This window comes from Rheinheimera pacifica (assembly GCF_024809855.1).
In the GTDB taxonomy this organism is placed as follows: domain Bacteria; phylum Pseudomonadota; class Gammaproteobacteria; order Enterobacterales; family Alteromonadaceae; genus Alishewanella; species Alishewanella pacifica_A.
Map to the genome: position 1 here is coordinate 1 of NZ_JANUEM010000017.1, position 57,671 is coordinate 57,671.

The 57,671-nt window shown below is 49.1% G+C and carries 53 protein-coding genes, 1 tRNA gene and 1 riboswitch (1 of these 55 running past the window's edge); of the genes, 32 read left to right on the forward strand and 22 right to left on the reverse strand.

Going from position 1 to position 57,671, the window contains the following annotated elements:
• Nucleotides 1-150: 150 nt before the first annotated feature.
• The 7 genes from M2404_RS17485 to M2404_RS17515 form a co-directional block, all read right to left on the reverse strand.
• Nucleotides 151-1,182, reverse strand: coding sequence for a thrombospondin type 3 repeat-containing protein (locus M2404_RS17485; RefSeq protein WP_259241033.1), 1,032 nt, complete (start codon nucleotides 1,180-1,182; stop codon nucleotides 151-153).
• Between the two features lie 76 nt (nucleotides 1,183-1,258).
• Nucleotides 1,259-2,563, reverse strand: a complete 1,305-nt coding sequence (gene flgE / locus M2404_RS17490) for a flagellar hook protein FlgE (protein ID WP_310503112.1) — start codon at nucleotides 2,561-2,563, stop codon at nucleotides 1,259-1,261.
• 19 nt (nucleotides 2,564-2,582) lie between these two features.
• Nucleotides 2,583-3,311 carry a flagellar hook assembly protein FlgD gene (locus tag M2404_RS17495; RefSeq protein ID WP_259241034.1) on the reverse strand — a complete coding sequence of 243 codons (729 nt, stop codon included), beginning with the start codon at nucleotides 3,309-3,311 and terminating at the stop codon, nucleotides 2,583-2,585.
• An 11-nt stretch (nucleotides 3,312-3,322) separates the two neighbouring features.
• Nucleotides 3,323-3,748, reverse strand: coding sequence for a flagellar basal body rod protein FlgC (flgC, locus tag M2404_RS17500; protein WP_092794261.1), 426 nt, complete (start codon nucleotides 3,746-3,748; stop codon nucleotides 3,323-3,325).
• A gap of 2 nt (nucleotides 3,749-3,750) precedes the next feature.
• Nucleotides 3,751-4,152 (reverse strand): flagellar basal body rod protein FlgB, encoded by a 402-nt coding sequence (gene flgB, locus M2404_RS17505; protein WP_259241035.1) that lies wholly within the window; start codon nucleotides 4,150-4,152, stop codon nucleotides 3,751-3,753.
• 71 nt (nucleotides 4,153-4,223) lie between these two features.
• Complete coding sequence (locus M2404_RS17510) at nucleotides 4,224-5,057, reverse strand: CheR family methyltransferase (protein ID WP_310503113.1); 834 nt, start codon at nucleotides 5,055-5,057, stop codon at nucleotides 4,224-4,226.
• Between the two features lie 14 nt (nucleotides 5,058-5,071).
• Nucleotides 5,072-6,001: a chemotaxis protein CheV gene (locus tag M2404_RS17515; RefSeq protein WP_259241036.1), complete on the reverse strand. Its 930-nt coding sequence runs from the start codon at nucleotides 5,999-6,001 to the stop codon at nucleotides 5,072-5,074.
• A gap of 128 nt (nucleotides 6,002-6,129) precedes the next feature.
• Between M2404_RS17515 and flgA the strand changes: the two genes are divergently transcribed.
• The 3 genes from flgA to flgN all read left to right on the forward strand — a co-directional run bounded on the left by flgA (nucleotide 6,130) and on the right by flgN (nucleotide 7,668).
• Nucleotides 6,130-6,840 (forward strand): flagellar basal body P-ring formation chaperone FlgA, encoded by a 711-nt coding sequence (gene flgA / locus M2404_RS17520; RefSeq protein WP_259241037.1) that lies wholly within the window; start codon nucleotides 6,130-6,132, stop codon nucleotides 6,838-6,840.
• A 76-nt stretch (nucleotides 6,841-6,916) separates the two neighbouring features.
• Complete coding sequence (flgM, locus tag M2404_RS17525) at nucleotides 6,917-7,237, forward strand: flagellar biosynthesis anti-sigma factor FlgM (RefSeq protein ID WP_259241038.1); 321 nt, start codon at nucleotides 6,917-6,919, stop codon at nucleotides 7,235-7,237.
• On the forward strand, nucleotides 7,234-7,668 hold the full coding sequence (flgN, locus tag M2404_RS17530; protein ID WP_259241039.1) for a flagellar protein FlgN: 435 nt from the start codon (nucleotides 7,234-7,236) through the stop codon (nucleotides 7,666-7,668). The genes flgM and flgN overlap by 4 nt, the downstream gene beginning before the upstream one ends.
• Before the next feature lie 44 nt (nucleotides 7,669-7,712).
• Here the strand turns inward: flgN and M2404_RS17535 are convergent, their stop codons facing one another.
• Nucleotides 7,713-8,171, reverse strand: coding sequence for an LPP20 family lipoprotein (locus M2404_RS17535; protein WP_259241040.1), 459 nt, complete (start codon nucleotides 8,169-8,171; stop codon nucleotides 7,713-7,715).
• 157 nt (nucleotides 8,172-8,328) lie between these two features.
• Here M2404_RS17535 and M2404_RS17540 point away from each other — a divergent pair, with 157 nt between their 5' ends.
• From M2404_RS17540 to moaE, 9 genes are all read left to right on the forward strand, one after another.
• Complete coding sequence (locus M2404_RS17540; protein ID WP_259241041.1) at nucleotides 8,329-9,468, forward strand: flagellar assembly protein FlgT; 1,140 nt, start codon at nucleotides 8,329-8,331, stop codon at nucleotides 9,466-9,468.
• A 48-nt stretch (nucleotides 9,469-9,516) separates the two neighbouring features.
• A tRNA-Arg gene (locus tag M2404_RS17545) sits at nucleotides 9,517-9,591 on the forward strand.
• Between the two features lie 195 nt (nucleotides 9,592-9,786).
• Complete coding sequence (locus M2404_RS17550) at nucleotides 9,787-11,028, forward strand: tyrosine-type recombinase/integrase (RefSeq protein WP_259241042.1); 1,242 nt, start codon at nucleotides 9,787-9,789, stop codon at nucleotides 11,026-11,028.
• 123 nt (nucleotides 11,029-11,151) lie between these two features.
• A riboswitch (molybdenum cofactor riboswitch) is annotated at nucleotides 11,152-11,302 on the forward strand.
• On the forward strand, nucleotides 11,291-12,262 hold the full coding sequence (moaA, locus tag M2404_RS17555) for a GTP 3',8-cyclase MoaA (RefSeq protein ID WP_259241118.1): 972 nt from the start codon (nucleotides 11,291-11,293) through the stop codon (nucleotides 12,260-12,262). Its footprint overlaps the riboswitch before it by 12 nt.
• 15 nt (nucleotides 12,263-12,277) lie before the next feature.
• Nucleotides 12,278-12,844, forward strand: a complete 567-nt coding sequence (mobA, locus tag M2404_RS17560; protein ID WP_259241043.1) for a molybdenum cofactor guanylyltransferase — start codon at nucleotides 12,278-12,280, stop codon at nucleotides 12,842-12,844.
• Nucleotides 12,831-13,370 (forward strand): molybdenum cofactor synthesis domain-containing protein, encoded by a 540-nt coding sequence (locus M2404_RS17565; protein ID WP_259241044.1) that lies wholly within the window; start codon nucleotides 12,831-12,833, stop codon nucleotides 13,368-13,370. The genes mobA and M2404_RS17565 overlap by 14 nt, the downstream gene beginning before the upstream one ends.
• Before the next feature lies 1 nt (nucleotide 13,371).
• A complete protein-coding gene (gene moaC, locus M2404_RS17570) occupies nucleotides 13,372-13,887 on the forward strand; it encodes a cyclic pyranopterin monophosphate synthase MoaC (RefSeq protein ID WP_405047795.1) in 516 nt (171 codons plus the stop codon).
• Nucleotides 13,884-14,132: a MoaD/ThiS family protein gene (locus M2404_RS17575; protein ID WP_259241045.1), complete on the forward strand. Its 249-nt coding sequence runs from the start codon at nucleotides 13,884-13,886 to the stop codon at nucleotides 14,130-14,132. Before moaC ends, M2404_RS17575 begins: the two co-directional genes overlap by 4 nt.
• Before the next feature lie 5 nt (nucleotides 14,133-14,137).
• Nucleotides 14,138-14,599 (forward strand): molybdopterin synthase catalytic subunit MoaE, encoded by a 462-nt coding sequence (gene moaE / locus M2404_RS17580; RefSeq protein ID WP_259241046.1) that lies wholly within the window; start codon nucleotides 14,138-14,140, stop codon nucleotides 14,597-14,599.
• Between the two features lie 4 nt (nucleotides 14,600-14,603).
• Here the strand turns inward: moaE and modC are convergent, their stop codons facing one another.
• The 8 genes from modC to narL all read right to left on the reverse strand — a co-directional run bounded on the left by modC (nucleotide 14,604) and on the right by narL (nucleotide 22,984).
• Nucleotides 14,604-15,671, reverse strand: coding sequence for a molybdenum ABC transporter ATP-binding protein (gene modC, locus M2404_RS17585; protein WP_259241047.1), 1,068 nt, complete (start codon nucleotides 15,669-15,671; stop codon nucleotides 14,604-14,606).
• Nucleotides 15,671-16,351: a molybdate ABC transporter permease subunit gene (gene modB, locus M2404_RS17590; RefSeq protein ID WP_259241048.1), complete on the reverse strand. Its 681-nt coding sequence runs from the start codon at nucleotides 16,349-16,351 to the stop codon at nucleotides 15,671-15,673. The genes modC and modB overlap by 1 nt, the downstream gene beginning before the upstream one ends.
• Before the next feature lie 75 nt (nucleotides 16,352-16,426).
• Nucleotides 16,427-17,164: a molybdate ABC transporter substrate-binding protein gene (gene modA / locus M2404_RS17595; RefSeq protein ID WP_259241049.1), complete on the reverse strand. Its 738-nt coding sequence runs from the start codon at nucleotides 17,162-17,164 to the stop codon at nucleotides 16,427-16,429.
• A 174-nt stretch (nucleotides 17,165-17,338) separates the two neighbouring features.
• Nucleotides 17,339-17,881 carry a molybdopterin-dependent oxidoreductase gene (locus M2404_RS17600; protein WP_259241050.1) on the reverse strand — a complete coding sequence of 181 codons (543 nt, stop codon included), beginning with the start codon at nucleotides 17,879-17,881 and terminating at the stop codon, nucleotides 17,339-17,341.
• 15 nt (nucleotides 17,882-17,896) lie between these two features.
• The gene (locus M2404_RS17605) at nucleotides 17,897-19,891 is read right to left on the reverse strand and encodes a TonB-dependent receptor plug domain-containing protein (protein WP_259241051.1); all 1,995 of its coding nucleotides are present in this window, start codon (nucleotides 19,889-19,891) and stop codon (nucleotides 17,897-17,899) included.
• A 223-nt stretch (nucleotides 19,892-20,114) separates the two neighbouring features.
• Entirely contained in the window at nucleotides 20,115-20,915 is an 801-nt protein-coding gene (locus tag M2404_RS17610; protein ID WP_259241052.1) for a TOBE domain-containing protein, read from the reverse strand.
• Nucleotides 20,916-21,083: 168 nt separating this feature from the next.
• On the reverse strand, nucleotides 21,084-22,331 hold the full coding sequence (gene moeA, locus M2404_RS17615) for a molybdopterin molybdotransferase MoeA (protein ID WP_259241053.1): 1,248 nt from the start codon (nucleotides 22,329-22,331) through the stop codon (nucleotides 21,084-21,086).
• Nucleotides 22,331-22,984 carry a two-component system response regulator NarL gene (narL, locus tag M2404_RS17620; protein ID WP_259241054.1) on the reverse strand — a complete coding sequence of 218 codons (654 nt, stop codon included), beginning with the start codon at nucleotides 22,982-22,984 and terminating at the stop codon, nucleotides 22,331-22,333. Before narL ends, moeA begins: the two co-directional genes overlap by 1 nt.
• A gap of 320 nt (nucleotides 22,985-23,304) precedes the next feature.
• Here narL and M2404_RS17625 point away from each other — a divergent pair, with 320 nt between their 5' ends.
• Nucleotides 23,305-24,921: an MFS transporter gene (locus M2404_RS17625; RefSeq protein ID WP_259241055.1), complete on the forward strand. Its 1,617-nt coding sequence runs from the start codon at nucleotides 23,305-23,307 to the stop codon at nucleotides 24,919-24,921.
• Between the two features lie 41 nt (nucleotides 24,922-24,962).
• On the opposite strand, the gene M2404_RS17630 is transcribed toward M2404_RS17625, so the two are convergent.
• Nucleotides 24,963-25,268: a DUF3135 domain-containing protein gene (locus M2404_RS17630; RefSeq protein ID WP_259241056.1), complete on the reverse strand. Its 306-nt coding sequence runs from the start codon at nucleotides 25,266-25,268 to the stop codon at nucleotides 24,963-24,965.
• Between the two features lie 79 nt (nucleotides 25,269-25,347).
• A complete protein-coding gene (locus tag M2404_RS17635) occupies nucleotides 25,348-27,132 on the reverse strand; it encodes an ATP-binding protein (protein ID WP_259241057.1) in 1,785 nt (594 codons plus the stop codon).
• 336 nt (nucleotides 27,133-27,468) lie between these two features.
• Here M2404_RS17635 and M2404_RS17640 point away from each other — a divergent pair, with 336 nt between their 5' ends.
• The 9 genes from M2404_RS17640 (at nucleotide 27,469) to M2404_RS17680 (ending at nucleotide 39,968) form a co-directional block, all read left to right on the forward strand.
• Nucleotides 27,469-31,188 carry a nitrate reductase subunit alpha gene (locus M2404_RS17640; protein WP_259241059.1) on the forward strand — a complete coding sequence of 1,240 codons (3,720 nt, stop codon included), beginning with the start codon at nucleotides 27,469-27,471 and terminating at the stop codon, nucleotides 31,186-31,188.
• Nucleotides 31,189-31,346: 158 nt separating this feature from the next.
• Entirely contained in the window at nucleotides 31,347-32,882 is a 1,536-nt protein-coding gene (gene narH / locus M2404_RS17645) for a nitrate reductase subunit beta (protein ID WP_259241060.1), read from the forward strand.
• 5 nt (nucleotides 32,883-32,887) lie between these two features.
• Nucleotides 32,888-33,658, forward strand: a complete 771-nt coding sequence (gene narJ, locus M2404_RS17650; protein ID WP_259241061.1) for a nitrate reductase molybdenum cofactor assembly chaperone — start codon at nucleotides 32,888-32,890, stop codon at nucleotides 33,656-33,658.
• A gap of 12 nt (nucleotides 33,659-33,670) precedes the next feature.
• Entirely contained in the window at nucleotides 33,671-34,360 is a 690-nt protein-coding gene (gene narI / locus M2404_RS17655; RefSeq protein ID WP_259241062.1) for a respiratory nitrate reductase subunit gamma, read from the forward strand.
• Nucleotides 34,361-34,669: 309 nt separating this feature from the next.
• Nucleotides 34,670-35,437 (forward strand): peptidylprolyl isomerase, encoded by a 768-nt coding sequence (locus M2404_RS17660; protein WP_259241063.1) that lies wholly within the window; start codon nucleotides 34,670-34,672, stop codon nucleotides 35,435-35,437.
• A gap of 189 nt (nucleotides 35,438-35,626) precedes the next feature.
• Nucleotides 35,627-36,844 (forward strand): hypothetical protein, encoded by a 1,218-nt coding sequence (locus tag M2404_RS17665; protein WP_259241064.1) that lies wholly within the window; start codon nucleotides 35,627-35,629, stop codon nucleotides 36,842-36,844.
• Between the two features lie 297 nt (nucleotides 36,845-37,141).
• Nucleotides 37,142-37,594: an anaerobic ribonucleoside-triphosphate reductase activating protein gene (gene nrdG, locus M2404_RS17670; protein ID WP_259241065.1), complete on the forward strand. Its 453-nt coding sequence runs from the start codon at nucleotides 37,142-37,144 to the stop codon at nucleotides 37,592-37,594.
• An 18-nt stretch (nucleotides 37,595-37,612) separates the two neighbouring features.
• A complete protein-coding gene (nrdD, locus tag M2404_RS17675) occupies nucleotides 37,613-39,451 on the forward strand; it encodes an anaerobic ribonucleoside-triphosphate reductase (protein WP_259241066.1) in 1,839 nt (612 codons plus the stop codon).
• Between the two features lie 196 nt (nucleotides 39,452-39,647).
• Nucleotides 39,648-39,968 carry a hypothetical protein gene (locus tag M2404_RS17680; RefSeq protein WP_259241067.1) on the forward strand — a complete coding sequence of 107 codons (321 nt, stop codon included), beginning with the start codon at nucleotides 39,648-39,650 and terminating at the stop codon, nucleotides 39,966-39,968.
• Between the two features lie 56 nt (nucleotides 39,969-40,024).
• Here the strand turns inward: M2404_RS17680 and M2404_RS17685 are convergent, their stop codons facing one another.
• Nucleotides 40,025-40,405, reverse strand: coding sequence for a SirB2 family protein (locus tag M2404_RS17685; RefSeq protein WP_259241068.1), 381 nt, complete (start codon nucleotides 40,403-40,405; stop codon nucleotides 40,025-40,027).
• A gap of 316 nt (nucleotides 40,406-40,721) precedes the next feature.
• Here M2404_RS17685 and M2404_RS17690 point away from each other — a divergent pair, with 316 nt between their 5' ends.
• The 7 genes from M2404_RS17690 to M2404_RS17720 all read left to right on the forward strand — a co-directional run bounded on the left by M2404_RS17690 (nucleotide 40,722) and on the right by M2404_RS17720 (nucleotide 51,248).
• Nucleotides 40,722-42,989 (forward strand): nitric-oxide reductase large subunit, encoded by a 2,268-nt coding sequence (locus M2404_RS17690; protein WP_259241069.1) that lies wholly within the window; start codon nucleotides 40,722-40,724, stop codon nucleotides 42,987-42,989.
• A gap of 181 nt (nucleotides 42,990-43,170) precedes the next feature.
• Nucleotides 43,171-44,364 (forward strand): HPP family protein, encoded by a 1,194-nt coding sequence (locus M2404_RS17695; protein WP_259241070.1) that lies wholly within the window; start codon nucleotides 43,171-43,173, stop codon nucleotides 44,362-44,364.
• A 108-nt stretch (nucleotides 44,365-44,472) separates the two neighbouring features.
• Nucleotides 44,473-46,398: a TonB-dependent receptor plug domain-containing protein gene (locus tag M2404_RS17700; RefSeq protein WP_259241071.1), complete on the forward strand. Its 1,926-nt coding sequence runs from the start codon at nucleotides 44,473-44,475 to the stop codon at nucleotides 46,396-46,398.
• A gap of 2 nt (nucleotides 46,399-46,400) precedes the next feature.
• Nucleotides 46,401-50,240 carry a cobaltochelatase subunit CobN gene (gene cobN, locus M2404_RS17705; protein WP_259241072.1) on the forward strand — a complete coding sequence of 1,280 codons (3,840 nt, stop codon included), beginning with the start codon at nucleotides 46,401-46,403 and terminating at the stop codon, nucleotides 50,238-50,240.
• On the forward strand, nucleotides 50,237-50,725 hold the full coding sequence (locus M2404_RS17710) for a MotA/TolQ/ExbB proton channel family protein (protein WP_259241073.1): 489 nt from the start codon (nucleotides 50,237-50,239) through the stop codon (nucleotides 50,723-50,725). Before cobN ends, M2404_RS17710 begins: the two co-directional genes overlap by 4 nt.
• Entirely contained in the window at nucleotides 50,722-51,036 is a 315-nt protein-coding gene (locus tag M2404_RS17715; RefSeq protein WP_259241074.1) for a DUF2149 domain-containing protein, read from the forward strand. The genes M2404_RS17710 and M2404_RS17715 overlap by 4 nt, the downstream gene beginning before the upstream one ends.
• Nucleotides 51,037-51,092: 56 nt before the next feature.
• Nucleotides 51,093-51,248, forward strand: coding sequence for a CBS domain-containing protein (locus tag M2404_RS17720; protein WP_259241075.1), 156 nt, complete (start codon nucleotides 51,093-51,095; stop codon nucleotides 51,246-51,248).
• Here M2404_RS17720 and M2404_RS17725 read toward each other — a convergent pair whose 3' ends face one another.
• Nucleotides 51,249-53,168, reverse strand: coding sequence for a methyl-accepting chemotaxis protein (locus tag M2404_RS17725; protein ID WP_259241076.1), 1,920 nt, complete (start codon nucleotides 53,166-53,168; stop codon nucleotides 51,249-51,251).
• A gap of 210 nt (nucleotides 53,169-53,378) precedes the next feature.
• Between M2404_RS17725 and M2404_RS17730 the strand changes: the two genes are divergently transcribed.
• Complete coding sequence (locus M2404_RS17730) at nucleotides 53,379-53,783, forward strand: ribonucleotide reductase subunit alpha (protein WP_259241077.1); 405 nt, start codon at nucleotides 53,379-53,381, stop codon at nucleotides 53,781-53,783.
• Between the two features lie 82 nt (nucleotides 53,784-53,865).
• Here M2404_RS17730 and hemN read toward each other — a convergent pair whose 3' ends face one another.
• Nucleotides 53,866-55,227: an oxygen-independent coproporphyrinogen III oxidase gene (gene hemN, locus M2404_RS17735; protein WP_259241078.1), complete on the reverse strand. Its 1,362-nt coding sequence runs from the start codon at nucleotides 55,225-55,227 to the stop codon at nucleotides 53,866-53,868.
• Nucleotides 55,228-55,284: 57 nt separating this feature from the next.
• Nucleotides 55,285-55,800: a ubiquinone anaerobic biosynthesis accessory factor UbiT gene (gene ubiT, locus M2404_RS17740; RefSeq protein ID WP_259241079.1), complete on the reverse strand. Its 516-nt coding sequence runs from the start codon at nucleotides 55,798-55,800 to the stop codon at nucleotides 55,285-55,287.
• Between the two features lie 112 nt (nucleotides 55,801-55,912).
• On the opposite strand from ubiT, the gene ubiU reads away from it, so the two are divergent.
• The gene (gene ubiU / locus M2404_RS17745) at nucleotides 55,913-56,905 is read left to right on the forward strand and encodes a ubiquinone anaerobic biosynthesis protein UbiU (protein WP_259241080.1); all 993 of its coding nucleotides are present in this window, start codon (nucleotides 55,913-55,915) and stop codon (nucleotides 56,903-56,905) included.
• A 4-nt stretch (nucleotides 56,906-56,909) separates the two neighbouring features.
• A protein-coding gene (locus M2404_RS17750) for a U32 family peptidase (RefSeq protein ID WP_259241081.1) crosses the window boundary here: on the forward strand, nucleotides 56,910-57,671 show its 5' portion. It continues 111 nt past the right edge of the window; 762 of the gene's 873 nt are visible here — the first part of the coding sequence; the start codon lies at nucleotides 56,910-56,912; its stop codon lies beyond the right edge, outside the window.

Genomic DNA, 57,671 nt, shown 5'->3' on the forward strand with positions numbered 1-57,671 from the left:
AGTGAGTAATCCCGCTGAGTTCGTTTATTACTTGTTTTCATTACACTCTCCAAAAAGAAGCTGGAAAGTGTCAACTTTATTTAGGACGGGTCATTAAAAACAAAAAAGCCAGCTAAGTCAGCAGCTGGCTTTTTTAGAGAGTAAAGGGAATTAGCTTCCCGGGAAGCTTGTTGGATCTGTAGGATCGGTGCCACCTAAATATTCATCAATATTACTGAATCCGTCACCATCGCTATCTATAAATGCATCGTTATAATCATTGTCAGACAAACCAAAATATTCCTCATACCAAACTGGTAAACCATCAGAGTCTACATCATCAATAGCTCCTTTTATGACTTCGAACTGACTGCTTGCAAAAGCTGAGTTTCTTACATGACGGTTACGCAAGTTAACAGTAACCTTAAGTTGCTCAAAATCTGTTGGATTATTCGGTGTTTCTACCAAAAATAATTTGCGATTACGGTTACTGCAACTATCCGATAATAGTCGCTCTAAAACTCTAATGCCATCAACCGTTTTAATGCCGTCAACCCGAAAGGAGCAATCAACCACATTAATGGGATAAGTAGTAGAGAGCATAAACCCAACCAAAGCAGGGTATGCTTCATCGCGCTGGAAAGTAAAATTTTGGGTCGCAAAGCTGCTTGGTCCCATGGAGCTACTTTTTGATTGGTATTCTGATAAAAAGGCAGGCACAACAGGCTCTACTGGTTCTTCAGGCTCCTCCGGCTCAACAACTTCTCCGCTATCTACCGTATCTGAAAAACGAAACCGACTTCTGAAGCTGTAATTTTTTGTCACGTTAGCTGGCAGTCCACTATCAAAATACTGGAGTGTAACTTTCACCACCAGGCCGGAGCTGGCATCAACCGAAGGCGATAAAATACGGGTATCATGCCCTTCACCTTGGCAGAAAAAATCTTTAATCCGCCTGCCATCCGGATGAAAAACCTTTATTTCACAAATCACGAACTTACTATCTGACCACGGCTCGGCACTAACAATAGTGAGGTTAGCAAACCCCTGCTGCGGGGCAATATTAAACTCTCTAGATACCGAACTAGCTTTATTATATAGTGTATAACTATGCGTGTTAACAATATCTACAATTTCCTCAGATTTCACTGCGAAAGAAGATAAAAAAGAAACAACTAATATTAAGTGGCCAATAAAATGCATAAAACCTCCCATTTAAAGAAACAGGAGGTTAACCAAAAAAGAAACAAATAACAATTAAATAAATATTAAAATTTAATTATCGGATCTGTAGTACAGTTTGCTGCAAGGTACTGTTAACTTCCAACGCCCGCGAGTTGGCCTGAAAGTTACGCTGCGCGCTGATTAAATCAACTAGCTCTGTGGTCAGGTTAACGTTGGATTGCTCCAGAGCCGAGGAGTTGATAGCGCCAAAAGTGTTAGTATTCGCCTGGCCGCCAATGGGCTCACCAGATGCTATGGTCTGCTTCCATGAAGTATTACCAACTTGTTTTAAGCCCTGCACATTAGCAAAACGTACTAAGGCTACCTGTGCCAGATAGGCTGAATCACCGTTACTATAACTGGCCAGCACCCGGCCAAAAGAATCGATATCCACGCCGGTTAAACTACCAACTGTAGTACCATCCTGGCTTAAGCTGGTAGGGTCAAAGTCCCCAGCAACTTGCGTCGGCAATTTGGTATTCGACGGATCGCGGAAATTAACCACTATATCAGTCTGATACTGTGCACCGTTATCCAGATAACCGTTAGCAGGATCGTTTAGTACAGCAAAAGGCATACTTAGCGTTGGTGCCGGCGGCGTGAAAACCAGTTGACCGCTAGAGTTAAAGACTAAGTTATCCCCCTGGAACGGCGTTGCAGTTACATTATCCCATACCACAAAGGTTTCCCACTCAGAGTTTGCCGGCGGTACGGTAGTTGTACGGCGAAAATACATGCTAGCGGTGTGAGGCTCCCCCAAACTGTCATATACCGTTATCGAGGTAGAGTGGTTATAAGTCCCTCTATCAGTCGCATCAAATGGTAATGCATCTGTTGGGTCTTCTGTCGAGTCCAGATTCATATTGATATAAATATTGTTGGTTGCCCGCGGCGCACCAGCTGTTGTCGGTATCGTAATAGGTTGTGTCGTACTTAAACTAACCGATTGGTTTTCTCCATCCAATGGATCTACGTTAAAACCCTGCAAAAAATTGCCGTTGTTATCAACAATAAAATTATCTTTATTAAGTTTAAAGGCACCACCTCGGGTGTAGGTTAAATCCCGTGATTGCATATCCGGCGTTAAGGCAAAAAAACCTTCACCGGTAATCGCTAAATCAAGGGAGTTATTGGTAAATTGCAATGAGCCCTGACTAAACTGCTGCGCTACCATTGAGGTAGTTACACCATCACCCACTTTAGTACGACCGGAAGAAAATACTGACGTAGCATATACATCTGCAAATTCGGCCCGTGACTCTTTAAAACCTGTAGTATTAACGTTAGCAATATTATTTGCTGTTACATCCAAATCTTTTTGTGCTGCGGCAAGGCCGCTTAGTGCGATATTAAAACTCATAATTCACCTCAGCTCACTGTTAACCGTAAGAAACTTCTAACACATCACCTAATTTCACGGCACCAAGGCCAATCAGGTTTAACATAATTCCGCCACCTTTGCCGTTCATGCTAACGCTGGCCACCGGGGTATAAACATTAACTGGCAAACTGGCATTTTTACCATCGGTGTAACTCACATCTACTTTTACCTTATAAACACCCGCTTTAACTCGCTCAGATACCTCGCCGTCTACCACCGCAGCACTGCCAGAGCCTGACGCCATATAGGTACCATCCCAGATAAATTCGTTTTTACCAATTTTGGGATTGTCGACACTAAAAGATTGCACCAGCTCGCCTTTTTCATTTTCAATCCGCACCTGCATTCTGGTCGCTGCTTTATCCAGCTCAATATTGCCGCGCGCTAAGGTATCACCGGTAAAGACAATCTCATCCGATTGCGTCAGCACACTGCGACCAACCAACGATGATGCCTGCAAGGCCTGGTTTGACGACATACTTTCTGCAAAGCCTTTAAAGCTTTCATTTAACTGCCCAATGCCGTCTGCCATAGTAAAATTGGTCATTTGAGCAATCATCTGGTCATTTTCTACCGGCTTGGTTGGGTCCTGATAGGCCAGTTGCTGGGTAAGCAAGGCAAAAAAATCAGATTGCGTTAAAGCACCATTATTTTTGTCCGGTACCTTTTTGTCGGTATCCCAGTACATGCCATCCAGTGCAGAGTTGTTATTTACATTAGTTGTCATTTGCTAAGCCCTTATTGTTGCTGGCCCAGTCTGAGCGTGCGCATAACCATTTGTTTTGCTGCTTCAGCTGTTTGCACATTTGTTTCATAAGAGCGCGACGCCGAAATCATGTTCGCCATCTCTTCCATAATATTGACATTGGGTTTGTATATATAACCGTTCTCATCTGCCAAAGGATGGTTAGGCGAATACTCCACATTCAGAGGTGCATCAGACTCAACAATACCAAGCACTTTGACCCCAACACTGTCATCACCCTGCTGGCGCTTTGCCTCTGACAACTCAGCTGCGAATACCGCATGCCTGCCACGATAAGTTTGCTCTACACTGCTGCTAACACTGTTAGCATTAGCTATATTGCTGGCGGTGGTGTTCATTCGCACTGCCTGGGCTGTCATACCACTGCCGGTAATATCGAAAATTTTGTATGAACTCATGGTTATTGACCTCCGCCGGTGATGGCTTTTTTCAAACCGCTGATCCGAGCGTTCAAAAATGTCATGCTGGCCTGATACTCCAGGCTGTTTTGCATAAACGCATTACGTTCACGGTGAATATCGACACTGTTACCGTCACCGGTATCAGGCTGATCCGGATTACGAAACTTAGTTTCATGCCGGGTTGCAGTAGAAATGGTAAAGTGCTGCTCGTGGGTGCGGGCCATAGCGCCAGACTGGCGGGACTTTGCGTTGTTCAAAGCCTGTTGAAAATCCACGTCACGGGCTTTATAGCCGGGTGTATCGGCATTAGCGATATTTTCGGCCAGCACCTGAGCACGCTGATCGCGGACCAGCATGGCTTCAGGGTGCATACCAAATGCTTTTTCAAAACTGATTGCCATTTTTTTGCCACCTCTGATTAAGCGATAGCAAATGAAATGCAAAACTCAGGCCAAATATTAACTTTTGTGGATTAAGTTTTCTTACGGTAGATAATACCGGGGTTACAGCGGATCATTTCAAAATCGGCATTAATGCTGGACAAAGATTCCGACGCGCCAAGAAATAAATAGCCACGTGGATTAAGAGATTGAGCAAACTGGCGGATAATTTTTGCCTTCACATCGGCAGAAAAATAAATCAACACATTGCGGCAAAAAATAATGTCGAATTTACCAAGTAATGTATAGCTATCCAGCAGGTTCAGGTGGCGAAAGCTAACATTTTTGCGCACATTGTCTTTCACACGCATCATACCTTTGCCGCTATCTTCAAAAAACTTGCTGCGCCGCTCCGGCGATAACCCCCGTGACAAGGCTAAACCATCATACTCGGCACGCTGGCAGTGTTCCAACATGGTGTTAGAGATATCCGTACCCATTATATACACGCCCAGGCTAAAGGCTCCAGGCCGGCTTTGTTGATATTCTAATGCTGTCATAGCGATAGAGTATGGTTCCTGCCCGCTTGAGCTGGCAGCTGACCATATTTTGACAGTGCGGCAAGTTTTTTCCAGCTCTGGGAAAATCTGCTTTTTTAACAGTTCATATGGGTAGGTATCACGAAACCACAAGGTTTCATTTGTTGTCATTGCATCTATTACCGCAGAACGTAACTGCCGTTCAAACGGGCTGAGGGTTTTATTTACCAGCTCAGACAATGTAGCCAAACCAAAGCGTTGCATTAACGGTGCTAAGCGGCTTTTCACCAGATACTGCTTATTGTCGCCCAGCACAATGCCGCACTGCTGCTCAAGGAAATCCCTGAACAACATATACTCTTTATCGTGTAAATCTTTATTTGCCACTATTAATCCTTAACTCAGTCGGTATGCAGCCACTTCTGTACAGACTCTGCCAGCTCATCCGGATTAAATTTCGCAATAAAATCATCTGCACCCACTTTTTGCACCATCTGCTGGTTAAAAACACCGCTAAGTGAAGTATGCAGTATTACGTGCAGCTTTTTCAGTTTAGGATCAAGTTTAATTTCTGCCGTCAGGGTATAACCATCCATTTCAGGCATTTCGATATCAGAAATCAGTAACCCAATTTTTTCAGTAACCGACTCATTACAACTTTTGGCTACTTCCTGCAAATATTGCAGAGCTTCGCGCCCATTCATTACCAGGTGCATCTTAACACCCAACCCTTCCAGCGCCCGCTTTACCTGATTACGCGCAACAGCTGAATCATCGGCAATCAGAATAAGCCGCTCGCCTAAATCGGCACTGATACTATGAGTATTAATATCTGCGCTTATAGAGGTTGGAGAAGGCGATATTTCTTCCAGAATTTTTTCTACATCCAGAATCTCTATCAGCTCTTTATCAATTTCTGTCACTGCAGTCAGGTAGCTTTGTTTACCACTGGTACCTTTGGGCGGCGGCATTATCGCTTCCCAGTTGATATTGATAATGCGTTCGACTGAATCTACCAAAAAACCCTGCACCGAGCGGTTATACTCGGCAATAATAATAAAACTGTTTTTGGTATCTTCAATCGGTTTACCGCCGGTAGCCAGGCTAAGGTCGATAACCGAGATAGTTTGACCACGTATATGCGCAATACCCCGGACAAACTTATTGCGCTTGGGAATGGCTGTAAGTGGCGGACATTGCAATACTTCGCGCACTTTAAATACGTTAATGCCGTAACGCTGGCGCCCTCTTAGCTTAAACAGCAGTAATTCCAGCCTGTTCTGGCCAACTAATTGTGTGCGCTGATTTACCGAGTCTAAAATACCGGCCATCTGCCGCTCCTCTGTAATACTATCCGGATCGATTCTTGCTTTAGCACCTGTCACAGACGGTTATTTGACACCGCCAAGTCTGGCCCTGATGTTATAACCCTTAGCGTGTAAAGCATAGCCGAAACCTTATGAAAAAGTACGAAAATTTATTTAAACAAATACTTACCTGCATTGCGCTGCTGTGTGCAAACCCTATAGCTGCGCAGGACAGCGTTAGCAGCTATTCGCCTGCGCAGTTAACTGAGCAGGCCTCTGCCTGGCTGCAGCAGGAGCTGGTTGTAACACCGGATAGCAGTATACAACTGCAGGTAAGCCCGCTTGACGACAGAATAGGTTATAAACACTGCAACGAGCCGTTACAGTTTTCGCTGTCTCAGCCACTTACCCAGCGCCAGAATACAATACAAATACGCTGTAGTGCAGAACAAAGCTGGCAACTGTATGTTCCTGCACGGATAGAAGAAATTGTACAAACCGTAGTCCTGACTCAAAATATTGCTGGTGGCAGCCTGCTCACTGCCGATATGCTGGATATTGCCAACCGTGAGCGTCGTTTTTTACGCGGTAGCCTGGTTAGTGACCCCAGACAAATTATCGGCGCAAAAACCCGGCGGGCCCTGTCCATTGGACAAATTATCACCTTGCAGGATCTTTGCCTTGTCTGTAAAGGAGATATTGTTACAATATCAGTTAGCAATAACGGCTTAAATGTAGCGGCAACCGGAATAGCACAAAGTGATGGCAGTCTGGGTGATGTCATCAGTGTACTTAACCGCCAGTCAAAACGGGCTATTACCGCCGAGGTAATAGCAGTAAACCAGGTTAGTATTAAATTTTAAATATTAACTAAAGTTTTGCAGTTTAACGCCGTTAACCTGTGCATAAGGATCTGTATTAAGGTGATGAGGTACAAGCATGGCTATTAATATCAATAACTTGCAGAATAATCCGCAAGTAAAAACTGACAAAGTTGAGCAAAATGCCCAACGTCAGCAAGCTACTGTGCAGCAAAATGCCAGCCAGGCAGCAGCACAAAAGCAAGACTCTGTGTCTATTACGCCACAGGCGCAACAATTTTCTAAACTGACCGAAAAAGCCAGTAACAGCAACGGCATCGATCAGGAAAAGGTTGATAAAATCAGACAGGCTATTACCGAAGGTAAGTATAAAGTAAATGTTGAACAACTGGCACGACGCATAGTGCAGTTTGAAAGCGAGCTATTTGGTAAAAAATGACCACAGCCAGCAACGAAATCATCACCTTATTAGACCAGCAAAAGCAGCTACTGGATGAGCTGCTTTTGTCTTTGCGGCAGGAAATTGCCGCTTTAGCCAGCCGCGACATCGCAGCGCTGGAAAGTATTCTCACGCAAAAAACAGCCCAGCTGCAACAGCTGCAACAGAACGACGCCTTACTGGCGGCCTGTGCAGATATTACTGAGCAAAAGCAACAAACCTGGTTTAAACAAAAAGTGGCCGGGCTTGATGCCCGGTTGGAAGAGTGTAAACGGCAAAATGACATTAACCAGCAAACTCTGGAACAAAGCCAACTTACTCTGGCCAGGTTTAAAACTGAATTGTTGGCGAGCCGCGGTAAATCTGGCCTGACTTACACCAACAAAGGCAAACCCGCAGTAGAAAATAAAGGTAAAGGCATCAAAGCCTAAACTGATAAATACCCTAACTGGCGGTACTAAGTTAATAACACAGGCTAGTAGTACCGCACACTTTTAATCGTTTGTCTTGGCTGAGTATTCTGATACAAATGGTATACCTGTTCAAAATCCAGTTCCAACTCTGTTACATATACATCATCAATAGCATAGGTTTTTATTACTCTGGCCCCGGTTATTACGCCCTTTACTGACGATGACAACTGCTCATTATCAAGTACCATAGCACGCAGTTGGTTAGTCGCGTCAATTTTTTGTCCATACACTACTTCGGTCAGTTCACGGTAAGCATCCAACTTCGACGCTTTCATCGCCTGCAACATTTTATGTTCATTACTGTCGCCATGCTGCACACTGATCGGGGCATAACCTACCGCTGTTAATACCGGAAAGGCATCCGGCTTCACCGGTGCATATTCTAAATGCTGGCTTAATAACGAAGAGCACCCTGCTGCCCAAACCACAGTTAACACCACTAAAGTGCGCCAAGCTGTCATTTTTGTTCTCCTGCGGCACAATACACTTACTGTGCACTCAATTGTTAGTTGTCTCAGGTAGAATTAGCAATATTCACGCCATAATTTAACTGCAGTGTCAGCTTAAGGCATACATTTTGCTTAGTGATCCGCAGTGCCAATTTATTGCAGGGCTTATATGAAACTTTATCCATTTATCGGAGTGCTTGTTGCCAGCCTGTACAGTATAAACAGCATGGCCGACTGGTATGAAGCCACCGGCCAGGCAGTGATAGAACAGGGCAATACAGACTCAGCCCGCCAGGCGGCTATTGAAGATGCGCTAAAAAGAGCAGCATTGTTTGCCGGTGCCAGCCTTAGCAGTACCCAACAACTGATAGACGGAATTTTGCAGCAAGAGCAACTCGGTGTCGTCAGCAATGCACAGATCGGTAAACTGCAGTTATTATCCGAGAGCCGACACAATAATATACTAACAGTAACCCTGCGCGCCGATATAACCCCGCAATTAAGCAGTTGCAGCGGTAACCCATATCGTAAGCCCGTATTACTGAGCCAAATTCAGTTGCAGGCCCGCAAAGATGCTATCTACGGCGATTTATTTACCATAGGCGAACATAGCACTGTACAACTGGAGCGCCATTTACGCGACTACAGCCCGACTGCCACAGTAAGCAGCCTGCCGCAGGAAATGCCGCTGCATTATCTGGTATATCCGGCTACCGAGCAGCTGTTTAGCCAGGGATATCAGTATGTTATCAGTGCCCGTATTAACGATATGTCACTTGGTGAAAAAACCAGCCACTTCTGGCAAAAAGATTTAAAGCAGCGCTATTTTGCTATTGATGTAACACTGTTTGATCTGTTCGAACAGAATATCGTTTACCAACAGGAATACCGCACCAGCGCCAGTTGGCCTTATAAAAGCCATAGCACACCAGCCAGCCACAGCCAGGCATTCTGGACAATGCCTTATGGCAGTAAAGTTGACAAGCTACTACAAATTATTGCCACTGATATGCAACAACAACTGCAATGCAAACCCTTACTCAGTGCAATAAAACAGGTAAGAAAAAACGAAGTGATGCTCGATCTTGGTAAAATGCATGGCTTGCAGCAGGGTGACGAGTTGCAGCTATTCCAGCTACAACGCCACCCCACTACACCAGGTGTAAAACGGCTACTGCAAAGCCAGCTAAACCTTACTATCACCGAACTAACAGAGCGAAACGCCTGGGCTAGTACCAATAAACAAGAGTTATTGCAGCATATTCAGCCCGGCGACGTAGTAAGTGTACGGAAAAGCAGCGCTTATTAAGCATGCTGGTTCCCAACCCCGGCGCACTCTGTTAGAATTTCGCGCCGTTGCCCCATAGTTAAATGGATATAACGGCCCCCTCCTAAGGGGCAGTTACAGGTTCGATTCCTGTTGGGGCAGCCAAAAGACAGTACAACCCCGTCTTATATGGTCTGAACCTCCTGAAAAAACCTTTTAATATCAAGCATTAGAGATGATTTACGGTCTAAGCGGGTCTTATGGGGTCTAAAGCGATATACGCTTTTTGACACCACAGATGACACCACAAGACCTAAGTCAAAAAGGCTGTGGTGTCAAAAAGGGTGATCAGGAGCAATAATGTCAAAGAAAATCATACCCTTAAGCGACACAATAATCCGTAGCAGTAAGCCTTCTGCAAAGCCCTATACGCTGTACGACGGCGATGGCTTACAAATTAGAATTAGCCCATCCAACAGTAAATCATGGTTGCTAAGCTATGTTCGGCCATTAGTTAATAAACGTAATAATCTTAAGCTTGGTAATTATCCAGCCGTCACCCTTTCAGCAGCAAGGAAAACCGCAGCCAAATACCGGCAACTGTTAGCTGAAGGTGTTGACCCACAACGTTGGCTGGAGCAGCAAAATAGCCAGGCATCCGCAGATGCGCTAAATACTTTTCAGAATGCTTGTGAAAAATGGTTTGAGGTAAAGTTCTCATCCATCAGCACACGCCATGCTTTTAACATCCAGCGCTCATTCGAGCAGCATGTCTTCCCTAAAACCGGTCATTTGTCGTTAAAAGAGCTGAGTGCGCAGCAAGTTATTGAAATACTGCGCCCGCTTGAAAAGTTACATAAGCTGGAAACCCTGTCGCGACTGTGCCAGCGCATCAACGAATTGATGACCTGGTGTGTTAATACCGGCTTACTTGAGTTCAACCGCTTAAGTGGGATTAAAGCCGCATTTAGCAGCCCCAAAAACGAGAATATGAAAACCCTGAAGCCCGAAGAGCTACCAGAACTAATGCAGCGATTAAGCGCTGCCAGTATTCAGCTATCTACCCGCTGCCTTATCGAGTGGCAACTGCATACTATGGTACGCCCCGGCGAAGCCGTTAAAGTACGCTGGCAGGATGTCGACTTTGAGCAAGCACTTTGGACCGTACCGGCAGAGTTTATGAAAAAGCGACGCCAACATCAGGTACCACTGTCATCCCAGGCCATCGCCTTACTACAGCTTATGCGGCCTATTAGTGGCGAGCAGCTTTATGTCTTCCCGTCTGTCAGGCACAAAGGTGGCCATATTCATAAGGAAACGGCAAATATGGCGTTAAAAAGGATGGGCTTCGCAAACCGCTTAGTCGCCCATGGCATGCGCTCACTGGCCAGCACAACATTGAACGAAGCCGGTTTTTATGGTGACCTTGTGGAAAGCGCTCTAGCCCATGAGGACAAAAACCAGGTGCGCCGGGCATATAACAAAGCAGGCTACTTAAAAGGCCGCAGAGAAATGATGCAATGGTGGAGTAATCATATTGAATCATCCGCTCTGGGTAACCTGAGCTTAGCAGCTCGTCGGCCAGTCATTGACGCCAAATGAACTGAAATTATAAGAGTCTCACGCGAATTACAAAGGCATCTGACAGGTATATGGTGCCCCCCCCCAAAGAGGTAGTTAGTCACCCCTTAATGGCAATAACAATAACAGCAAAAAGCTTTTAAGCTTTAGCCATAACACCGAGCTACCGGTTCTAAGCCTGCCCTGCATATATCACCGGGCAGAAATGAACGGTAAGCCGTGGCAATAACGCCACCGGGTGTGGCTGGAAACGGCCACACCTCCCTATTTGGAAAGGTGAATGATGTTAACTGACGCTTATGCGCGCCGCTTTAGTTATTTGCGGCTGTCTGTCACTGAAAGCTGTAATTTTCGCTGCAGCTACTGCCTGCCAGATGGTAATGATTGCGACTCACGCACAGGCGAACTTAACTTAAGTGAAATTCGCCGTTTAGTTACTGCCTTTGCTAAGCTCGGCACCCGCAAAGTGCGCATTACCGGTGGTGAACCGTCGCTGCGTAAAGACTTAACTGAAATTATCGCCACCTGCAAAGCCGTACCAGGCATTGAAAAAGTGGCACTGACCACCAACGGTTATCGCTTAAAACGCGATGCGCTGGCCTGGCAGGAAGCGGGGTTGGATGCGATAAATGTCAGTGTCGATAGCTTAGATGCCGACACCTTTCATCTGGTCACCGGCCAGAACAAGCTTGTCGATATTCTTGATGGCATTGCTCACGCCAAGGCCATTGGCATTAAACAGGTGAAAATTAATACTGTACTGCTAAAACAGCACAATGCTTTGGCTCTGCCGGACTTTCTGCAGTTTATTCAACAGCAAGATATTGCGCTGCGCTTTATTGAACTGATGCGCACTGGTGACAATGCCAGCTTTTATCAGCGCCAGCATTTAAGCGGTGCCGGTATTCAGCAACAATTGCTGGCCCAAGGCTGGCAGTTAAACGCTAAAACAAAAACCGATGGTCCGGCGTTAGAGTATTCCCACAGCGATTATCAGGGTCGCATTGGCCTGATTATGCCCTACAGCAAAGACTTTTGTGCTGACTGCAACCGGCTTAGGGTGTCCAGCACTGGTCGGCTGTACTTATGCCTGTTTACCGACAGTTATCAGGACCTGCGCAACCTGCTGCAAAACGATGATAGCGCGCCGGTAATGCGTTTTTTACAACAGGCCGTACAAGGCAAAGCCGCCAGTCACCAGTTACAACAGGATTACAGCGGCAGCACCCGGCATTTAGCGCAAATTGGCGGATGAGAGATGGCTAAGAAGATGACAGGCATTGTTCAATTTAGCGCACTGATTTTAGCCGGTGGACAATCCAGCCGCATGGGCGAGGATAAAGCACTACTGCAACTTAACGGCCAGAGTTTACTGATACATATGCAGCAACTCGCGTTAGCTGCGGGCGCCAACGAAGTGTTAATTAGCCGCAATCAGCCGGGGTTTATTACCGATCAGATGCCACAACAGGGGCCTTTAGCTGGTATTTTGACAGCGCTGCAACACTGCACAACAACACAGTTACTGGTATTACCGATTGATACTCCACTATTAACTGTGGACAGAGTGCAACAACTGCTGCAACACGCCAATCACACAGCCTGCTATTTTAGCAATAACCCACTGCCCTGCGTATTACCAGTCAGCCCAGCCCTTAGCAGCCTGATAAGCGCCCAATTACGTATTGGCCAGCGCTCAGTCAAAGCCCTGCTAACACAACTTAATGCCAAAACCCTGCCGGCGCCGACAACTGAATTACTTAATGCCAATACGCCAGCCGACTGGCAGCAATGTCTTACTTTAGTGACTCATCGGAGCCCGTATGCCAAAGCCTGATTTAAGCCGGTTTTATCCGCTCAATATCGCTGTTTTAACGGTATCAGACACCCGCACCAGTGCGGATGACAGCAGCGGTGATCTGCTATGTGATCTGGTGCATGAAGCTGGCCATCAGTTCTTCGCCCGCGCTTTGCTGGCTAACAATAAATACGCGTTGCGCGCATTATTAAGCCACTGGATCGCTAGCAGTAATATTCAGGTGATACTGATAAATGGTGGTACCGGCTACGCCGCAGGCAACTGTACGATTGAAGCCTTGACTCCGCTGCTGGATACACCGGTTCCAGGCTTTGGTGAGCTATTTCGCCAGCTGTCTTTTGCTGAACTTGGCTCGGCCGCGCTGCAATCCGGTGCGGTGGCTGGCCTGGCCAACGGCACCCTGCTATTTGCTATGCCTGGCTCATGTGGCGCTTGTACGCTGGCGATGCAACAACTGATTTTACCGCAACTAGATAGTAAAACCGGGCCATGCAATTTTGTCGCCCATGTAAAAAACAGCCCAACGAAAAGCTGCAGAGTTTGATATGACAACAATAGCAACAGCTCAACTTAGCCCTATGAATTTGACTCATATAGATAAAAACGGAACTGCTGCAATGGTTGATGTCAGCAGCAAACCAACAACTACAAGGCTGGCCCGTGCGGGAGCCATGGTGCAAACCACACCAGAAGTACTGCATTTAATTGCACAAGCATTACTAAAAAAAGGCGATGTACTGGCCACCGCCCGCATCGCAGGCATTATGGCGGCGAAAAAAACCAGCGAGCTTATTCCGCTGTGCCACCCACTGCTGCTAAGTAAGGTATCAGTCGATTTTCAGCTGTCGCCAGAGCAAGGCCAAATTCAGATCGAAACCAGCTGTTTGCTAAGTGGCAGCACCGGCGTGGAGATGGAGGCACTCACCGCCGCCTCCGTTGCTGCTTTAACCATTTACGATATGTGTAAGGCAGTAGATAAAGCGATGACTATCAGCAATATCCGCCTGCTGGAAAAAACCGGCGGTAAGTCGGGGCATTATCTTGCGGAGATTAAATTATGATTAAAATTCTGTTTTTCGCCGCCCTGCGCGAGCGGCTCAATTGTGATTATTATCAGTTGGCATGCAATAGCCCTACCACGGTAAGTGACATACTGGTGCAACTTAAGCAGCACAGCGACAAATGGCAGCAGGAACTGAGCCGCTCAGATTTACTGTGTGCGGTAAACCAAACCATGGTTGCGCAAAACGCCAGCGTAGCAGTTGGTGATGAAGTCGCGTTTTTCCCGCCGGTCACCGGGGGGTGACTGACATGAACATATTTGTCGCCGTACAAACCGACGATTTTTGCCATGCCAGTGAATATAACGAGCTGCGTAAGCAACCTGGTTGCGGTGCCATCGTCACCTTTACCGGTCTGGTGCGCGACTTAATAGCCACAGAGCTATATGCCATGACGCTGGAGCATTATCCGGGCATGACAGAAGCCGCGTTACGAGACATTGCCCAACAGGCAAGTCAGCGCTGGCAATTGGGCAGTGTGCACATTATTCACCGGGTAGGAAAACTAAAAACGCAGGACCAAATTGTCTTTGTAGGGGTAACCAGCGCCCATCGCGCAGCGGCGTTTTCGGCCTGTGAGTTTATTATGGATTACCTGAAAAACCGTGCGCCTTTATGGAAAAAGGAACACAGCGCCCAAGGCGCTAACTGGGTTGAAGCCAAACACAGCGATCAGGATGCTTTGGCACGCTGGCAACAGAACGTTAATTAGCGCGCTAGTCTAGATTTATTGCCTTAATCAACGCAAACACCTTTAACCCGACCGCGAGCGTCAGGCGCTCAAATGAGCGTCGGCTAATACGCGACAATATGGTCTGCCCTGCAAGATCCAGTTGCAACAGTACGTGCCCGGGATGGCTGTCATCGCTGATATCCCGTATGGTTGCCGGCAGACAGTTATTCACACTGATATGCTGCGGCACCTGCAGCGCTATGGCGACATCCCGCGCCAGAACTCTAGCCCGCACTTGTGCACCAGGCATAATATTCTGCCGTGATATTAACAACGTTTGGCCGCCTTCTAAGCCAAGCTCACTCATATGATCAGCACTGTGGCGCAACATAGTGGCACACAACACTGCGGCGGCATTGTCATGGTACGCCAACGGCAAGTCCGGCCGGGTTAACACTGCTTGCAAGCTATCCTGGGCTAATACCCGACCGTTTTCCAGCAACACCATGTGGTCGGCCAGCCGACATACTTCTTGAATGCTGTGGCTGACATAAATAACCGGGATAGCAAGGTTGCGGTGCAGTGTTTCAATATAGGGCAATATCTCGGCTTTGCTGATCAGATCTAAAGACGCCATAGGCTCGTCCATCAGCAACAAACGGGGGCTGGTGAGCAGTGCCCGACCTATCGCCACACGTTGTCGCTGGCCACCGGATAACTGCGCCGGAAACTTGTGCATCAGACTATCAAGACCCAGTAGCTGCACGGTGTCATCGAAAGCAATGTGCCGGGCACTTTTATCAAGCCGGTTAAAGCCGTATAACAGATTATGTTTCACATTAAGATGCGGAAATAAACTGGACTCCTGAAACACATAGCCCACTGCACGCAAATGCACCGGTAAAAAGTGCTTGTTATCCTGCCATATTTCACCCTGCACACAGATCTGGCCGCCATTAAAACGCTCCAGCCCCGCCAACGCGCGCAGCAGTGTTGTTTTACCACAACCGGAGCGGCCAAACAGTGCCGTCACACCGCTACCTGGCAACTGCAGGTTTACATCAAGCGTAAAACTGCCTCGTTCAAGTATTATGTCAGCGATTATGCTCATTAAATCCCTACAACTTTAAATTTGCGGTTAAGCGCATAAACCGCCAGCAGTAAACTAAAAGACAGCACAACCAATATCGCCGCTAGGGTATGTGCTGATGCGTAGTCCATCGCTTCAACATGGTTATAGATGGCTATTGATGCTACTTGTGTGCTGCCGGGTATATTGCCACCGATCATAACAATTACGCCGAATTCGCCCAGCGAATGGGCAAAAGACAATACGATAGCGGTTAAAAAACCGCGCTGGGACAACGGCAGTACGACCGAGTAAAAACGTTCCAGCGGTGATGCTCTGAGTGTCGCGGCCACTTCGAGCATTCGCCCGCCCGCGGCCTGAAATGCCGCCGTTAAGGGTTGCATAACGAATGGTAGTGAATAAAGCATTGAACCTATCACCAGGCCGCTAAACGTAAACGCCAGATGGTTAAAGCCCACCGCTTCCATTGTTTGACCGATCCAACCATTTGGCCCTAACAACAACAGTAAATAGAACCCCAGTACCGTAGGCGGCAACACCAGCGGCAACATAATCACGGCTTCTATTACGACCCTGCCACGCCAGCGGGTATGGGCTAACCACCAGGCAAAGGGCGTACAAAACACCAGTAACAGTGCGGTACTGACCAGCGCCAGTTTAAAAGTAACCCATAACGCCTGAAGATCATTGGGTGAAAGCATACTGTTACCCATTCAAAGTGCACAGTGCGTTTAACGTGTGTGTCATCGCTATCTCAATAATCAGTTAAACCAATACTATTCAACGCCATACCCAGCCTGCCGGATAATAGCGATAGCTGCATCACTTTGTAGCCAAGTCATAAAAGAACGAGCCGCCGCAAGCGTAGCTGCATCTCGTTCGGCATAATGTAAAATCACCGCCTGCTGCACAATCGGCTGATACATCTCTGCCGGCGCTAACCAGTAAGAGCCTGGCACTGTACCGTTTTCATCTATAACTTGTGCCAGTGCAACAAAGCCCAGCGGCGCCGCGCCCGATGCAACCTGACTATACGCCTGGCCGATAGATTGCGCCCTGATCAGGCGTTTTTCGGTATTAAGTTGCTGCCACAACCCCAGCTTTTCCAGTATTTGCTGCGCCGCCATACCATAAGGGGCATTACGCGGCTCGGCAATGCTTAGGTGACGAAAAGCGTCGCCTCTAAGAACTTCTGCTTTGTTATCAATAAGATGTGCATCACCTGACCACAACACTGGCACGCCAACCGCATAGGTAAAACGCGATGAGTCAATGGCCAGGTTTTCTGCCACCAGCCGCTCTGCCCGCATAGCATCAGCAGAAAAAAACACATCAAAAGGTGCGGCCTGCTGGATCTGCGCATACAAAGCACCGGACGAACCGGCACTAATGACAAAGGCCTGGCCGTATTCTTGCTCATACTTCGCGGTTAGTTTTTGCAAAGTACCATTAAAGTTAGCCGCTACCGCTATGCGTATAGGCTCAGCAGCGTTTATTGCTATACTGAACAGCATTAAAACAGCCGCAGACAGCAGACTGTAGAGAGAGCATTTAGGTAACCGCATATTTTCCTTCCAATTTGCCAGCACATTTTGCTGGTCTGACATCATTATAAATAACGCTTAACAAACATTTATTTGCATTAACGCCACTGCCAACAAAGGTTACAGTGGCACCAGGTTATTAATTTAATCTGTTATTTTTACCACGTTAATCTGCTTTAACCACCGTACATGGCGTGGACCGGTACGGGTATCCTTGCTTGATACCAACGCAATCCGTCCTTCAAAGTCGTTCAAAGGCAAACCGTCCTTTTCAAAGAACACCAACACCCCCTCTCCCAGTTCAGAGTTGAATAACTCGTTCCAAGAGAATACTGCTTTATAATCATCGCTGGCGGTGGCGATAATCACGACTTTTTTTAGCTCGTTATGCTCACGGGAAATAATCTTTGCTTTAGCCAAGATATCGCGCAACAGCACCCCTTTAAAGTGCTCTAGTTGGCCTTTATTAGCGCCTGACTGACAAATCAGAGGAAAGTTTCCTCCCTGATGCAAGCTAAACTCCGCGGCCAATTGTGCAACGGTTAATTGCAATGGCTGTTCGATATGACCCGTGACCTGTAGCGTGTGAGTAACAAAATTGGCATACGGCGACTCCGTTGCCACAGCAGCTGGCTGTAAGCAAAATAAACACCAACTCAACAACCCCATTTTGATTAAAAATTGCATTGCCTACACTCCTGTTTAAAACGAATAAAAAAGGTTAATAAACCAGCTACGACCCGCAGTCGGAAAGCCATCTGCTAACTCATAATATTTATCTGTTGCATTATTAAGACCTAGGCTAAGCTGCCAGTTAGCAGGTAGCTGATAATTGGCACTGAGGTTTAGCACTGTAAAGCCGGTCAGTTCACGTGTCGCTGACGCAAACCGTGAACTGTTATGCTCTGCTTGCAGTTGCAGTTGTAACTGCTGGGTTAGCAACCATTGGCTATGTAGCATCAGTTTATGGCGAGGAATATCCGTGATACGGTTATTTTGGTCAGTTTTATTGCGTAGCCGGGTGAAGGTGTAGTTGCCGCCCAAATGCCAGACCGGGCTTAATTGTGTCTGCCAGCCCAACTCTAAGCCCGATGTTTCTACCCGGCCAATGTTCTGCATTTGCGACAAGGTACCGGAAACATCTGCCACCGCTTGAATTTTATCGTTGATATCGCTGTAAAACAGAGCTATTTCCAGCACACTGTTTTCTGCTAAATGCTGCTGGTAGCCCAGTTCATAGTTTATCGCTTGCTCTGCTTCCAGTTGCGGGTTTTCAATAAAGCGGCCCAAACGCTGTGAATAACGATCCTTAAGGCTGGGCAATCTGGTTTTTGCCGCCACAGTAGCATAAAGCCGTGCGTCAGCTGACAAACTGTAAAACAGCCCCACCTGAGTATCAGTAGCAGTTTTCTTGCCGGGTAACGAGTACGGATTACCAAGGTTAAATACACTGTCTGGTTTTAATTGATGGTGCGATACCCCAACGGCCAGTACTGTCGCATCAGTTAATTGGATATTATCTTCAGCAGCAATTGACCATAGCGTATCTTTGTATTCGGTATTTCGTGTACCAGCTGCGTCCAGCTCCAGGTGACGTTCAGTTTTAATATGGCTAACCAAACGAAGATGATGATCAGTAAAACGCAGGGACTCCAACAAAATAGAGCCGCCACCGGTAGTATCTTTATAAATACTGCGGCCGCTACCCACACTACCAGAACCACTGGTTTTAAGCTCACTGTAACTGGCATCGGTAAATGAGTTCACCTCATTGCTGTATTTGTCATGATATAGTCGGACGGTCAGCTTTTCCGTTTCTCCCAGCCGGTTTCGACTCACCAGATAAACCCCTTCTTTATCCCAGTACGGCCACTGCCAAAATCGTGCATATGCCGGATCAGTCGATGGCGGTTGTCCCTTCTCACCTTGCTGCCGGTATACACTTAGCAGATGTTCTTCACCTTCCGCTGGCAAATAGCCCAACTTGAAAGACAGCTTATTGTCTTTATAGTAACCATTGTTACGTAAACCGCCGTTTTCTGTCGCTGTTGCACCAAAATCATCTGACAATTTAAAACCGTCACTGTCGATGTAGGACGCACCAGCCTGCAGGTACCATTTATTTTGCCGTATACCAATATTGGTTGCGGCTTTGTACTGATTCGCACTTCCGGCACCCAGTGATAGATCGGCTTCAAAAGGTTCAGATGGCTTGCGTGAAATAAGATTAATGGCACCACCCAGGGTATTGGGCCCATAAGCTACCGAGCTAAATCCCTTAGTTACCTGAATAGCAGCCAGATCTGCGGTGGTAAAACGGTTAAAATCAATGTATCCATCGTAAGGTACGTACACCGGAATTCCATCGATGTATAACGGCACCTGCCTTGAATCAAAGCCGCGCACACTGACCATACTTTCATTACGGGAATTCTGGCTTAACGTCACACCAGACAATAAATTTAACGCATCTCCTACATTATTACGGTTAAACTGGCGTATTTGCCCAGCATCCAACGACGAAGCCACCTGATCATCCAGCCCTAAGCCAGACACCAGTCTGCTGCCCAGTACTACTATGGTTTCCAGTTCTGCATCAGTAGCATTTTGCTCACTACTTAGCACCTGCCAGGATGACAAAAGCAAACCAATACTGATTGCTAATCTGGTTTTTGTCATACTGTATTCTCTGCCCATGACCTTACTCCTGTTCTGCTTGACAGCCTTGACTGATTTTCAACAAACCCTACCGATATATACTCAGGTATATTGCGAAAATGAGCATCAATGCACAACGCCACTGAGGGAGTACCCCCAGCAGTGCTTAACTACCCATTAAGGGCAAAATGACAAACACAAACTGAGCTAAAACGAAGAACAGAGGATGCAGTACCTTTGCGGTGCTGCAATTTGCCAGGTACTACTCATCAACCCCGATAATGATGTGAGACGCCTTAATTAGCGCTTGCGCTCTATCACCTGGTTGAAACTGCAGCGCGTCGGCACTCTGATTGGTAATAACTGCGGCCAGGGTATTACCGCCTGCCAGTTCCAGTGTCACCTCGCTGTTTACGGCACCAGGTGTTACCCGGCTTACCGTACCGGTGAACTGATTGCGGGCAGATGTCTGCAGTTCACCACTGTTTTTTGCCAAAATCACCCAACTGGATTTGATTAGCGCATAGACTTTTTTGCCTTGCGTTAAAGCCAGTTTTTCTACACTTTCTTTAGTGACAATTGCCACCAGCAAATCACCACCGCCAAGTTGCAATATCACCTCACAATTGACGGCGCCAAATTGCACACTTTGCACCTCACCATAAAACGTATTGCGTGCACTGGTTTTCATCGAAAATCTCCTGAGTAAGTTGACGGTATGACCAAGTTCAGACTGATTAACCTGCTGCATAAACTGTTGTTGTAACTGCTGTACTTCGACAAAACGTTCAAGCAAAGCCTGACCGGCTGGTGTTAACTGAGCACCTCCACCGCCAGCACCGCCTTGTCGCAACAATACCAGCGGCTCGTCTGCCAGATTATTGAGAGCATCAATCCCATCCCAGGCAGCTTTGTAGGTAATACCAACCATTTTGGCCGCACCAGCTATACTGCCGCAGTGAGAAATGGCCTGCAGCAGCGCCAGCCGCCGAGTTGATATATCACCTTGTGCACAGGTAAATTGTAAGGGTGCGATAAAATTACCAGATAAATACTCCGCCATACCGAGATATCCTGATGATCAGTTGACGACAGAAAGTTAATAACTGCCGACATTGAGTTAAAGGTTGAAAAAATATCTATCATTCCTGCAAGCTGACGCAATCTAGCAGACATACCGCAATGCAGGTTGGCTTGTCGTAAAAACCAAAGTAGATCGTTTGCAGGGAGATTAACGTAACAGTTCAGAAAACGGCAGTATGTTTACCGTTGCCCCCGCGGGTAAACTGTGACTGTCACGTGCCAGTACGATATAACAATTGGCGTTGGCAATGGAGCTAAGCATACCTGAGCTTTGCGCACCTAAGGTTTTTACTTTTAAACCGGTTTCGCTCTGCCAGTACCAGCCGCGCTGATAATCCATCCGGCCGGGTTGTTTTTTCAATGGCGCTTCGCACTCGGCGCTGAGCAATTTTGCTGGCTGAGCTGCAGTTTCACCGCTAAGTTTACGCAGCACTGGCTGTACTAACTGCTCCAGCGTTACCACTGCAGCGACTGGGTTACCCGGTAAGCCAAAAAACCAGCAGTTATTAAGCGCACCAAAAGCAAAGGGTTTACCCGGTTTTATCGCCACCTGCCAGAAGTTAATCTGGCCCAGTTTATGTAAAATCTGCCGGGTATAATCGGCATCGCCCACCGAGACGCCAGCGCTGGTGATCAGTACATCGGCCTGTGCCATTGCCTGTTTAAACGCCTGCTCTATTGCCGCCGGATCGTCCGGCAATAAACCCAGATCAAGCACCTGAACGCCGAGACGCTGTAGCATAGCGGCGATAACATAGCGGTTGCTGTCATAAATATGGCCATCTGGCAGGCTTTGGCCCGGTGGCACTAATTCATCTCCGCTGGAAAAAATGGCTACTTTTAGCTGGCGCATTACTGTTACGCTGGCAAAACCCAACGACGCCAGCAAACCAAGATCTGCCGGGCGTAACTTATGGCCGGCAGCAAACACCTGTGCGCCTTTGCCGATATCTTCGCCAGCGCGGCGTACATGCTCGCCCGGCGTTGGCACCAGTTGACACAAAATCTGTTGCTGCAAATCGCTTTGTATAAGTTGCACCTGCTCCTGCATTACCACAGTATCCAGCCCCTTTGGCATAACCGCGCCGGTGGTAATACGCACACAGCTGCCAGACGGCACAGTGTCGGTAAAGGCATGACCAGCCAGCGCTACACCCGCCACATCTAGCGGCTGACCGGGAGCGACCTCTGCCGCACGCAGTGCATAACCGTCCATGGCAGCATTGTCGTAGCCAGGTACGTTAATACCGGAGCACAGCGGCTGCGCCAATACCCGCTCCAGTGCTTCAGTTAACGACACTGTTATGGTCTGCTGCAATGGTTGTACCTCGCTGAGCATCTGCAGTATCGCCTGCTCTGCGCTTAGCAGAGGCTTCTGGACGCGAGTGTCTTGCATCAGCTTTTGGCTCCCTGTTGGTTTACCATCCACACCGCAGCTTCTACCCGCGAGCGCAGACCAAGCTTTTTCAATAAGTGTTTTACATGCACCTTTACCGTACCGTCTGAGATATTCAGTTCGCGGGCGATCAGCTTATTGCTCAGACTTTTGGCGATAAAACTTAAAATTTCGTGTTCGCGGTTAGTCAGGCTGTTAAGCTCAGCCGATGTTTTTACTGCCGGGCGACGTAATGCCGTGGCCAGAACCTGAGTAATGGCTTCACTTAGCACCATTTTTCCACTCAGCGCGCGCTTTATTTGCTCCAGCAATACTTCCGGATCGGCATCTTTTAGCAGGTAACCATCGGCGCCATTGCTGATCGCATTAACGACATCTTCGTCGGCATCTGATACTGTCAGCATCACTATGCGCGAAGTTACGCCCTCGTCACGCATCTTCTTCAACGTGGCAATACCATCCATACCTTGCATATTTAAATCCAGGATAATCAGATCCGGATCCAACTCCACAGCCAACGGTATCGCCTCAATGCCGCTACCGGCTTCGGCAATAACTTCCAGTTCATCCTCCAACGCCAACAACTGCTTTAAACCTTTGCGCAGCAAAGGGTGATCATCTACCAGCATAATGCTGGATTTTTGCTCTGACATGTCTTACTCCAAACCTACCGTATTTCCGTATGAGTATTAGCTTATAACAAGGCAGAGCTAACTTTGATATAAATCAGTTAAATGACCGATAAGCCTATTCAGCTCTTTTACCAGCTACTGCCTGCCATCAGCAACAAATGCACAATATATCTTTGATTTTTAATACAATAAAAAGCTCAACACTAAAAACTTACCACTTTGTAGGTACCTCCAACTATCCCCACGCTGCTGCCAGCTAACTCCGAAGATACATTGTGACAATAAGTTCCGGCCTGCATAGTTTGGGCAATTTAGTTTGCTGTTTCTCACAGGAGTTTATTATGTCAGACCTGAAAAAGTGGCAGCCGGAAGATGAACACTTCTGGCAAACCACAGGCCAACGCGTTGCCAACCGCAATCTGTGGATCTCTATCCCCAGCTTGTTGTGTGGCTTCGGTGTTTGGATGCTGTGGAGTATTGTTACGGTGCAAATGCTGAATGTCGGTTACCCGTTCAGCACCGCCGAGCTGTTTACCCTTACCGCTATAGCCGGCTTAACCGGTGCGACTTTACGTATTCCGTCCAGCTTCTTTGTACGCTTATGTGGTGGGCGCTATACGTTATTTCTCACCACCAGTTTACTGATGATACCGGCAGTGGGCACCGGGTTAGCGCTGCAAAGCATTGATACACCGCTATGGGTGTTTCAGCTGATGGCGTTGCTATCTGGCATTGGTGGCGGCAACTTTGCTTCGTCCATGTCCAACATTAGTTTCTTTTTCCCAAAAAAACAGCAGGGCTTAGCGCTGGGTTTAAACGCTGGCCTGGGTAATTTTGGTGTCACCACAGTGCAAATTCTGGTGCCCATTTTTATGTCGTATGGAGTCTTTACTCTACTGGGTGGCGGTGATCCTATGGTGCTGGCTAAGGCCAGTGGCACGGTAACCGGCATTATTCCCGCAGGCACTGCAACCTGGATCCAAAACGCCGGTTTTGCCTGGCTAATTACCTTAGTGCCACTGGCTTTTTTACTCTGGTTTGGCACCAATAATATCCACACCGAAGAAGTCACCCCCAAGCTGCCATCGGCCATAAAATCTTTCAGTATTATTCTGGCCATGCTCGGCATAGGTTTTGTGACTTCTATTGCCGGTTTATGGCTGATTTTACCGGCATCGGCTAATGGTTCAGGTTTTGGCATTCCAAAAGAAATTGTGCTTATAGCAGTATTGTTCGCCACTGTTTTCTTATTAAAACTCTTACCCGGTGCCATTCGTACCAGTTTGGACCGGCAATATAAGATTTTTAATAACAAGCACACCTGGGTAATGAGTGTATTGTACGTAATGACCTTTGGCTCTTTTATCGGTTTCTCTGCAGCCTTTCCGTTATCTATTCAGGTCATTTTTGGCTACAGCCATATCATGGTGGATGGCGTTATGACGCACAGCACACCCAACCCAAATGGCCCCAGTGCATTAACCTACGCCTGGATCGCACCTTTTGTTGGCGCTTTAATTCGCCCGGTGGGTGGCTGGATAGCCGATAAACTTGGCGGTGCCTTTGTCACCCAGTTATGCTCAGTTGTGATGATATTGTGTGCTTTAGGCGCGGCTTACTATATGCAACGTGCCTATCAAAGTGCGACACCGGAGCAGTACTTCGTACCTTTTTTCCTGATATTTTTAGGCTTATTTGCTGCCAGTGGTATTGGTAATGGTTCTACCTTCCGCACCATTGCGGTGGTATTTCCCAAAGAACAAGCCGGCCCGGTTCTGGGCTGGACATCAGCGGTAGCAGCCTACGGTGCCTTTTACATACCACAGGTACTGGGAGAACAAATAAAAGCCGCCACACCAGAGTATGCCATGGTAGGTTTTGCCATTTTCTATGGCTTGTGCCTGCTGATTAACTGGTTTTTTTACCTGAGAAAAAACGGCGAGTTTTATAATCCTTAATCCCTGACAAAACAAAGGCGCATTTACTGCGCCTTTGTTGTTCATTTCTGCACTAAATTACTCACGTTCTTACAACTTTGCTCCAGCTCAGTTAAACATCCTTGTAACCGTTGAATATTCTGTGCAAATTGCTGCTGTATAAATAACTGCTTTGCTTCTGCAGACGGTAGCAGCTTTAAGCGTTGCTCAGTGACAAACTGGTACTGCAACAGAGAGCGGTGGTTAGCATCATTGCTCTGCCGCTCAATAAGCTGCTGCCGTAACAGCTCCGCTTTTTCAGGATACTGCTTACACAGCTGTATCAGTTGATTAAAATCGGTAAAGTTATACTCTTGTACTTCAGACATCACTGTTTCCCTCCCCAAAGCGGTTAATAGCCTTAGCTTGTGGCAACAACGTTGTTGAAGCTATACCCATTAAGTAATATCAGGCACGCTGTTTATGCTGCAGGTATTCCGGAGAAAAATTGAAATACACTCCGGTACCGCCCTGGCTACGCCGCCGAATGTCTATTGTCCCGCCCAGGTGTTTACTACGCTCCTGCATAATCGCCAAACCGTAGTGATTCAGTTTTTCAGCCGATTGCGGGATGCCAACACCGTTATCTTCTATTGCCAGCACTATCGACTCGCCTTTATGCTGCTGCAAACTGATTACAATCTCGCTACCGGCACTATGGTGCACCGCATTCTGGCTGGCCTCGCGAATAATTTGCAGCAGGTGAATTTCTTCATGTGGTGCCAGCGGAATATTAGTTAACTGATAATCCAGCTTTATCTGCATGCCGGATTGTTCGCTGAGCTGTTTCACCGAGGCTTGCAGCGCACTGTGCAGACCAGCGCCATCCACTTTAAGCCGGAAGGTAGTCAGCAGTTCACGCAGTTGACGATAAGCCGCATCCAGGCCCTGTTTCAATTCAGCCGATACATCGGCAATGGTGTCTTTATCGTCTTTTTGTGTGGCTTTATTTAACCGGGTAACCTGAATTTTTAAGTAAGACAGCGCCTGCGCTAAAGAATCGTGTAACTCACGGGCAATCACAGTGCGTTCCTGCATCAGAGCCAGACGCCTGACCTGCTCTTCCTCTGACTTTAAACTCAGTGCCAGTGCCAACTGATCGGCCACCGAAGCCAACAATTTTTGCTGCCAGCGATCAAGTTGTCCTTCTGTGATACGCGCCACCAATACGCCATATTTCTTTCTGTCACGGTGCAGCAAATAGTTGTAGCTATTGCTGTTGCAACCCGACAACTGCGGCAAGCTGAGGCAATCACCGCAATTTTCCTGCGCACAAGGGGCGTCACTGCCATCTTCCGTCAACACTTGCATATAGGGTTTGTCACCCTCTTCAGTAAACAGACACAACTCCAGATCGTCTACTTTCACCACCGTTTTTAACTCAGCAACTATCTGACTAAAGTCAACATACTCGGGTGCGTGCTCACTAATACGCTGAGCCGTATTATATAAAAAGCGCAACGTGGTATTAGTATGCTGCAGCGCTTCGGTTTGCTCTTCCACCCGCTTTTCCAAATTACCGTACATATAAGCGATGGAGTCACTCATTTTATTAAAGCTATGCGCTAGCGCCCCAAGCTCATCATTATTTGCGACATTTACCCGGTGAGTAAAATCCCCCATTGCCACCTGCCGGGCACCTTTCGTTAAATCTTCAAGTGGCTGCTGCACCATTACTTTTAACCAGTAGATCACAATGGCAGACAACAACACTGTTGCCAGTAAAGCCACCAACTGCAGGGTGCGAAAACTGCGGACTTTATATTCAGCATCTTGCTGAATGTAAAACACCAGGTCTTCCAGCAGCTGAATTTGTTGCTGTAACTGCCTTTCCAGTTGCGGCATATCTAACGGCTTCTGTTGCAACAACGGCGCAATTAGCTGCCAGTGCTGCTGCGCGGCATCGAACTGCTGCACTATCTTGTCATTATGCCAAAACCGTTTAAACACAGGGTGCTGCCAACTGCGACTAAATTGCTCGCCAGCTTGTTCCAGCTTCACTTCATCTTGTTGCAAGGTTAACCAGGCCAAACGGTAACTTTGCATCCGCAGCGATCCGGCGACATTTACAGCATAGGCGTCACTGTCGGTTTTATCCGATAACCAATACGACGCCAGCATGGTGCCTATCGCCAGCGTAACTATACAGGCCAGCGCAATATTAATTCGGGTAACAATGGAAAACTGTCGCATAACTGCTCCGCTTAGTTTACTGCCTACAGCATACCTGCTAATTGCCACTCGTGCTGGTTTGTCGTTAAAACCAGCGGCACAATTGAGCTACCCCTTTTTCCCTGCTGGGTTAGCCGCAACAGCCAACACCACGCAATAAGGGGTAACTGCCAGCGTATTATCAAGCATAACAACGCTACCCACACTACCACCTTGTGGGTATTTTCTTTTTTTATCATGTATTTAGCTCTATGGCTGCCTTGATCCAAATCAAGCATCATCCCCTTGTTGTTTCTATAGTGTGCATACCAGAAAAGCAAAATGTCTGTTCATGCAGGACAAGACCAGGAGTAAACCATGAGTCACCTACTCGACAAACTGCGGTTTTTTAAAACCCGCAAAGCCCCGTTCGCCGACGGCCACGGTGTCACAACTAACGAAGACAGAACCTGGGAACAGGGTTACCGGCAGCGCTGGCAGCACGATAAAATTGTGCGCTCAACCCACGGCGTAAACTGTACCGGCTCTTGTAGCTGGAAAATTTATGTTAAAGACGGTCTGGTGACCTGGGAAACCCAGCAAACCGATTATCCGCGTACCCGGCCAGATTTGCCGAACCATGAACCGCGCGGCTGCCCGCGTGGCGCCAGCTATTCCTGGTATATCTACAGTGCCAACCGCTTAAAGTATCCCAAGGTACGCCAGCAATTAATGAAACTGTGGCGCGAAGCCAAGGCTGCACATAAAGACCCTGTTAAAGCCTGGGAATCTATTGTCAGCGATCCGGTAAAAGCGAAAAGCTACAAAGAGCGCCGCGGTTTAGGTGGCTTTATCCGCGCCAGTTGGGATGAAGTGAACGAGCTGATTGCCGCTTCAAACGTCTACACCACCAAAACTTACGGCCCGGACCGGGTTACCGGCTTCTCGCCCATTCCGGCGATGTCGATGGTGTCTTACGCTGCAGGCGCGCGTTATTTGTCGTTAATTGGCGGTAACTGTTTAAGCTTCTATGACTGGTACTGCGATTTACCGCCGGCATCACCGCAAGTTTGGGGCGAGCAAACCGACGTACCCGAATCAGCCGACTGGTATAACTCTAATTACATTATTGTGTGGGGCTCTAATGTACCGCAAACCCGCACGCCGGATGCACACTTTTTAACCGAAGTACGCTACAAAGGCACCAAAACCTGTGTTATTACCTCAGATTATTCAGAAGCGTCCAAGTTTGGTGATACCTGGTTAGCCCCACGTCAGGGTACCGATGCTGCGCTGGCTATGGCATTTGGCCATGTTATTTTAAAAGAATTCCATGTTGATAACCCAAGCGCGTATTTTACTGACTATGTAAAACGCACCACCGATATGCCAATGCTGGTGATGCTGGAGCAAGGTGACAAGCATCTGAGCCAGGGCCGTTTTCTGCGCGCTGCCGATCTAGTGGATAACCTGGGTGAAGACAATAACCCGGACTGGAAAACCATTGCCATTAACAGTGATGGCCGCTTAACCAGCCCCAATGGTGCCATTGGATACCGCTGGGGCCAGGCCGGCAAATGGAACCTGGAGCAAAAAGATAAAGACGGCGACATCGACCTGCAGCTGAGCTTAAAAGGTAGCCGTGACGAGCTGGTCGACGTCGCCTTTCCATATTTTGGTGGCGCGCCGCACGAATATCAGTACTTTCAGCATACGGCGCATAACGAGGTGCAAATCCGCAAAATTCCGGCCAAACGCGTCGAACTGGCCGATGGCAGCACTGCTTTAGTGGCTACCGTGTTTGACTTGATGTTGGCGCACTATGGTGTCGATAACGGCATTGGTGATAACAGCCGCGCCAAGTCTTATGACGACAACGTGCCTTACACCCCGGGCTGGCAGCAGAGTATTACCGGTGTTAACCCGGAAGATGTGATTCGGGTAGCGCGCGAGTTTGCCCGCAATGCCGATAAAACCCGCGGCCGTTCTATGGTTATTGTCGGTGCTGCGTTAAACCACTGGTACCACATGGACATGAACTACCGCGGTTTGATCAATATGTTGATGATGTGTGGCTGTATTGGTCAGAGCGGCGGTGGTTGGGCACACTACGTAGGCCAGGAAAAACTGCGGCCACAAACCGGTTGGACGCCGCTGGCGTTTGCACTTGACTGGCAGCGGCCACCACGCCATATGAACGGTACCTCGTTCTTTTACAACCATTCCAGCCAGTGGCGTTATGAAAAACTGGACATGGCCGAAGTGGTCTCGCCACTGGCCAACAAAGAAAAATGGACAGGCAGCATTATCGACTTTAACAGCCGGGCTGAACGCATGGGTTGGTTGCCGTCTGCACCACAGTTAGGCACTAACCCACTTAAACTGGCCGCAGCGGCAAAAGCCGCCGGTGTTGAATTAAAAGACTATGTGGTGCAGCAGTTAAAAGATCGCAACATAAAGTTTGCCTGCGAGCAGCCGGAGGATCCAAAAAACTTCCCGCGCAATATGTTTGTCTGGCGTTCTAACTTGCTGGGTTCCAGCGGTAAAGGCCATGAATATATGCTGCGCCATTTCCTTGGCACTAAGCATGGTTTATTGGGCAAAGATCTGGGTGAGTTTGGTGGTAAAAAACCAGAGGATGTGGAATGGACCGATAAGCCAGCAGAGGGCAAAGTAGATTTATGGGTGACATTGGATTTTCGTATGTCTACCACCTGCCTGTACTCAGATATCGTGCTGCCAACCGCAACCTGGTATGAAAAAGACGATATGAATACCTCGGATATGCATCCGTTTATTCACCCGTTAACTGCCGCAATTGACCCGGTTTGGGAAGCACGCAGCGACTGGGAAATTTTTAAAGGCATTGCCAAAGCATTCTCCAAAGCTGCCGTTGGCCACCTTGGCGTAGAAACCGATGTGGTTACGATACCCATGCACCACGACACCCCTGCCGAATTAGCGCAACCTTATGGTGTTAAAGCCTGGTGGAAAGGTGAATGTGACGCCATTCCTGGCGTTACCATGCCGCATATTAATATTGTCGAGCGTGACTACCCCAATACTTATGCCCGCTTTACCTCAATAGGCCCCTTACTGGAAAAAATGGGTAACGGCGGTAAAGGCATCAGTTGGGATACCAAAGAGGAAGTTAACTTCCTGAAAAAACTCAACCGCGTTCACACTGCCGAAGGCGCCAACAAAGGCATGGCGAAAATTGACAGCGCCATCGACGCCTGCGAGATGATTTTATCTTTAGCACCGGAAACCAATGGCCAGGTTGCCGTTAAAGCCTGGGAAGCCTTGGGTAAAATTACCGGCCGCGACCACACCCATTTAGCGCTGCCCAAAGCCGATGAAAAAATCCGTTTTAACGATATTGTTGCGCAGCCGCGCAAGATTATCAGCTCGCCGACCTGGTCTGGCCTGGAAGATGAGCATGTGTCGTACAACGCCGGTTATACCAACGTGCATGAGCTGATCCCATGGCGCACCATTACCGGCCGCCAACAATTCTATCAGGACCACGAATGGATGCGCGATTTTGGCGAACAGCTATGCAGCTACAAGCCACCGATTAACTTAAAAACTGTGCAGCCGGTACTGAATAAAACTCCAAACGGCCATAAAGAGATCGTACTGAACTGGATCACGCCGCATCAGAAATGGGGTATTCACAGTACTTACTCTGACAACCTGCTGATGCTAACGCTATCGCGCGGTGGCCCCATTGTCTGGATCAGTGAAATTGATGCCGCAGCCGCCGGCATTGAAGATAACGACTGGATCGACATCTTTAACGTTAACGGTGCCATTGCCGCCCGCGCGGTGGTATCTCAGCGGGTGCCGGAGGGTATGAGCATGATGTACCACGCCCAGGAGCGTATTGTGAATGTGCCCGGCAGCGAGTTAACCGGTACCCGTGGCGGTATCCATAATTCGGTTACCCGCGCCGTAATGAAGCCCACTCATATGATTGGTGGCTATGCGCAGCAAGCCTATGGCTTTAACTACTACGGCACTGTTGGCTGTAACCGTGACGAGTTTGTCATCATCCGGAAAATGGGCAAAGTCGACTGGCTAGACAAGGAGGCATAACCACAAAGCGTCTTTCACGCCAGCGCGGCGTTAGGCCAGGTCTCAAAATGCTCATTTACTTGTACGTAAACTGCGCTTTTTCGAACCGGCCCCGCCTTGCTCTGGCGCGAAATCCATCATTGTGAGTTTCGCCCCCTAACAAGATTTGAGGAATTATTATGAAAGTCAGAGCCCAAATTGGCATGGTGCTGAATTTAGACAAGTGCATAGGCTGCCACACTTGCTCCATCACGTGTAAAAATGTCTGGACCTCGCGTGAAGGCGTTGAGTACGCCTGGTTTAATAACGTTGAAACCAAGCCTGGTATTGGTTTTCCGAAAGAGTGGGAAAACCAGCAAAAATGGAACGGTGGCTGGGTGCGCAACAAAAGCGGCAAGCTGGAACTGAAAATCGGCGGTAAACGCCGCATTCTGGCGAATATTTTCGCCAACCCAGACTTACCGGAAATTGATGACTACTACGAGCCGTTCGATTTCGACTACCAGCATTTACACACTGCTGGTGATACCAAGCACCAGCCGGTAGCACGGCCGCGCTCATTGATCAGTGGTCAGCGGATGGAGAAGATTGACTGGGGCCCGAACTGGGAAGAAATTCTCGGTACCGAGTTTGCCAAACGCAAAATCGATCAAAACTTTAACGAGGTGGTGCAAAAGGACATTTACGGTCAGTTTGAAAAGACCTTTATGATGTACCTGCCACGTTTGTGCGAGCATTGTTTAAACCCGGCCTGTGTCGCGGCCTGCCCTTCCGGCGCCATTTATAAGCGCGAAGAAGATGGCATAGTGCTGATTGACCAAGACAAATGCCGCGGCTGGCGCATGTGTGTGTCGGCCTGCCCGTACAAAAAAATCTATTACAACTGGAAAACCGGTAAATCAGAAAAATGTACCTTTTGCTTCCCGCGTATTGAAGCTGGCCAGCCAACGGTATGCTCTGAAACCTGTGTTGGCCGTATCCGCTACTTAGGCGTGCTGCTATATGACGCTGACAAAATTGAAGTAGCGGCCAATACGCCGAACGAGAAAGACCTGTATCAGGCGCAGCTGGATATCTTCCTTGATCCGAATGATCCGGTAGTGATTGCTGCGGCCAAAGCAGAAGGTATCGGTGATAACTGGATTAAAGCCGCCCAGCGCTCGCCGGTGTATATGATGGCGATGGAGTGGAAAGTTGCCCTGCCATTGCACCCGGAGTATCGCACACTGCCGATGGTGTGGTATGTGCCGCCATTGTCACCTATTCAAAGTGCAGTGCAGGCCGGTCATGTGGGTATGAACGGCGAAATTCCGGATCTGAAATCGCTGCGTATTCCGCTGCGCTATCTGGCCAATATGCTCACCGCCGGTGATGAGGCACCGGTAGTACGTGCGCTGGAGCGGATGATCGCGATGCGCGCCTTTAAACGCTCGCAACAGGTCGATGGTGTTGAAGATGCCGAAGTGTTGCAGCAGGTTGGCTTAACGCCGGTGCAGGTAGAAGAAATGTACCGCTATATGGCGTTAGCTAACTATGAAGACAGATTTGTCATTCCCACCAGCCACCGTGCCTATGCCGAAAATGCTTACGACCTGAAATCCAGTTGTGGTTTCAGTTTTGGTAACGGCTGTGGTGATGGTAATAACGGCGTAAATCTGTTTGGCACTAAAGCCAAAGGTGTACGTCAGGTTATTCCGGTAGAGATTCAGGAGTAAGTCCAATGACCATAAAAAACATGCCCATACTACAACTACTATCTTTGCTGCTGGATTACCCAAAGCAGCCGCTGATAGACGCTAAAACCGAATTGCTGGCGATAGTGGCCGAAACTGCTATAGCGGAACCGCTTAAGCAAAGCCTGAGCGCGTTTATCAACAGCCGCACCAACGGCGAGCTGATGGACTGGCAGTCTGAATACGACAGCCTGTTTGAACGCGGCCGCTCGTTGTCTCTGCTGATTTTTGAGCATATTCACGGCGAGTCACGCGATCGTGGCCAGGCCATGGTGAACCTACTGGCGCAATATCGCGAAGCCGGGCTGGATATTGGTGTAAAAGAGCTGCCGGATTATCTGCCGCTTTACCTGGAGTTTTTATCCACTCAGGGTGAGCAAAACGCGCAAATCGGCCTGGAGGAAATTGCGCCGGTGTTGGCGGTACTACTGTGCCGCCTTGAACAGCGCGAGTCTGACTACGCCTGCATTTTTGCCACTCTGGTAGTGCTGTCTGCCGCTGAAGTCGATTTAGCTGACATAAAACAGCAGATCGCCGGCGAAAAGCGCGACGATACGCCCAAAGAGCTGGACAAGGTATGGGAGGAAGAGATGGTCAGCTTTATCGGCAACGAGCAAACCAGCTCTGCCTGCGGTACAGGTAACAAACCTACCGACGGTCAGCGCCGCGATCAGTTTATTCCGCTAAGCACTGAGCTGCTTGGCAGCGCTGAAGCAGGTGAACAACTTTATAAAGCAGCCGCCGCTAAGCGCGCTTAAAGGAGCATTAACATGGCACACTTAAACCTGTTTGCCTTTGGTATTTATCCGTACATTGCCATCGCCATTATGGTGATTGGCAGTTGGATCCGCTACGACAGAGAACAATACACCTGGAAAACCAGCTCCAGTCAGCTGCTGGAGAAAAAGCAACTGCGCTTGGGTAGCATTCCGTTTCATATCGGTATTCTGGGTATCTTCCTTGGGCATTTCTTTGGCTTGTTAATGCCTAAAGAAATCTGGCATTTGTTTGGTATCACACCGGAAATGAAACAATTGATCGCGGTGGGTGCCGGTGGCTTGTTCGGCCTGATTTGCTTCTTTGGCTTAACCGTACTGATTAAACGCCGCTTAACCAATCCACGCATTCGCGCCACCAGCAATACGATGGATATTGTTATTCTGTTTTTGTTGTATGCGCAGCTGATTTTGGGGTTGCTCAGTATCACGGTGTCGTTGGGCCATATGGACGGTGCCGAGATGCTAAAGCTAATGGCCTGGGCGCAAAACACCGTTACCTTTAACAGTGTGGCAGCGGCAGAGGCTATTAGCGGCGTGCACTGGATTTTTAAAATGCACGTGTTCCTGGGCATGACGCTGTTTGTGGTGTTTCCGTTTAGCCGCCTGGTACACATGCTTAGCGTACCAGTGCAATACATACGCCGCCAGCATCAGATAGTACGCCAGCGTTTTGTACGTTAAAGGACGCGGAAATAACAGACATAGCAAGCGAAAGGTTGGAACCGTGGCAGGTCGGCACAGAGTGTCTGAGTGAGCGCGCAAGCAGCGAGCGAGTTGCTGTGACGAGCCTGACGGGGATTCCAACCTGAAGCCAGCGGCTAAACTTTCAGGCTCCGGGAGGCTTTAAGCCGGTGTTGCACACAAAGACGCCGTAAATCCATCCGTGGAGGCTCCTCTCCGGCATCCATGCCGGAGACGCTTTGTTTAGCAACAACGGCTCGCCTCCTTCAGCAGCCGGGCAGCAAGCTACAACTAACACAGAGGTTCAAAATGATACAAGTAAACAATGCCAGTATCAGCGAAGCGGCCATTATGGCCGAAGTACAATACCATCCGGCGGCGAACAAACGCGCAGCTACGCTTAAAGCTGCAGAATCACTGATCATCGGTGAATTATTACGTCAACGCGCCAAAACACTGGGCCTGAGCGTAAAAAGCGAGCTGAACAGCGCCAGCGATGATGACTTTCTGGATGCACTGATTAGCCGCGAACTGCCGATCCCCACCGCATCGGAAGAAGAATGCTTACAATACTACAAGCTAAACCCGCAGCGCTTCGCCAGCTCGCCGCTGCTAGAGGTCAGCCATATTTTGCTTGCCGCTGCACCGGAGGATGATAAAGCCCGGGTAGAAGCCAAGACCTTATCCGAGCAATTAATTTTGCAGCTGCAACAAGGCGACAGCCTGGCTGAGCTGGCTAAACACTACTCGGCCTGCCCGTCAAAAGAAACCGGCGGCAGCTTAGGCCAAATAAGTCGTGGCCAGACGGTGCCGGAGTTTGAACGGCAAATTTTTAGTGCTGAGCCGGGTTTGCTGCCGCAAGGTATCGAAAGCCGTTACGGTTTTCATATCGTGTTTATTGCCCGCAAAGTGCCGGGTAAGCTATTACCGTTTAGTGCCGTACAACAAAAAATAGCCGAATACCTGAATGAAAAAGTCCGCCGCAAAGCAGTGGCGCAGTATATTCATACGCTGATAGTTGCGGCAGAAATTGAAGGCTATGATTTTAAGCTATCCGACTCGCCGCTAATGCAGTAAAACGATCGCCTTACTGAGGGGCGCATGCTTGCGCCCTTTTTTGCTTTTCTGTTACTTAGAACTGAGAAAACAGCGCAGTACCAACTGGTTCTGCCCACTTACCATAAAGTAGGTAACCATTTAATATAATTATAAAAAAATATATTTAGCGTTAAGATCTCCCTGTCGCCTATTGTCAGGAAGCCAGCAATGAAAACAACCGTTTCTGCTTTATCTTTTGCTATCACTCTCGCATTCTCTGCTGCCTGTGCAGCATCACCTGCGCACGCTGACAGCGCCAGCAAGCAGTTGGAGCAAGCATTGACACAAAGCAGTGTATCAGCGCATTTTCGCTATCGGCTGGAATATGTCGGCCAGGACAATCAGCTTGATGATGCCTTTGCCTCCACCCTGCGTAGCCGCGTTAACGTTAATACCGGTAAAGCCTATGGTATTAGCGCCTTACTGCAGGTTGATAATGTCAGCCTGGTGGGTAACGACAATTACAACAGCACCGTCAATGGTAAAACAGATTACAACATGGTGGCCGACCCTAAAGGCACCGATATTAATCAGGCCCTGCTGCGCTATCAGAACGACAGCGGCACCACGCTTAGTGCTGGCCGCCAGTTGGTTAACCAACTAAACCAACGCTTTTTAGGCGGTGTAGGCTGGCGCCAGAATGAGCAAACGCTGGATGGCTACCGCCTGCAACAAACATTTGCCAGCAACTTTAGCGCTGAGCTTGGCCATTACTACAATGTTAACCGGGTATTTGGCCCCAAAAGCCCCGCTGCCGATCAACACGGCAGCTTCAATACGGCACTACTGCAATGGCAGATAACTCCGGCGCATCAGTTGGCTGCTTTTGGCTATGACTTTGATTTCGATAACTGGGCAGCACGCAATAGCCGCACCGTTGGCGCAGATTATCAGGGCAAGCTTAACAGCGGACCTAAGCTTAGCTGGCAGCTAGCGCTGGCTAAACAAGACGATGCGCACAAGGCGCCGTTAAGTTTTAGCCATCACTATCACCGCTTAAGCCTGAGCTGGGTGCTGGATAGTGTGACGTTGGAGGCCGGCCAGGAGCGTTTAGCCGGTGATGGCCAAAGCGCCTTTCAAACGCCGCTGGCCACCTTGCATGCTTTTTCCGGTTTTGCCGATATGTTTTTAACTACCCCCAATACCGGCCTGCGCGACAACTGGCTGCAAGCCAGCACTAAACTAAACGCGGTGGCACTGACACTGGCCTATCATCGCTTTGATAGTGATGCCGGTAGCAGCAAATACGGTGATGAATGGAATGCCAGCGCCGGTTACACGCTGAATAAGCAATTATCTGCCTTACTGAAACTGGCGCATTACAACGCTGATACCCTGGCAGTGAACACTACTAAAGTTTGGCTGATGCTCAGCTACCAATTGTAGCCATCGTTACGTTTTTCTTCTCTCATAGTTCCACCTTGGCCAATACTGCATGTTGGCTCCTCTGTACCGCCCCTGGTTTTCAGTGGGCGGTTTTTTTATTTTCTATGTCACACATCAAGCCCCGCGTCTTACTCCCGATGGGGTAATAACTGCAGTAAAACTGCGCCCTGGCGTCAGGCTGTAGTTTTCACAGCTGCAAAAACATGATCCAGATCAAACTTTGCCCCGAGCTTAGCGCTAAGCTAAACCACAACATCTAGTGATAATGAAAAAAAAACACACTATATAGAGGGTTCAATGCTTAGGTTTACTGATGAACAAATCGCCTTTCAGGAAGTGCCCGGCGAAGTATCACTGGCTTATACCATCGCAGGTTGTCAGTTGGGTTGCAAAGGCTGCCATAGCGGCTACAGCTGGCACAGCGAGCAAGGCACAGCGTTAACCGATAGCTATTTGCAACAGCGGCTGCAAACGTATAAGGGCCTGATTAGCTGCGTACTGTTTTTAGGCGGCGAATGGCAACCGCAAACGCTACTGCAGCTGTTAACACGGGCGCGTAGCACAGGCCTTAATACCTGTTTATATACCGGGTTGGATGATGTCGGTCCGGCACTGAAGCAGCAACTGACTTACCTGAAAACCGGCCGCTGGCTGGCAGAGCACGGTGGCCTGAACAGCCCGCATACTAACCAGGTTTTTACCGATTTACGTACAGGCCAATGCCTGAATCATTTATTTATTCAACCATAACATGCTGAGAGATGCGCTATGCAAGCACTGAATTTCCATCAACTACAAAGCAAACTCACGTTTATTGAAAATTATCTGACAGCAAATAATGCGGCTGATGGCTCGAAACTGGATGCCAATGCCAACGTAACACAAAAAAACATTGCCACTCTGGAAGCTGAGCTGATGAAAGATCAGTTTATTCAGGTAAACCGGGCCTTAGTCAGCAATAAAATCAGCATGCTGTTTGGTGCTGAACTGGCTGCCGAATACCTGCGCCAAATTACTAAGCATGAAATTTACGTACACGACGAAACCAGCTTAAAGCCTTACTGTGTATCGGTAACCATGTACCCGTTTTTACGCGATGGTTTAACCAGGCTCGGTGGCGAATCACAAGCGCCGCAACACTTAGAATCGTTTTGCGGCTGCTTTGTAAACTTTGTGTTTGCCGTGTCCAGCCAGTTTGCCGGTGCTGTTGCTACGGTAGAATTTTTAACCTACTTTGATTACTTTGCCCGTAAAGATTATGGCGATAATTACCTGCAAACCCACCGCAAGCAAATTGCCAACCATCTGCAGCATGTGGTGTATGCGTTAAACCAGCCGGCAGCAGCCCGCGGTTATCAAAGCGTGTTCTGGAATATTTCCGTGTATGATCAGCATTACTTTGACAGTATGTTTGGCAACTTTGTATTTCCGGATTTTGTAAAACCAGAGTGGCAGTCGGTAGCCGCCTTACAGCAGTTTTTCCTCAGTTGGTTTAATAGAGAACGGGAAAAAACTGTGCTGACTTTCCCGGTCGTTACCGTGGCGATGCTAACCGACAACGGTAAATGTAAAGACACAGCCTTTGCCAACGACATCGCCCACGAGATGGCGGCCGGTAACTCATTCTTTATTTATCAATCAGACAACGCCGACTCGCTGGCCAGTTGCTGCCGGCTACGCAGTGAAATCAGCGACAACACCTTCTCGTATTCACTGGGTGCCGGTGGCGTGGCAACCGGTTCCATCAATGTGATTACGCTGAATATGAACCGGCTGGTGCAGGATGGCCGCGATTTAGCCGCAGAGATAGGTAAAATTCATAAGTATCAGGTGGCGTACCGTAAGCTGATTGAAGAATATCAGGCAGCCGGTTTACTGACAGTATACGATGCCAGTTTTATCTCTCTGGATAAGCAGTTTCTGACTATCGGTATTAACGGCATGGTAGAAGCCGCAGAATCACAAGGCTTAGTGGCCAGCAATAACCCGGATTATATCCGCTTTGTTCAGCAGCATTTAAAAGTGATTTTCGATGCCAACAAAGCCGCTAAAGCCGAATATGGTTATATGTTTAATACCGAGTTTGTACCAGCGGAAAACCTGGGCGTGAAAAATGCCAAGTGGGACCGCGAAGATGGCTATCTGGTGCCGCGCGATTGCTATAACTCGTATTTTTATGTGGTAGAGGACGAGCATAGCAATACGCTGGACAAATTCCAGCTGCATGGCCGCGAGTTACTGGATTACCTCGACGGCGGCTCAGCGCTACATTTAAACCTGGAGGAAAAACTCGATCAGCCGGGCTATGTAAACCTGCTGAATATTGCCGCCCATACCGGCTGTAATTACTTTTGTGTCAACGTCAAAATTACCATCTGTAACCAATGTGAAACCATTGATAAACGCACGCTACCGCACTGCCCCGCCTGTGGCAGCGCGGATATCGACTACGGTACCCGCGTTATCGGCTACCTGAAGCGGGTATCGGCATTCAGCAAAGGCCGCCGCCAGGAGCATGAGCTACGTCATTATCACCGGCAACAGCAGCACCGCCAACAATCACAGATCGTAGAGGCAGAGCAAGCCCGCACTCAGCGAACCGGTTAGATCATACAACAGCCTGGGGCCAACACTCCGGGCTGCACCCGATATACCCATTAGTGGGAATTTAACCCCGCAGTTGTATGGGTAATAATTTGCCTACTCTGTACAACATTACTTAATGCCGGACATCCCACGCAGGTGAATATTCGCAGAAATATCCCGTGCAGGTTTTGCCGGTCTATACAGGCAGTACAGCATCATGGATAAAAAACCTGATTTAAAAACAGCCATGCAGCAGTTAATCGCTCAGGTAAAAACTGAGCTTCCGCTTTATGAACCTTCAACTTTTATATGCGGTACTAACACCGATTGTATCGGCTGTCCGAAGAAAATGCTGGAAATGGTCGATTCCGAACTGTGTTTCTGGGAAAACGCAATGAAGCACGGCAGGGTGCCCAAATTTGATGAGCTACGCCGGTTTGGCAAACTTTGCCTGAGTGTACGGCGAATGTTAATCAAAAATAAGCTGATCTCAGCCCCTGCCTCGGAACACATCACACAACATAAAGTATCTTTATAACCTCGAAAAATAACACTGCCTATACAGGCACTTGCAATATACTGCTGTAGTCGGCGCTAGACAAATAACAACGGCTTGAATCTGGCCAGATAAAAAATTCCACTGAGGTGTGCCAACGCCATGGCGACACAAGCAGCTCTTAGCGACAGAGACAGGCTTTGTTTTAACGCGCCAATACCAAACAGGATATAGCCAATCAGCAGTAAAATTTTGAACCCGAGCCACTGGTGCACAAAGGGTTGCCAGGGCCCTATTGCCAGCAAGGTAAATGCCAGCGTTAATAACAGGCTATCGTTAATATGAGGTAAGTAACGTGCCGGGGTTTGTCGCCAGCCTGGCTTACCTACCATATCCAATAGCAACCGGCCAATAAACAAACCGGCGCTTAAATAAGCACAAAACATATGTAACTGTTTTACCTGTAAATAGTACTCCATAGCGCCTTGCCTCTAAGCTTTTTCTGCGCACTACCTTAAAGCAACTTTCACTCTGAGCCTATATCGCCAAAGAGGTAGAAAACACCTCGCAGCAAACGGCATAGGTACTTAGTACCCAATGGGTAAATTTAACCCCGCCCTACTCAGGTCTAAAGCACCCGGCACCAAGCAAAAGACAAAATATTTCAATACATAACAATCACTTAATCTTTGGCTTATTTCTTGTAATGGTTAAAACGGCGGGTAAAGCCCGTTTAATAAAAACAGGAGTGAAGTATGACACTTAGGCACAATAACAATGATGTAAGGGGGTTGTATGGCCGGATATCGTAAACTCTGGTGGCTGTTAATCGGTATTTTAGCCATTACCTTCTCAGTACTGGGCTATTTTGGCGCCGAAGTGTATCGCTCGGCGCCGCCCATTCCGGCGCAGGTGGTTGATCAGCAGGGCCAGGTGCTGATGACCAATGAGAGTATTCTTAATGGTCAGACAGCATGGCAATCTGTAGGTGGTATGCAACTGGGTTCTATCTGGGGCCACGGTGCATATCAGGCGCCAGACTGGACAGCAGACTGGCTGCACCGTGAACTGGTGGCCTGGCTGGAACTGACCGCGCAGCAACAGTATGGTCAGAGCTATGACTCGCTGGATGCGGCCACGCAAAATGCACTGCAATTTGCGCTAAAACAGGAATACCGTACTAACACTTATAACAGCAGCGCCGATACGCTGACACTGAGCGATACCCGGCTGCAGGCAATTGAACAAACTGCCGCCCATTACATTGCCCTGTTTGGCGACAGCCCTGAGCTGACTAAAACCCGCCATAACTATGCCATGAAGGAAAACACCCTGCCGTCGCTGGAACGCCGTCAGGAAATGACACATTTCTTCTTCTGGACTGCCTGGGCCGCAGCAACTGAGCGCCCTGATCATGATGTTACTTATACCAATAACTGGCCGCATGAGCCGTTAATTGATAACCGTCCGTCAGCTGAAAACCTGATCTGGTCTATTGTCAGTATTATCCTGTTAATCGCCGGTGTCGGTGGTCTGGTGTGGGCATTCTGCTTCCTGCGTAAACATGACGAAGAAGAACCCGAAGCCCCGGCTCAGGATCCTATCAGCCGTTTAACATTAACGCCTTCCCAGAAATCGCTGGGTAAATATATTCTGGTTGTTGTTGCCCTGTTTACTGTACAGGTGTTTCTGGGTGGTTTTACCGCGCACTATACTATCGAAGGTGATGGTTTCTATGGCCTGAATACTACTGAAATTCTGCCATATAGCTTGGCACGTACCTGGCACATTCAGGCAGCGATGTTCTGGATTGCTACCGGCTTCCTGGCTGCGGGTTTATTCCTGGCACCGGTCATTAACGGCGGTAAAGATCCTAAATACCAGAAACTGGGTGTAGATGTGCTGTTCTGGGCATTAATTGTGCTGGTTGTCGGTTCTTTTGCTGGTAACTACTTCGCCATTATGCAAATTATGCCGCACCAGTACAGCTTCTGGTTTGGTCATCAGGGTTATGAGTATATTGATATCGGCCGTTTCTGGCAGATTATCAAATGGGTTGGCGTACTGTTCTGGTTAGTGCTGATGCTGCGGGCTATTGTTCCGGCACTGAAACAACCGGGCGACAAAAACCTGCTGGCATTATTTGCGGCCTCTGTAATCTGTGTCGGGTTATTCTACGGTGCCGGTTTATTCTACGGCGAACGTACTCACTTATCCGTAATGGAATACTGGCGCTGGTGGGTTGTTCACCTGTGGGTAGAAGGCTTCTTTGAAGTATTTGCTACCGTGTCACTGGCCTTTATTTTCTACAATATGGGGCTGGTATCCCGTACTGTTGCCACGGCATCCAGTCTGGGTTCTGCCTCTCTGTTTATGCTGGGCGGCATTCCGGGTACATTCCACCACCTGTATTTCTCTGGTACCACTACCCCGGTCATGGCAGTAGGCGCAACATTCAGTGCGCTGGAAGTTGTACCTCTGGTAGTACTGGGTTATGAAGCCTGGGAAAACTGGCGTCTGAAAAGCCGTGCACCGTGGATGGAAAACATCAAATGGCCACTGATCTTCTTTGTTGCCGTTGCTTTCTGGAACATGCTGGGTGCCGGGGTATTAGGCTTTATGATTAACCCGCCTATCGCGCTGTACTATATTCAGGGCCTGAACACCACTCCTACCCATGCTCACGCAGCCTTGTTCGGGGTGTATGGTTTCCTGGCACTGGGTTTCAGCCTGCTGATCCTGCGCTATATCCGTCCGCAACTGGTGTTTGATGAAAAACTGATGAAAACCGCGTTCTGGTGGTTAAACGGTGGTCTGGCGCTGATGCTGTTCACCAGCCTGCTGCCTATCGGGTTTATTCAGTTCTACGCCAGCGCCACTGAAGGTTTATGGTATGCCCGCAGCGAAGCACTGATGCAAAGCGATCTGCTGCATACACTGCGCTGGGTTCGTACCATTGGTGACGTGGTGTTTATCGTTGGTGCGCTGGCGGTTAGCTGGCAGGTGGTGAAAGGGGTATTTAATACCAAAGCCGCCGTACAGGTAGAGAATACCAACCACTAACATTCTAAACTTCAGATACAAACATATTCAGAGCCTGTTTTCGGCAGGCTCTTTGTCTGCAAAGCTGGTTTTCCACACTGCGTAAAATTTCCACAGTATGGTTTTTTTATTTACTGACATACTTTTCCTTTGCCGGCGGTTATACTGGCGGCTATCCATCAGACGTCTGAATGTCTATAAATTGAAAACGCCTTTGCATAAAACACTGATATCCCGTTTGTTAAACCAGCTGGGGCTGGTACGGCTGGATAGCCAGAGCCTGTCGTCTATTCCATTGTGGCAGCGGCTGAAAGTCGCGCTGGCTGCCTTTATTGCGTTATTTGTAGTGACCTTTACCAGCCTGCAACTGGCCGATACCACCAGTACCATTATTCTGCTGGCCTCTATGGGCGCGTCATCGGTATTGCTGTTTGGCCTGCCTAACAGCCCGCTGGCTAAACCGTGGTCTTTTACCGGCGGACACCTGATTTCTGCAGCGATTGGCCTTATCTGCTCGCACCTGTTTAACGATTTAGCCTTAATGGCTGCGGCAACCATCGGCTGTGTATTATTTGTGATGTATATCTTTGAGTGTATGCATCCGCCGGGCGGCGCCACCGCACTGGTGCCGGTGATTGCCTCAACCGATCAACTGCTGGGTTATGATTTTCTGCTGTATCCGGTAGCACTGAATGTGCTGGTGATGCTGGCAGCATCGCTGGTGCTGAACCGGCTGTTATTAAAACGTCCGCAGCAGAAAACACCGGAAAAGTTTGATCCGGTGCATTTACATCAGGATTTCAGCCCGTTAAAACGGCTTGGGCTGCAACCGGAAGATTTACTCAGTGCGCTGAACAGCTTTCAGACGGTAGTCGATGTCAGCGAGCAGGATCTGGAAAAGATTTATACTCAGGCGCAATTACACGCCTATCAGCGTAAAAGCGGTGAAATCCGCTGCCGCGATATTATGTCTGCCGATCTGATTACCGTTAACGCAGACACACCGGTCGCTACCGCCTGGCAACTGCTGCAAAAACATAAAATCAGTATGCTACCGGTGGTAGACAAACAGCAGCAACTGCTCGGTGTGGTATCCGTGGCGGATTTTCTGAAAAACCTGCATGTCCCGCATTACTGGGGACTGCTGCGTCATCTGAATGGCTTACTGTTAAAGCGCGGTCATAAAAAGCACCACAAGCGCCGGGTAGCAGAGCTGATGACCGCCAGACTAACCGTTGTCTCTGAAGACGACCATATTGCCGCACTGATTCCGCTGTTGTCAGATCAGGGTCTGCACCATATCCCGGTACTTAACCGGCAACAGCAACTAAGCGGTATTATCACCCAATCCGACTTAATCGCCGCCTTGTATTCAGTCGCCCAGCAGCCACATTAAAACCAGTTTACCTCTTCAGGGGTAGCGCCGTTACCCCTGATGCACCACCTCAAAATAAATGCAAATTGTTATCATTTACCTCGAATTTCAGCAAGAGGAAACCGATAAATGATCACCTCCCTATTACTCAGCAGTGCCATGCTGCAAAGCGCAGCAGCGCTGCCTGTGGCCGATGATACAGACCAGATTGAACACATTGTCGTGTCAGCGACCGGCGCCGCGCGCAGCACGCTGGAAGCCCCGGCATCAGTCAGCCTGATTAGCCGTGAACAGATAGAAAACAGCACCGAACCTCAATTTATCGACCTGCTGCGTCAGGTACCGGGCGTCAGTTTATCCGGCCGGGGTGTTGGTGGCCGTAAAGTGATTCAGCTGCGCGGCATGGACTCCAAACACTCACTGATTCTGGTCGATGGCCGCCGTATTTCGGCCACCGATGATATTGTCGGCCATTCCGATTTGCAGTACGACTGGATTGCACTGGATACCATTGAGCGCATCGAAGTGGTACGCGGGCCATTGTCTGCGTTGTATGGTTCTGAAGCTATCGGTGGTGTAATCAACATTATTACCCGTGGTTACAGCGAAAACTGGCGGGGTACTTTTCAGGCAGCAGGTGCCGTACCGGATAACAGCCGTGGCGGTAATCAGTACCGCTCCAGCCTGAGTATGTCTGGCCCGTTAACCGACACGCTCGGTGCCCGTTTCAGCCTGAGTCAGGCCCGGCAGGGCGATACTGCTGAAAAGCTTGATCCGCAACTGAGCGAGCAAGAAGGCAAAAAGAAACTGTCACTCAGTACCGGGCTAAGCTGGCAGTTTTTACCGCAGCACCGGCTGGAGCTGGCCTATTTGTATGCGGATGAAGATCGCTGGCAGGATACGGTAAAATCCGGCACTAATTACCAGAGCAGCTACGATTTAAAACGTAAGCAATTCAGCGTGCACTGGCTGCCACAATGGGAAAACTGGAGCGGTATGGCCGGTTATTACCGTTCCAGCTTTGATGTGATTAATCATGCAGATAATAACGTTACACCTTATGTACCGCAGTTTTTTACTGACGATGTATTTGAAAGCCGCTTCCACCGCGATATCGGTACTGATCACCGCCTGACAGTAGGTGCTGAATGGCGTAATGAAAAATTGGAACACCCGGAGTTTATTAACGGTGAAGGCAGTGCCACCCACAAATCGGCGTTATTGCAGGATGAATGGCGGCTGGCCAGCCAGCTGACCCTGACCCTCGGCAGCCGCTGGGATCACCACGAATACTTTGGCAGTGAAATCAGCCCGCGTGCTTATCTGGTCTGGGAACTGTCACCCGGCCTGGCGCTGAAAGGCGGTTATGGTCATGGTTTCCGCGCACCAACATTAAAACAGATTTCCCCGGATTACCGTTTCGACGGCCCGCACAGTTTTATCGGTAACAGCGAAGTGAAACCGGAAAGCAGCGATAACTGGGAACTGGGGCTGCGTTATGAACAACTGCCACAGCTGACTGCCGGCATTACGCTGTTTCATAACAAAGTGACCGATCTGATCACCACCTTCTGTATCGATAATTGCAGCAGCAGGCTGGGTAAAGTATTCCAGTACGTCAATATGTCCGAAGCTTCGGTTAAAGGGGTTGAAGCCGAACTGGACTGGCATATCACAACAGACTGGCGTCTGGCATCCAGCTACACCTATACCGACTCTAAAGACGACAGCACCGGCCTGCATTTACCGGCCCGGCCAGAGCACCGCGCCACCGCCCGGCTGGAATACACCCTGCTCAGTGATGTGCTGTATTTATCGGCAGATATCGACTACACCGGCAAACAATGGCTGATCAGCAGTAACAGTGAAGTGGAATTACCGTCTTACAGCGTAGTCAATACTAACCTGCGCTACCGTTTAAATGCCCAGCATCAGTTCACCTTTGGTGTCAGTAACCTGAATAATGTTGACCTGCTGGAAAAAGACAGCGGCTTTGGTTATGTTGAAACCGGCCGCAGCTACCACCTGAACTGGTTATATAAATTTAAGGAGTAATCATGCCATTCCTCAAACGGTTATGGCTGATTCTGTTATTAATCAGCGGCCCGGTGGCCGCTGATATCAGCATTTTAACCAATCGTTTTGTACTGGATGCCAAGCTTAACCTGCTCACCAGGTCAGCTACCGATGCCGGTTTCAAGGTACAGGTTCTGCTTAGCGACGACTTAACCGATCAGCAATTGCTGCAACAGTTACAGCACACTTCCCTGCTGGTAGTGGATATTCCGCGGGCATCTGATTTCTCGGCCATACAGCAACGGCTGAAACCACTGGCTGCCCGCCTGCCGCAGCAACAGCTATGGGTTGGCCGTACCGAAAAACAAGCGCAGGGGCTGAAACCGGAACAGGCAGAGATACTGTGGCAATATTACCGTCACGGTGGCGAACATAATTTCCGCCATTTTTTCCGCTATCTGGCCGCACGGGATAATCCAGCCGCACTGGCAGCTATTCCGGCACCGGTGGTAATTCCGGCCATGGGTGCCTATCACCCGGATTTTCCGGCACGCTTTAGTGCCGATCCGGATCAGATACTGCAATTTTTAACCAGCCGCAGCAAAAAGCCCGGCAGTAACAATGTGGTGGCGATTGGCTTCCATGCCCGCTATCTGGAATCCGGCGCGATGGCACATATTGACGCCATTACCCGGGCGCTGGAGCAACGTAATCTGGTGGCGTTACCGGTATTTTATACGCTGGGGCCGGATGCCAACCTAACCCAACTGCTGCAACACCGGGTGCAGGCATTACTGCATTTACAGCCGGTATATCACAATGGTTTGCTGCCCCACCTGCAACAGCTGGGCATTCCGGTATTACAGGGTATTGGCTGGTGGACCGGCGACGAAGCAGAATGGCGTAAGCATCCTTCCGGCCTGTCGCTGGCCAGTACGCCATTGTATTTGGCCCTGCCGGAGCAGAACGGTTTAACCGATCCGTTAGTGCTGTGGACCGAATATCAGGGAGCATTAACCCCAATCCGCGAGCAGGTTGATGCTGTCAGTAATAAGCTGGCCGGCTTAATCGCCTTACAGCAAACCACGGATGACCAACGCCGGGTTGCAGTGATGTTTTATAACTACCCACCGGGCGAAAAAAATATGTCGGCCTCTTTTATGAATGTGCCACGCAGCCTGGCCGGATTAAGCCAGCAATGGCAACAGCAGGGGTATCACATTACGCCGTTTTCTGAACAACAGGCTATTGATACGCTGGGGCGGTTAATTCAGGGCTTGCATCAACCGGCCTTACTGCCACAACTGGCCCAGCAGGATCTGGCTGCCAGCCTGCCGTTCAGCCAGTATCAGCAGTGGTACAACGCTTTGCCACAGGATGTACGGCAACGGATTGAAGCCCGCTGGGGCACACCGGAGCAATCGCCTTATCTGTCCGGAGCTGCCGGTCAGCAGGTATTTTTGATCCCTCGCTGGCAGAACGGCCATATTATAATGCTGCCACAACCGCCGCGGGGTATGCCGGAAGCCGATCAGGAACGCAGCCTGTACCACGACCTGCGGCTGCCGGTAAACCATTACTATCTGGCAACATATCTGTGGCTGCGTCAGCAATCCGGTGCGCAGGCGCTGATCCACTTCGGCACCCACGGCACACAGGAATGGATGCCCGGTAAAGAGCGCGGTCTGAGCAGCTATGATGATCCTTTGCTGGCACTGGGCGATATTCCGGTCATTTATCCCTATATCGTTGATAACACCGGTGAAGCAACACAGGCCAAACGCCGTGGCCGTGCTACCATGATTAGCCACCAGACGCCGTTATTTCAGCCTTCCGGCTTACATGGCAGTTTGCTAGAACTGCACCAGTTAATTCACCAGTATCAGCAACTGGACGAAGGTGAAGTGAAACAGCTGACGCTGCAACGTTTGCAGGATACCGCCGTTAATGATCCGATTATGAAAGATCTTAACTGGAAGCCGGAGCAAATCAGCACCGATACCGAACGTTTTATCAGCGAGCTGCACGATTACCTGCATAGTCTGGCGGCACAGGCGCAACCGCTCGGTCTGCACAGCTTTGCGACCACAGGCCCGCAGCAGCAACAGCTAACCACCATTATGCAAATGTTGGGTAACGATTTTATCCAGGCACTGGGTGTTGCTGAACCGGAAGAGGTTTTTGCTACCGATTACCAGCAACTGCCACAAACCCTGCCCTATCGCTGGCTGGAAAGTGCGCTTGGTTATCATGACCAGCCGCTGCCACCCGCGTTACCCGAATGGCAGCAAAAAGCCCGCCATTACGCCACCCTGCTGAATGCTCAGACCGAATTCACCGGTTTACAGCAAGCATTGACAGGGCATTTTGTGACACCGGGCGTCGGCGGCGATCCGCTGCGGGTGATTGAAAGCCTGCCAACCGGTAAAAACCTGTATGGTTTTGATCCGGCGCGGATCCCAACCAAAGAGGCGTGGCAGGCTGGTAAAGCTGCAATGACAGAATTGCTGCAAAGCCATAAAGAGCAGCACGGCACATGGCCGGAGAAGCTGGCATTTTCACTGTGGGCGGTAGAGGCGATGCGTCATGGTGGCGTGCTGGAAAGTGAGGCCCTGTATGCCATCGGCGTTGAACCCGTGTGGGATAATGCGGGCCGGGTTACCGGTTACTCTGTGTTATCGACCGCACAGCTGGGGCGGCCACGGGTAGATGTGGTGCTGTCATCAACCGGTTTATACCGCGATCAATTCCCTAATATGATGGCGCATTTTGCCAAAGCCGCTGAGGAAATCTCGCAGCTGGCGGAAGCGGATAACCCGGTATACCGCAATACCGAACGTTTACTGGCAGACTTACTGCAACAAGGTATGAATGAAAAAGATGCCCGTTACTTTGCCAGCACCCGGGTGTTCGGCAGCCCGACCGGCGTTTACGGCACCGGGCTGGATGATGCCATTCAGGCCAGTGACAGCTGGCAGGACGACAGTAAACTGGCGCAGTTATACCTGTCGCGGATGAGCTATGCCTTTGGCCCCGATCCAGAGCGCTGGGGTCAGGATGCCGATACCAGCACCCTGTATGCTGAGAACCTGAAAGGCGTCGATGCTGCGCTGCTGGCCAGAACCTCAAATCTGTACGGTATGCTGACCACGGATGATCCGTTCCAGTATCTGGGCGGGATTGATCTGGCAGTACGGCATTTAACCGGAAAAAGCCCGGCACTGTATATCTCTAACCAGCGGCAGGCCGGACAAGCCCGTATCGAATCAGCCTCGCGTTTTCTGGCAGCCGAACTCAGCACCCGGGTATTCCATCCCGGCTGGATTCAGGCTATGCAGGCAGAAGGTTATGCCGGTGCACTGAACCTGCAGGACATTACGGCCAATTTATGGGGCTGGCAGGTGGTATCGCCGGATATGGTGCGCGATGACCAATGGCAGAGCCTGCACGATGTGTATGTGAACGACAGCCTGCAACTGGGTATCAATGAATGGTTTGCCGAACATGCCCCTGAAGCTCAAGCCCGGATGATGGAGCGGATGCTAGAAGCTATCCGTAAAGAATACTGGGATGCGTCAGAACAGACCCTCACCGAGCTGTTGCAGGCCTATCTGGAGCTAACCGCCAAATTTGATATTCAGGCCGGTAATGATGCAATTGCAGACTTTGTAAAACAACAGGCTACCGGATTCGGGCTGAGTGTTGCAGCAGCACAGGCAGGTAGCGAAGGCCAGCAGGTCAGTGGCCAGCAACTGCAACAGGTCAGCAATAACGCCGCTGAACAGCAACGGCTGTGGTATCTGCCACTGCTGTTATTAATTCCTCTGCTGGCCGGGGTTGCCCGCCAGCATCTTAACGTATTTCGCAGGAGCGCCGCATGATAGGCATTGAAACCATACTGTATGAGCTGTCGTACTGGTTTATGGCACCGGTATTATTGTCGATTATCTTATTTTTTATCTATTCGCTGTATGCCAGCGGGCGTTTTCTGACGGAATGTTATCAGCGTTTCAGCAGTGGCTGGCAGCCACTGCACCGCTTGATGGCAGCACAACCTGGCTGGAAAAGCGAAGAACTGGAACTGGCGATAATGGCCGAGCTGGAAGGTTTGAAAATTACCGCCAGAACCGCCCCGCTGCTAGGGCTGGTTGCCACCATGATCCCGATGGGCCCAGCACTGGCCGGTGTCGCGGCCGGTGAAATGACGGTAGTCGGTGAACAGGTTGGTGTGGCGTTTGCGGCGGTTATTGTTGCGCTGGTCGCCGCTTCGCTAGCGTTTATTATTCAGACCGTTACCCGCCGCTGGCGTTTAAAGGAACTGCTGCAACTGGAACGGCAGCAACAGGCTGCAGGTAATACACCATGAGCCGCCGTTTTCTGGATGCTGAAGATGATGATCCGGTACTGAGCATGGTGAACATTATCGACGTGTTTCTGGTGATTATCGTGATTCTGTTTATCATCATCGTCAATAACCCGCTGAACCCGTTCAGCAGCGATGACGTAGTGGTGATTAAAAACCCCGGTAAAGAGAATATGGAAATCACCATTAAAGACGGCGAAAAACTGGAAAAATACCAGTCGACCAGTGAAATAGGCAGCGGCATAGGCAGTAAAGCCGGTGTCACCTACCGGCTGGACGACGGCAGCCTGATCTACGTGCCAGAAACAGACTAAACCAACCGCCATTTATTGTAATAAAAAGACACTGCCTTGCTACAGTGTCTTTTTTTATGGCATATGAAGATGACCATATCGTCGCCTTGGTACCTATGCTATCAGATCAGGGCCTGCACCATATCCCGGTACTGGATGCGCAGCAACAACTGGTTGGTATAATTACCCAGTCCGACCTTATCGCTGCGCTGTTTAACAGCAAGCTGGCCTGATCAGGCCAGTTTAAAACGACCAACTAACGCCTGCAATTGCTCAGCCAAACGCGCCAGCTCGCGGCTGGTGCTGGCAGTTTGCTCCGCACCGGCACTGGTTTGTAAGGCTACATCACTGATACTCAGTACTTTTTGATTAATTTCATCAGCAACGGTACTTTGCTGTTCAGCAGCAGAAGCTATTTGCATATTTTTATCGTTTATCCCACTAATACCGCTTAATACACTGGCAAGTATAGTGCCGGTTTCTGCGACTTTTTCACTGCCCTCTTGCGCCTGACTCAGGCTTAAGCGCATTGCATCTGTAGCTTGCAGAGCACCTTGCTGCAACCCCTCTATCATGCGCTGAATATCGCCGGTTGATTGAGCTGTACGTTGTGCCAGTGTGCGAACTTCATCTGCCACGACCGCAAATCCCCGCCCCTGTTCACCGGCTCGGGCTGCTTCAATGGCGGCATTAAGCGCCAGTAAGTTAGTTTGTTCGGCTATGCCACGTATAACATCTAGTACCGATGTAATGGCATCGCTATCATGTTTTACTTTATCGATCACTTTAGCCGTGCTGTCTACCTGTGCTGACAAACGGTTAATAAGGGTTATGCTCTGCTCCAGTTTAGCTTTACCTTGTGTCGCACCTGCCTGCACTGATTCAGATAACTCAGCCGCTTCTGCAGTACTACTGGCTACATCCCGCACGGTGGCGCTCATTTCGTGCATGGCCGTTGCTACCATCTCGGTATCCTGTTGTTGCTGTTGCACACCTTTGCTGGTTTGTAACGTCACTGCAGACGATTGCTCTGCAGCCGTTGCGACCTGAACCGTTGCTGCACCGATGTCATTAATAATGCGTTGCAGCTCCTGCGCCATACTATTGGTACTGTATGCAATACGACCGAACTCGTCTTTCCCCTGATAGTGACTGCGGGCGGTAAGATCACGTTGAGCCAGCGCAGCAATGGCGCCTTCTATGCTATGTACGGCAGACGCAATACTGCGCACTGTAATCATTGCGACGATTACCAACACAGCCGCGATCACTAGTAATACCGTTACAAGCAGCCATAACTGCCGTGTCGCTTGCTGATTTAGCTGCTCTGCTGCTGCTGCGATATCCCGGCTTAAACTCTGTTCAAACTCACTCATCTGAGCCAGCCGGCTGGTAGATATATCAAACCACTGGCCGCCATCTATGTTCAATGCTGCCCCCAGCGCAGTATTAAACGCCAGTTGCTGCAACCTTGCCACCTCAGCAAAACTGTTATGCTGAGTTACCTGTTGCCACTGTTGTTGCTGCGCTGTCGTTACCATACGCAGAAAGTTTTCATTATAGGCATTGTAAGCACCAAGATTATTACTAAACCGCGCCAGTAATTCGCCAGTAAAACTGCCATGACTAAATACCAGGCCCAAAATGGCACGCTCACGCCCGGCGCGTTCTTTCATTTCAATAAACTGGTTTAATGTTGCCAGCTGTTTGGCCATTTCGCGATGCTGTACGTCTACTTCCAACTGGTGGTTTAACGCTATCATTGCTGTAATTAATGCCGTATATCGCTCAGCTGATGTGGTATTAGCCATAGCTAATTGATCAATCTGTCGGCGCAGTTCTGATAACTGTTGTAACTGTTGCTGTAAAGGTTGTAACTGTGGCAAACGCAACGCCATAAATGCCTGCAACTGCCGGTCGCTTTGTTGGCGTAACTGAGCTAACCGCTCGGCAAAACGCTCACCGGAGCTGGCCAGAAACACCCCACTGGCGCCGCGTTCGGCTTGCAAAGTTCCTACCAGCGTATTCATTGTTACAGAAGCATCTATCGAACTACCTATATGCCGGGCGAGTTCAACCTGTTGCCAACTGGCTGTTAGCCTGCCACCCGCCAACCACAAAGCAGCTAATACCGGCAGTAGAAGTAGTAACATTAATTTCTGACTGATAGCCAAATTACGGATAAAACGCCTCATAAACAAAACCCCATGGTGAAAAGTACTATTATTTTAGGTAAAAAATACCTAATCGCCGAGCAGGCAAAGGTGATTACCTCTTTGTGGTTAGTTAATTACCCCGCTATAGCCAGCATATCCGCTGAGCAGCTTTGTTACACTGGAAAAAACTATTATTGAGCTTTGAATATGAATATTGCATCCTACCGCGACTTAATTAACGCTGCAGGCCAGCAAAACGAGCCCCAGCGGTTATTGTTTGTATTTGCCAAGGCCGAGCTGCCAAATGGCTATACCGATACACAAAAGCACAATTTTGAGCAGGGCCAGGGCGGCGCTTTGGCACCAGTGCTCTGTGTAGATAAATTGCCGGATGAAGTCAGCGATTTTAAAAGCTTAGTGAATGAATCAAAAACCACTGGTGTTGACTGGGATATCGCCTTTGTGTCAGCCCTTGGCGGCCGCGGTGGTTTTGCGCCGAACAGCGATGAAGCCACCCAACCCCTTAAGATGATGATGGAAAAAATTCAGGGCGGCATAATTGCCGATTTTCTTACCTTTAATAAAGCCGGTGAATTGGTGGCGTTGTATTAACCATACCAATTACATCCAAGCCATGCCGGGTGCATATTTGCGCTCGGTATAGAAATGCCCTGTTTGCCCGGGCCCTGCAGAATTACACCACTTTTGAATAACGCTGTTGGTCCAGGGTTAGGTAAGCATCAAAACAGGCACAGATGCTGCGTACCCATAGCCGGCCAGCATCGGTTACTTTAATGCGCTCAGCGTATACCTCAACCAAACCGTCTTCCATAAAAGGCTGCAAGCGCGCCAAAGCGTCAGCAAAATATTGCCAAAAGCTTTGGATATGCCATTGGCGGCTAAATGTTTCTGTATCCAGTGCAAAATGGCAAATTAACTGGCTGATTAGCGCCGCCCGTAGTTTGTCATCTGCATTTAAACTAAAACCGCGTTCAGTGGCAAACTGAGCTTTATTAACAGCTGCATAATACGCCGGTAAATCTTTGCTGTTTTGCCACAGCACGCCACTTACCTGACTGATACTAGACACACCAAGACCTATCAATGCATCCTGGCCGGCGGTGGTGTAGCCCTGAAAATTGCGCTGCAACTTACCGGCATGCTGGGCTTTGGCCAGGGTGTCATCCGGTCGGGCAAAGTGATCCATACCGATAAACTGATAACCGGCCGCAACAAAACGGTCAATCGCCAGTTGCATTAACTCCAGCTTTAACGGTGCATCCGGCAAACTGCTGTTATCTATTTTGCGCTGCGCAGCAAAACGAGCCGGGATATGGGCATAGCTAAACAGCGAAATACGGTGCGGATTAAGCCGGATAATTTCATCTACCGTTTCAGCAAAGCTGGCCGGCTGCTGAAACGGCAGGCCATAGATAAGGTCGAGATTAATTGAGCTGAAACCCAGCTCACGGCTAAGCTGCACCTGATGACGGATAAGATCAGTGTCCTGCACACGGTTAATGGCAATCTGCACTTTTTCATCTAAATCCTGCACACCAAAGCTGACGCGGTTAAAGCCTAAAGTACGCAGATGCCGCAGCTTGTTATCGTTGCAGCTGCGCGGGTCAATTTCAATACTGATTTCGGCATCAGCATTAATAGTAAAAAACTTATGTAACAGCGCCATTAAGCGGCTAAGTTGCACCTCCGTTAAAAACGTTGGTGTACCGCCACCCAAATGCAGTTGGTTAATGCGCTTACTGTCCAGTAGTGGCGCATACAGCGCCATCTCTTCAGTTAAGGCATCAAGATAGGTATCAGCTTTGTGCTGGTGCCGGGTAATAACTTTATTACAGCCACAGTAGTAACACAGCTTATGGCAGAACGGGATATGTAGATAAAGGCTCAGCTCGTCGGGGCTTTGGCTGATTGCGCTCTGGATCAGCCCATGGTCAAAGTCGGTACTCAGCGAAAGTGCTGTGGGATAAGAGGTATAACGTGGGCCATTAATGTTATATTTACTAATTAATGCTGGGTCCCATTTAATTGTTTGCATCTTTACCTCTGTTATTGCGCCAGACCACCGGCAGACTGGCTAAGTGCCCACTTAACGCTATTCCACCGCGGGCTTAGGATCTGCCAACGCGACTGTCTTTTGTTGCTGTGCTAGCCATTGCAGGCTGCGCGTTAAAGGTAGCGGTAAACGCTCCGGCCCTATGCTGTCGAGCAGGTTTTTGCAGTACAAGCCAAGCTCTGTATCACCGAGCATTTGCAACCTGCGACGGAAAAACAACGTATCAGGGTCAACTTGGTTAGTGATCATGGCGATAAAATCGGCCAGTTCAGCTTTTAACAGCAGGTCTTGCTGTGGCGGGTGCAGCTGCACTTGCAACTGCCTGCCGTTAAGGCTGATGCCAAACTCCAGCGCAATATCTGCCACACTTACCACCACGCTTTTATCCTGCAAAAAACTCAGCTCGCCTGTGCGTAGCTCAGTGTAGAAAAACCGGTTTAACGCCAACTGTAACACGCCAACCTGTGCCGCCCTGGGAGCACAACGGGTAAGCCGGCGCAGCATTGTAGGTAGAACAGCTACCAACTTAGAGTTAACTCTTTTAATATCAAACATATATAAGCATTCCAGTCGTATCAGACCCTATAATAAAACCACAGCGCAACCGCATTGGCTATTCCCTGTCGGAGGTAGCTAAGGTAACGAAAATTAAGCAAGGGAAGTAAAAATGGAGCTGCTCTGCCCCGCCGGCAGTATGCCGGCGTTAAAGGCGGCCATCGAACATGGCGCCGATGCTGTGTATATCGGCTTAAAAGATGACACCAATGCCCGCCATTTTGCCGGGCTGAACTTTGACGAAGCCAGGCTACGCGAAGCCGCACGCTATGTGCACCAACATGGCAAAAAGCTGCATGTGGCGATTAACACCTTCGCCCACCCGGATAACTATCAGCGCTGGCAACAGGCGGTCGATCTTGCCGTAAGTGCCGGGGCAGATGTGTTGATCCTGGCTGATATCGCTGTGCTGGCCTACGCCGCTGAGTGCTACCCCAAGATAGAGCGGCATTTGTCGGTGCAGGCCTCGGCGACCAATGCTGCAGCGATTAATTTTTACCGCCAGTTTGGCATCAGCCGCGTGGTGTTGCCACGGGTGCTATCAATGCAGCAAGTACGGGCATTAGCAAAAAGCTGTGATATTGACCTGGAAGTGTTTGCTTTTGGCAGCCTGTGCATTATGGCCGAAGGCCGCTGCTATTTAAGCTCCTATATGACCGGGCAGTCACCCAACACCGCAGGTGCCTGCTCACCGGCAGCATTTGTACAGTGGCAGGATAACAACGGCAGCCTGGAATCACGCTTAAACGGCGTATTAATTGATCGCTTCGCGCCGGATGAAACCGCCGGTTATCCCACGCTGTGCAAAGGCCGTTTTAACGTCGGCGGGGACACCTACCATGCATTGGAGGAACCCACCAGTTTAAACACGCTGGATTTGCTGCCACAACTTTATGCCGAAGGGATTAAGTCGCTAAAAATTGAGGGCCGTCAACGCAGCCCTGCTTATGTCACGAAAATTACGCAGGTGTGGCGCGCCGCCATTGATGCGGTAATGGCTGATCCACAGCGCTTTTACGTGCAACAGCAGTGGCAACAGGTGCTGGCAGGGCTCTCTGAAGGCAGCCAGACCACACTCGGTGCTTATCATCGTAAATGGAAATAACCTGATGAAATTTTCTCTGGGGCCGGTGCTGTACTTTTGGCCCAAAGCACAGATGCAGCAATTTTACCGCGACGCCGCCGATTCAGCGGTAGATATTGTTTATCTGGGTGAAACAGTATGCAGCAAAAGACGTGAGCTGAAATTTGATGACTATATCGCGCTGGCACAGATGCTGCGTGAAGCCGGTAAACAAGTGTGCTTATCGTCGATGACCTTATATGAAGCACCCGGCGAACTGCGGGAGTTACGTAAATATGTTGATAACGGTGAGTTTTTAGTTGAAGCAAATGACGTTGGCGCTATTAGCATGCTGCAGGAACATGGCCTGCCATTTGTCGCCGGCGCTGCAATAAACTGCTACAACCAGCATAGCTTACGCCGGTTAGTAGGTATGGGATTAACGCGCTGGGTAATGCCGGTAGAGTTATCCCAACACTGGCTGGATACGCTGTTAAGCCAGAGCCTCATTAGTGATATCCGCGACTGTTTTGAAACCGAAGTATTCGGCTTTGGTCATTTGCCGCTGGCCTGGAGTGGCCGCTGTTTTACAGCCCGCTCGGAAAACCGCAGTAAAGATCAGTGCGAGCTGTGCTGCATTAACTACCCGCAGGGGCGCCAGGTAAGCAGCCAGGATGGTACTGCTGTTTTTGTATTAAACGGCATTCAAACACAGTCTGGTAGCCGTTATAACCTGATTAATCAGTTACCGGCTATGCAAGGCATGGTGGATATAGTACGGTTAAGCCCACAAGTTGAAGGCACTTTT

Coding starts and splice junctions, on each gene's coding strand:
- M2404_RS17485 (WP_259241033.1), bottom strand. CDS start 1,182: ATGCATTTTATTGGCCACTTAATATTAGTTGTTTCTTTTTTATCTTCT.
- flgE (WP_310503112.1), bottom strand. CDS start 2,563: ATGAGTTTTAATATCGCACTAAGCGGCCTTGCCGCAGCACAAAAAGAT.
- M2404_RS17495 (WP_259241034.1), bottom strand. CDS start 3,311: ATGACAACTAATGTAAATAACAACTCTGCACTGGATGGCATGTACTGG.
- flgC (WP_092794261.1), bottom strand. CDS start 3,748: ATGAGTTCATACAAAATTTTCGATATTACCGGCAGTGGTATGACAGCC.
- flgB (WP_259241035.1), bottom strand. CDS start 4,152: ATGGCAATCAGTTTTGAAAAAGCATTTGGTATGCACCCTGAAGCCATG.
- M2404_RS17515 (WP_259241036.1), bottom strand. CDS start 6,001: ATGGCCGGTATTTTAGACTCGGTAAATCAGCGCACACAATTAGTTGGC.
- flgA (WP_259241037.1), top strand. CDS start 6,130: ATGAAAAAGTACGAAAATTTATTTAAACAAATACTTACCTGCATTGCG.
- flgM (WP_259241038.1), top strand. CDS start 6,917: ATGGCTATTAATATCAATAACTTGCAGAATAATCCGCAAGTAAAAACT.
- flgN (WP_259241039.1), top strand. CDS start 7,234: ATGACCACAGCCAGCAACGAAATCATCACCTTATTAGACCAGCAAAAG.
- M2404_RS17535 (WP_259241040.1), bottom strand. CDS start 8,171: ATGACAGCTTGGCGCACTTTAGTGGTGTTAACTGTGGTTTGGGCAGCA.
- M2404_RS17540 (WP_259241041.1), top strand. CDS start 8,329: ATGAAACTTTATCCATTTATCGGAGTGCTTGTTGCCAGCCTGTACAGT.
- M2404_RS17550 (WP_259241042.1), top strand. CDS start 9,787: ATGTCAAAGAAAATCATACCCTTAAGCGACACAATAATCCGTAGCAGT.
- moaA (WP_259241118.1), top strand. CDS start 11,291: ATGTTAACTGACGCTTATGCGCGCCGCTTTAGTTATTTGCGGCTGTCT.
- mobA (WP_259241043.1), top strand. CDS start 12,278: ATGACAGGCATTGTTCAATTTAGCGCACTGATTTTAGCCGGTGGACAA.
- M2404_RS17565 (WP_259241044.1), top strand. CDS start 12,831: ATGCCAAAGCCTGATTTAAGCCGGTTTTATCCGCTCAATATCGCTGTT.
- moaC (WP_405047795.1), top strand. CDS start 13,372: ATGACAACAATAGCAACAGCTCAACTTAGCCCTATGAATTTGACTCAT.
- M2404_RS17575 (WP_259241045.1), top strand. CDS start 13,884: ATGATTAAAATTCTGTTTTTCGCCGCCCTGCGCGAGCGGCTCAATTGT.
- moaE (WP_259241046.1), top strand. CDS start 14,138: ATGAACATATTTGTCGCCGTACAAACCGACGATTTTTGCCATGCCAGT.
- modC (WP_259241047.1), bottom strand. CDS start 15,671: ATGAGCATAATCGCTGACATAATACTTGAACGAGGCAGTTTTACGCTT.
- modB (WP_259241048.1), bottom strand. CDS start 16,351: ATGCTTTCACCCAATGATCTTCAGGCGTTATGGGTTACTTTTAAACTG.
- modA (WP_259241049.1), bottom strand. CDS start 17,164: ATGCTGTTCAGTATAGCAATAAACGCTGCTGAGCCTATACGCATAGCG.
- M2404_RS17600 (WP_259241050.1), bottom strand. CDS start 17,881: ATGCAATTTTTAATCAAAATGGGGTTGTTGAGTTGGTGTTTATTTTGC.
- M2404_RS17605 (WP_259241051.1), bottom strand. CDS start 19,891: ATGGGCAGAGAATACAGTATGACAAAAACCAGATTAGCAATCAGTATT.
- M2404_RS17610 (WP_259241052.1), bottom strand. CDS start 20,915: ATGGCGGAGTATTTATCTGGTAATTTTATCGCACCCTTACAATTTACC.
- moeA (WP_259241053.1), bottom strand. CDS start 22,331: ATGCAAGACACTCGCGTCCAGAAGCCTCTGCTAAGCGCAGAGCAGGCG.
- narL (WP_259241054.1), bottom strand. CDS start 22,984: ATGTCAGAGCAAAAATCCAGCATTATGCTGGTAGATGATCACCCTTTG.
- M2404_RS17625 (WP_259241055.1), top strand. CDS start 23,305: ATGTCAGACCTGAAAAAGTGGCAGCCGGAAGATGAACACTTCTGGCAA.
- M2404_RS17630 (WP_259241056.1), bottom strand. CDS start 25,268: ATGTCTGAAGTACAAGAGTATAACTTTACCGATTTTAATCAACTGATA.
- M2404_RS17635 (WP_259241057.1), bottom strand. CDS start 27,132: ATGCGACAGTTTTCCATTGTTACCCGAATTAATATTGCGCTGGCCTGT.
- M2404_RS17640 (WP_259241059.1), top strand. CDS start 27,469: ATGAGTCACCTACTCGACAAACTGCGGTTTTTTAAAACCCGCAAAGCC.
- narH (WP_259241060.1), top strand. CDS start 31,347: ATGAAAGTCAGAGCCCAAATTGGCATGGTGCTGAATTTAGACAAGTGC.
- narJ (WP_259241061.1), top strand. CDS start 32,888: ATGACCATAAAAAACATGCCCATACTACAACTACTATCTTTGCTGCTG.
- narI (WP_259241062.1), top strand. CDS start 33,671: ATGGCACACTTAAACCTGTTTGCCTTTGGTATTTATCCGTACATTGCC.
- M2404_RS17660 (WP_259241063.1), top strand. CDS start 34,670: ATGATACAAGTAAACAATGCCAGTATCAGCGAAGCGGCCATTATGGCC.
- M2404_RS17665 (WP_259241064.1), top strand. CDS start 35,627: ATGAAAACAACCGTTTCTGCTTTATCTTTTGCTATCACTCTCGCATTC.
- nrdG (WP_259241065.1), top strand. CDS start 37,142: ATGCTTAGGTTTACTGATGAACAAATCGCCTTTCAGGAAGTGCCCGGC.
- nrdD (WP_259241066.1), top strand. CDS start 37,613: ATGCAAGCACTGAATTTCCATCAACTACAAAGCAAACTCACGTTTATT.
- M2404_RS17680 (WP_259241067.1), top strand. CDS start 39,648: ATGGATAAAAAACCTGATTTAAAAACAGCCATGCAGCAGTTAATCGCT.
- M2404_RS17685 (WP_259241068.1), bottom strand. CDS start 40,405: ATGGAGTACTATTTACAGGTAAAACAGTTACATATGTTTTGTGCTTAT.
- M2404_RS17690 (WP_259241069.1), top strand. CDS start 40,722: ATGGCCGGATATCGTAAACTCTGGTGGCTGTTAATCGGTATTTTAGCC.
- M2404_RS17700 (WP_259241071.1), top strand. CDS start 44,473: ATGATCACCTCCCTATTACTCAGCAGTGCCATGCTGCAAAGCGCAGCA.
- cobN (WP_259241072.1), top strand. CDS start 46,401: ATGCCATTCCTCAAACGGTTATGGCTGATTCTGTTATTAATCAGCGGC.
- M2404_RS17710 (WP_259241073.1), top strand. CDS start 50,237: ATGATAGGCATTGAAACCATACTGTATGAGCTGTCGTACTGGTTTATG.
- M2404_RS17715 (WP_259241074.1), top strand. CDS start 50,722: ATGAGCCGCCGTTTTCTGGATGCTGAAGATGATGATCCGGTACTGAGC.
- M2404_RS17720 (WP_259241075.1), top strand. CDS start 51,093: ATGGCATATGAAGATGACCATATCGTCGCCTTGGTACCTATGCTATCA.
- M2404_RS17725 (WP_259241076.1), bottom strand. CDS start 53,168: ATGTTACTACTTCTACTGCCGGTATTAGCTGCTTTGTGGTTGGCGGGT.
- M2404_RS17730 (WP_259241077.1), top strand. CDS start 53,379: ATGAATATTGCATCCTACCGCGACTTAATTAACGCTGCAGGCCAGCAA.
- hemN (WP_259241078.1), bottom strand. CDS start 55,227: ATGCAAACAATTAAATGGGACCCAGCATTAATTAGTAAATATAACATT.
- ubiT (WP_259241079.1), bottom strand. CDS start 55,800: ATGTTTGATATTAAAAGAGTTAACTCTAAGTTGGTAGCTGTTCTACCT.
- ubiU (WP_259241080.1), top strand. CDS start 55,913: ATGGAGCTGCTCTGCCCCGCCGGCAGTATGCCGGCGTTAAAGGCGGCC.